The organism is Azospirillum sp. TSO22-1 (assembly GCF_003116015.1).
Taxonomy (GTDB): domain Bacteria; phylum Pseudomonadota; class Alphaproteobacteria; order Azospirillales; family Azospirillaceae; genus Azospirillum.
This window is the reverse complement of sequence record NZ_LGQZ01000072.1, coordinates 1-56,044: the sequence shown is the minus strand read 5'-3', so window position 1 is coordinate 56,044 and position 56,044 is coordinate 1. Positions and strand designations below refer to the sequence as shown.

Sequence of the window (56,044 nt, the reverse complement as noted above, 5' to 3'; positions counted from 1 at the left end):
GCCGGCTGGCGCGGGCCGAGCTGGAGGCGCGCGTGCGCGCGGCGGAGGCCGACCTGCGCCGCCAGCGCACCATCACCCAGGCGGTCACCGGGCTGGCGCACGAGATGAACACGCCGCTCGGCGTCTGCGTATCGATGGCGAGCGCGCTGCAGGGCTGGCTGGCCAAGGCGCCGGCCCCCACAGCGGCCGAACTGCGCGAGCCCGTGGAGCTGATCGCCGACAACCTCGCCCGCGTGGTGACGCTGACCCAGACCTTCCACGCGCTCGCCGCCGACCACCACGCCGAGGCCGTGACGTTCATCGACCTGCGCACGGCGGTCGAGGAGGGCTGCTGGCTGTTCACGGCGCAACGGCCGGAACCGGCGTTGAGCGTCACCATCACCGGCGAACCGTCGCCCTGGCGCGGCCACCGCGCCACGCTGCACCGGGTGCTGGCCGAGCTGCTGGCCAACGCCGCCGCGCACGCCTATCCGGCCGGCGGTGGGCCGGTCGAGGTGGCGCTGGCGCCGGATCAGCTGGACGGCCGCCCGGCCTATCGCCTCGCCGTGCGCGACCGCGGCGCCGGCGTCGCGCCGGGCGACCTGCCGCGGCTCACCGACCCGTTCTTCACCACGGCGCGCAGGCGCGGCCACAAGGGCCTCGGGCTGACCATCGCCTACAACGCGGCGACCGGGCCGCTCGGCGGCTCCTTCACCGTGGAGTCCGGGCCGGGCGGCGGCACCACCGTCACGCTCGTCATCCCGCAACGGCCGTCCGCCAGCGCTCCAGCGCCGGAATAATCGCGTCCGCCGGTTGGTAGCCGCGGGTGACCGGGGCGTACGGCGCGCCGTCCCCCTCCCCCGCCAGCAGCGTCGGGAAGCCGGCGATTCCCGCCTGATGGCTGATGCCGTAGTCGCGCCACGTCTCCTGCTTGGCGTCTTCCGTCTCGAAAGCAGCGAGGAAGCCGTCGCGATCGACGCCCTGGGCCGCGGCGAGGTCGGCCAGCACCGCCGCATCGGTAACGTCGCGGTTCCCGGCGTAGAACGCGGCCTGGACCGCGCGCAGCATGTCGAGCGCCGGTCCGTCTCCGTCCCGGCGGACGATCACCACGGCACGGGCGGCGGGATCGGTGTCGTAGACGAAGCCCTCACGGTCGAAGAACGCCCAGTCGAACGGCTGGCCGGTGGCCTCGTGCACATGCTCCCAATGGGTCCGGATGGTCCGCTTGGCGGCGGCGTCCATCGGCTTGGTAGTCTGCGGGCGCAGGCCGCCCATCATCGGGCGGATCGGCAGCGAATCGCCGAAGCGGGCGCGGATCGCCGCGACGACGGGCGAGAACCCCCAGCACCACGAGCACATGGGATCGGCAACGTAGACGAGATGCGGACCGGTCATCGCAGGGCCCCAGGTAAGGATGGGGATGATATGGCACGAGGGGTGACGGCTGCCATCCTTACCGCTTGGGGGAAATACACATCCTTACCGCCTGGGGGTGCTGAAACCGTTGTGGAAAGGGCATCCTTACGGCTTGGGGGAGGATGAACCCTTACCGCCTGGGGGCGATTCGGGCTGGGCGATTCGCCGCAGCCGGCTTTCCTTACCGCTTGGGGGCGGCGTACCGGTTTCCTGTCCCCCAAGCGGTAAGGATAAGGTGCTTGGTGGCGCTCAAGGCTGTGTGGAGGGGCTATCTCTCCCCCAAGCGGTAAGGATGGCACGCATCCGAGTCGCCGAACGCTCTGTATCCCGCTGCTTTTGCGACGGAGAACGCTCAAAGGACACCCTCGAAAACCCCGGTTTTGAGTCTGTTCCAGGTTTAAAAGGATTCATCCTCCGCAAAACCGCGGGAGTCCAACGAGTCGCGGCGAATCTTCCTTACATGCCGGGGGCGGATCGCTTACCGGGTGGGGGTAGAATCCCCACGCCCCAGGGCGTAAGGCCCCGCCCCCGGGAGGTAAGGATGCCCCGCCCCACGGCACAAAACCCTTTCCTTACTTGTTTTCGGTGTAAGGATTGATTTAGCCTCGCGCGATCGAGGCGGAGGATGGCTGATGCCGGGTGGGCGGCGCAAGAAGGCTCCAGAGGTCACGGACGGCGAGGCCTCCGGCAACATCGTCGTGCTCGCCCCTGACGAGGTGCGCGAGGTCTCGATCATCGACGCCTCGCCCGACGGCATCGCCACGCCATCGCTGCCGGCGACGTCGGGGGAGGCGGCCCTCGGCCTCACCGCGCGGGTCGCCAGCGCCACCTTCGAGCGCGAAGGCTACAAGCACCTCATCAAGGCTGCCGAAGCGGTCTACAGCTATCCGGCGAACGGCGCGCGGTTGTCACTGCCGGCGCAGAAGATGCTGAACTTCATGATCCATCTGGCCGGCAGCCAGAACTTCGCCAACAAGCTCTACCGGCTGCCGAAGCGCGTGGTGCGCGGCAATCACAAGGGCAACGAGCGCATCTTCGACGCACTGAAGGAGATCTTCGATTCCAGCCTTGTGGTGATCGGCCCGTTCCGCGGCCGGCGGTCGCGGGCCGAGCTGCGCATCCTCTCCAGCTACGTCCGGCCGGAGGAGGAGGAGGACAGCGATGCCGCCGACATCCACTTCCAGTTCACCGACGCCTTCCTGGAGATCCAGCGCACCTCGCAGCTGTGGGCCAAGCTGTCCGGCCCGGCGATGGTGAAGGTGACCAGCACCTACGCGCTGAAGCTCTACGAGATCGGCATGCAGCGCTACCAGATGGACTATCCGTCGCTGGAACTGGACATCGACACGCTGCGCAAGCTGCTGAACGTGCCGGAGGGGGCGTACAAGGACTTCGGCATCCTGCGCACCCGCACCATCGACCGCGCCATCGCCGAGGTGAACCAACTCGCCCCCTTCCGTGTCGCCATGCCGGAGGAGCGCATGAAGCGCCGCGGCCGCAAGGTGGAGGCGGTGACGCTGGAGTTCGCCCCCAAGGACGAGGACGACGCGGCCGAGACCTTCCTGGAGCGCGAACGCCACAGCGCCGGCCGCCGCGCGCGCCGCTCCGGCAAGGTGGAGCAGCTCGCGCCCGCCGCGGATGCCCCCGACGCCGGCCCCGGTCCGCTGCCGGACGCCGACGACGTGAACGCGCTGTGGGCGGCGGCACTTCACGCGCTGAAGGGCAAGGTGCCGGCCCCGCTGCTGGCGGCGCTGGAGCCGGTGCGCGTCGAGGACGCGCCACAGGGCGTGCGGCGTCTGGTGCTGCGCGCCGGCAGCGCCGCGGTGGCCGACACCGCCAGCCGCAGCCACTGGCCGACCTTCAAGTCGGCGCTGGCCTCGCTGACCAACGGGCTGATCGGCGACGTGACGTTCGAAAGCGCATAGGGCGAGGCGGTGTAAGGATACCGGCCCACTTGCTTTTTCGGCCGTCGCCCCCGCGCCGGCGCACCACGGGGGGCCGGCAGTCGCATGCTTTTCCCGGACGCTCCGGCACGAATGTGGGAAGTCCTTGTCGGGAGGACTGCGGGCAGAGGTGCGCGTCGTCGGCATAACCGGCATTCCGGCACCAAAATACCATTGCACTGATTGTTGGTATGGCCAACAATAAGCCTCGTCCGGATCCACCGGGGAGGACAGCGCGTGAAATCGGTTCTCGACCTTACCCTCAACGGTCGCCCCAGGCAGGACCTGGTGGCCGACGCCATGCTGCTCGTGGACTATCTGCGCGAGGTTGCCGGGCTGACCGGCACCAAACAGGGGTGCGACGGCGGCGAATGCGGCGCCTGCACCGTGCTGGTCGACGACCAGCCGCGGCTCGCCTGCTCGACGCTGGCTCATCAGGTGGCCGGCCGTCGTGTCGAGACCATCGAGGGACTGGCGCGCCAGGGGCGCATGAGCCGTCTGCAGCAGGCGTTCCACGAGAAGCTCGGGGCGCAGTGCGGCTTCTGCACGCCCGGAATGATCATGGCCGCGGAGGCCCTGCTGCGCCGCGATCCCGATCCCACGGCCGAGCGCATCCGCGAGGCGCTGGCCGGCAACCTGTGCCGCTGCACCGGCTACGTGAAGATCGTCGAGTCGGTGCAGGCCGCCATCGTGCCGGAGGCCGCGGCATGACCACCCTCGTCAAGCCCCCGCGCATCGGCACGCCGACCCCGCTGGTCGATGGCTTCGAGAAGGTCACCGGTCGCGCCAAGTACACCGCCGACTTGCCGGCGCCGGGCGCACTGGCCGGGCGTATCCTGCGCAGTCCCATCCCGCATGGGATCATCCGCGGCATCGACACCGCCGAGGCGGAACGGCTGCCCGGCGTCGTCGCCGTCGTCACCGGCGCCGACTGCGCCGTTCCCTTCGGCGTGCTGCCGATCGCCCAGAACGAGTACCCGCTCGCCCGCGACAAGGTGCGCTACCGGGGGGAGCCGGTGGTGGCGGTGGCTGCCGTGGACGAGGAGACCGCCGCCCGGGCGTTGAAACTGATCCGCCTCGACCTCGAGCCGCTGCCGGCCTGCTTCGAGAGCGCGAAGGCGCGCGCGCCGGGCGCCGTCCTCCTGCATGACAACAAGCCCGGCAACGTTGAGCGCGAGGTGCACAACGAGTTCGGCGATGTGGCATCGGGCTTTGCCGCCGCCGCCCTGGTGCGCGAGCGCCGCTTCACCTTCGCCGAGGTCAACCACGCGCACCTGGAACCGAACGCCACGCTCGCCGAGTACGACCCCGGACGCGGCTGGCTGACGCTGCACTCCACCACGCAGGTGCCCTACTACGTGCACCTGATCGTCGCCCAATGCCTGGAGATGGACACCGCCCGCATCCGCGTCGTGAAGCCGTTCCTGGGCGGCGGCTTCGGCGCCCGCACCGAGGCGCTGGGGTTCGAGGTGATCGCCGCCCTGCTCGCCCGCAAGGCGGGCGGCACGGTGCGCCTCCTGCTCTCGCGGGAGGAGACGTTCCTCACCCACCGCGGCCGGCCGCAGGCGGAGATCACGCTCAAGCTGGGCATGACCCGCGCCGGGCGCCTCACCGCCTGCGCCGCCGAGTGCACGCAGCGCGGCGGCGCCTACGCCGGCTACGGCATCATCACCATCCTCTACGCCGGCGCGCTGCTGCACGGGCTCTACGACATCCCGGCGGTGAAGTACGACGGCTGGCGGGTCTACACCAACCTGCCGCCCTGCGGGGCGATGCGCGGCCACGGCACCGTGGACATGCGCGCCGCCTTCGAGGCGCTGCTCGACGAGATGGCCGGCGAACTGGGGCTCGACCCCTTCGCCGTGCGGCGCGCGAACCTGCTGGACGCGCCGACGACGACGGCGATGGCGCAGAAGGTGCTGAGCTACGGCCTGCCCGCGTGCCTGGACCACGTCGAGGCGGCATCGGGGTGGAAGGAGCGCCGCGGCCGCCTGCCGCCGGGGCGCGGGCTGGGCATGGCCTGCTCGCACTTCGTCTCCGGCACCTCGACGCCCAAACACTGGACCGGCGAGCCGCACGCGGTGATCAACCTCAAGCTCGACTTCGACGGCGGCGTCACCATCCTGACCGGCGCTTCCGACATCGGCCAGGGGTCCTCGACCATCGTCACCCAGGTGGTGGGCGAGGTGCTGGGCTGCGACTGGTCCCGGCTGCGCGTGGTCAGCACCGACAGCGCGCTGACGCCCAAGGACAACGGCAGCTACTCCTCGCGCGTCACCTTCATGGTCGGCAACGCCGCCATCCAGGCGGCGGAGGAACTGAAGGCGATCCTCGCCGCCGCCGCCGCCCGCCGGCTCGGTGTCCGGCCGGAGGAGGTCGAGTGCCTGGGCGAGTCCTTCCGCGCCGCCGGCGGTCATGATCCGGGGCTGTCCTTCTCGGAGGTGGTGAAGGAGGCGCTGATCGACACCGGCACGATCACCGTCAAGGGCACCTTCACCTGCCCCAAGGAGTTCCAGGGCGACAAGGCCATCCGCGGCAGCGCCATCGGGGCTTCCATGGGCTTCTCCTACGCCGCGCAGGTGGTGGAATGCTCGGTCGATCCGGTGACGGCCAAGGTGAGCGTGCACAAGGTGTGGGTGGCCAGCGACGTCGGCCGCGCCCTCAACCCGCTGGCGGTCGAGGGACAGACCCAGGGGGCGGTGTGGATGGGCCTGGGGCAGGCGCTGTCGGAGGAAACGCGCTGGGACGAGGGGCGGGGGCTCGCCGTCAACCTGCTCGACTACCGCGTGCCGACCATGGCCGAAAGCCCCGACATCGAGGTGCACATTGTCGAGAGCATCGACCCCAACGGCCCCTTCGGCGCCAAGGAGGCCAGCGAGGGGCCGCTGGCCGGGTGCATCGGCGCGCTGATGAACGCCGTGCACGACGCCGTCGGCGTGCGCGCCCACGCCGTGCCGCTGACGCCGGACCGCGTCGCCGATCTGCTGGACGCCAAGGAGACCGAGTCATGACGCTGATGCCTTCGTTCCGCCTGCACCGCTCGGCCTCCGTCGCCGACGCGCTGGCCGTGTTGGCTGCGGCGCCGGGCGGCCGGCCGCTGGGCGGCGGCACCGATCTGCTGCCCAACCTGCGCCGCGGCATGGGCGAGCCACCGGCGCTGGTCGACCTGACGGCGGTGGCCGGGCTCGACCGGCTGGAGGCCGGCGACGACGGCCTGCGGCTCGGCGCCACCGTCAGCCTGGCGCGGATCGCCGAGGATCCGCGGGTCCGGGACGGCTGGCCGGCGCTGGCGCAGGCCGCGGCGTCGGTCGCCGGGCCGACGCACCGCGTGGCGGCGACGCTGGCCGGCAATCTGTGCCAGGAGACCCGCTGCGTGTTCGTCAACCAGAGCGACTGGTGGCGCGCCGCCAACGGCTACTGCCTGAAGCTCAACGGAGAGGTCTGCCACGTCGTCAAGAAGAGCGAGCGCTGCTACGCCGTGTACGCTGGCGACGTGGCGCCGGCCCTGATGGTGCTCGGCGCCGAGGTGGAGGTGCAGGGAGCCGGGGGCGCGCGCCTCCTGCCGCTGGCCGACCTCTACCGCGAGGAGGGACGCACGCATCTGACGCTGCGTCCGGGAGAGATCGTCACCGCCATCCGCGTGCCGCCGCCGGCCGGGTTCGTCGCCGGCTACGCCAAGGTGCGGATCCGGGACGCCGTCGATTTCCCGCTGGCCGGCGTCGCCGTCGCCCTGCGCCGCGAGGGCGGCCGGTTGACCGGGCTGCGGGCGGCGGTGACCGGCGTCGCTTCGGCGCCGGTGGCCGTGGCCGGCCTCGACGGCCTGAAGGGGCAACCCTGGTCGGAGACAGCGGCGACCGTCCTCGCCGAGGCGGTCCGCAAGGCGTGCAACGCCGTCAAGACCACCCTCGTGACGCCGAAGTACCGCCGCCGCGTCGCCGCCGCCTCGGCGGTGCGGCTGGCGGGGGCGCTGTGGGACTCCTGCGCCACCGGTCAACCCTCCTGAACCCGGGGGCGGTGCATCACCCGATGCCCGACAGGCGGATGAGGAGAAGGCTGGCGGCGGCGAGCGCCATCAGGGACAGCAGCGCCGCGACAGTGACGCGTCCTCCCGAGCGCCCCATCATGCGCAGGTCGACCTCCAGGCCCAGCGCTGCCATCGACAGAAGCGTGAGGTGGCTTGCCGCCGATCCGAGGAACGCTGTGAGCGCCTCCGGCATCGCGTCGAGCGACCGCAGCGCCCCCAGCCCGAGAAAGCCCAGGATGAACCAGGGCACCATCTCGCCCACCCGCGGGCGGGCTCCCCCTTTGCCGCGGCCGGCGGCGGACAGGGCGAACACCACGGGCCCGAGCATCAGGACCCGGACGAGCTTGACCAACGTCCCGACCTGGGCGCTGAGGGCGCCGACCGGGATCGTGGCGGCCAGCACCTGCGGCACCGCATAGACGGTGAGCCCGGCCAGCACCCCGTACTGGGCCTGTGAGAGGCCGAGCGGCTCGACCAGCAGCGGCAGGCCGAGCACCACGGGAACGCCAAGCGCGGCGGTGAAGGCGATCGACAGGGCGACCTCCTCGCCCTCGGCGCGGACGGCCGGCGCCGCCGCGACGATGGCCGAGTTGCCGCAGATCGAGTTGCCGCAGGCGACCAGCAGCGCCAGGCGATGCGGCAGCCCGACCGTCCGGCCGATCGCGTAGCTCGCCACGAGCGACGCCGCCACCACGCCGGCGATCCCGGGGATCAGGACCGGCCCGGCGTCCAGAACCGCTCGAAACCCGAAGGACGCGCCGAGCAGCACGATGGCGGCCTCGAGAAGCGGCTTGGCCGCGAACCGCAGCCCCGGCCGCAGGGCGGGCGGCGGCGTCCAGGCGGTCCGGGCGACCGCCCCCAGAAGGATCGCCAGGACCACCCCCTCCAGCCAGGCCCGCCCGAACCACGCCGTCTCCACGGCCTCGAGCGCCGACGCGCCCGCCGCGACGGCCGTGCAGGCCGCCAGTCCGGGCAGCAGGGTGGCCACCTTGCGCAGGGCCGGTGTCGTTTCCGGAATGTCCGCCATCGTCCATCGCTCCGCATCCGGGGATCGGGCGGATCCTGGACGCTCAGTACCGTTCACTCAAACGCATTGTTTTGTTCAATCCGTTCGGTAAAATCGAACAAAATGCCTGAGCGTGGAGGGGCCATTGACGCTGGAGCAGCTGCGGATCTTCGTCGCCGTCGCCGAGCGCGAGCATATCCGCCGCGCCGCCGAGGCGCTGCACCTGACCCAATCGGCGGTCAGCGCCGCGATCCGCGCCATCGAGGACCGGCACGGCGTCGCGCTGTTTCACCGCGTCGGCCGGCGTATCGAACTGACGGAGGCGGGCCGGCTCTTCCGCGGGGAGGCGGCGGCGGTACTGGCTCGCGCCCGGGCTGCGGAGCGGCTGCTCGATGATCTGGGCGCGCTCGTCCGCGGCACCCTGCCGGTCGCGGCGAGCCAGACGGTGTCCAACTACTGGTTGCCGCAACGGCTGGTGCGGTTCCGTGCCGACCATCCGGGGATCGCGACGGTGCTCCACGTCGGCAACACGGCCGAGGTCGTCGGCCGGGTGCTCGAAGGGAGCGCGGATCTCGGCATCGTCGAAGGCGAGGTCGATGCGCCGGCCCTGACGGGCCGGACGGTCGCGCACGACCGGATGGTGATCGTCGTGGCGCCGGACCACCCGTGGGCCCGGGTGCCTCCCGCGGATGCCGCGGCGCTGGCGGAGGGCGACTGGGTGCTGCGCGAGCCCGGCTCCGGCACGCGATCGGTGTTCGAGGCCGCTCTGCTCCGGCACGGGATCGAGATCCCGGCCGCGCGCGTGGTGCTGGAACTGCCGTCGAACGAGGCCGTCCGTTCCGCCGTGGCGGCCGGCGGTGGCGCCACCGCCATCTCGGAGCATGTGGTCGAGGCGCTGGTGGCGTCGGGTCGTCTGGCCGTCGTCGCCTTTGCGCTTCCGCCGCGCCGTTTCGTCGCGCTCTGGCACAAGGAACGCCGGCTTGGGGCGGCGGCACGCGCTTTCCTGCCGATGATGGGATAGCCGCGGTGCCCCCGCGCGCGCCTCGCGCCGGATCCTTTGGACTGCTCGACTGGGCTCATCGGCTCTGATCCTCGGGTCTTGTCATGCGGCGGGTACGGATGGGATCGATCTATTCCGGATGGTTCAGGCCCGCCAAAGCGCGCCGGATGGCGGCCCGCGACTGGCCGAGGACCATGCCTTTCCAGGCCGCCGAAGGATCATGGAACGTGGCCAGCATCCGCGCACGGATCCGCTGCCCCTTGCGGGACTCGGGTGCGCCGTAGCGGTGCAGCCAAGCATCGGCCCGCAAGGCGTCGAACGTCTCCTCGATCGGGCGGACTCCGAACTCCAGCGTGATCGCCGTCACTTCAGCCTGCGGCAGCAGGCGCGGCATGCCGACCATGCCGTCCCCCGTAAGGTCGGCGGAAAGCGCGCCGCCGCCGGCCGTGGAGGTAACGGCCGCGCCAAACCACCGCGCGGCGCGAGCGAAGACCGGCGTGCCGCGGGCCTCGCTCACCATTTCTTCGGCAACTCCCCATGGCCCCAGGCCGGTGTGGTGGTCGACGATGGCCACCCGGCGGGCGGCGGCCAACTTCCCGGTCAGGATGGCGGAGAGCGTGCGCCGCGCCCAGGTCGGTTCGCAGCCGCCGTAGAACAGCCCCTGCCGGTCGCCGTACTGCCCGCGCGAGACGACGTCTTGGAAACCGCGCACCCCATGGGAGGCGATGTACCCGCCGAACACCGCGGCGCTCGCCGCACGGGACCGGGCGTTCCATTCCCGTGGCAGCAGCGCCTCGGACAGCTCCGAGTAGCCCGGGTTGTCCGGAAGCGTTCCGCCGAAATCCACCCAGTTGCGGTTCAGATCGACGTTCTCCTCGGTCACGCGGCGGGACCAGGCGAATCCATGGGGATTGGCGGCGTGGATGAGCAGGACGGCGGTGCCGTCGGGCAGGCAACGGGCCTCGCCGCTGCGCAGCCAGTCGACCTGGACGCCGGACCCGCAATAGCCCTCGACGCCGTGAACCCCCGAGACCAGCACCAGGACCCGCTCGGCATCGCCTGCCCCGACCCAGGCAACGTCGGTTGCCAGGATTTCGCCGGCGGGCCCGCGGTTCGGGTTCTCGAAGCAGGCAATCTCCGCTTTGGCCGTCGTGGCCGCGTCGCGGAACTTGGCGCGCGCTTTTGCGTAGCTGGAGCCGAAACAGCCCACCCTTTCCATCGTCCACTCTTTCGATCGTTTCCGGGCGCAGACAGTCTGGAGCGGATATGTGACGGTTTCGACCGCCAACGTAAGATGCCGGACATCAGCGCACGGCGGTATGGGCATGCAGGATTGGACAGGCTGTCGTGCGGATCCATACAATATCCCCTATCATGCAAGTCGGGGTGCCCGCCCGTGGCGGTACCTCGTTTCGCCCGGAGTGAATGGATTGAGCAGCGTAAAGGGCGCAAGCGGCCGGATGTCCCCGGAGCGGAGCAGCTGGGTTCCGCAGATCGGGAACCGGGACAAGCCTGTCTATCTGGCCATCGCCGACGCCATCGCCGACGACGTCCGGGCCGGCCGGCTTGTCCCCGGACAGCGCCTGCCGCCACAACGCCAGCTTGCCGAGCGCATGGGCATCGACTTCACGACGGTGTCCCGCGCCTACGTCGAGGCGCGCCACCGCGGGTTGGTCGACGCACGTGTGGGCCAGGGGACCTTTGTCCGGGCGCCCTCCGCGACGGATCGCGGCGGTGAAGGGCGGAGCCTCGCAGCGGCGACGCGCGTCATCGACATGACGATGAACCAGCCCCCTTTGCCCGCCTCGCCGGTGTTGCTCGGTCGTCTTCGCGAAGGGATGGCGGCGGTCGTCAAGCGCCTGGAACCGCGGGACATGCTGCACTATCCAGGCGTCGGCGACGCGCAGGAGGACCGTGCGGCGGGAACGGCGTGGCTTGCCGCGCGGCTGCCGAACGTTCCCGTCGAGCGACTCCTGGTCACACCGGGTACGCAGGGAGCCCTGCTGGCGCTCCTGACCGCGCTGACCCGTCCCGGAGACACCGTCTGCGCCGAAGCGTTGACCTATCCCGGCTTCAAGGCGATCGCCGGGCAGCTCGGGCTGCGGGTCGTCGGCGTGCCCATGGACGGCGAGGGGCTCGACCCGGTTGCCCTGCGGCACGCCCTGGCCCGGCATCGCCCCAAGGCGCTCTACTGCATCCCGACCTTCCACAACCCGACAACCGCAACGCTGCCGTTGGAGCGTCGCCACGCCGTCGTCGCGGCAGCGCAAGAGCATGGCGTGCCGATCATTGAGGACGATGTCTACGGCCCTTTGCCGGCCAACCCGCCGCCGCCCCTGGCGGCGCTCGCCCCGGAGGGGGTCTACCACATCGCGGGCCTCGCGAAGTGCCTGTCGCCGATGCTGCGGATCGCCTACGTGGTCTCGCCCGACGCGCGGCAGACCCTGCGGGTGGCGGCGGCGCAGCGCGGCACGACGCTGATGGCGTCACCGCTCAGCGCCGCGATCGCGCGCCGCTGGATCGAAGACGGCACCGCCGGAGCCGTCCTGGACGCCATCCGTGCCGAGGCCATGGCCCGGCGCGCGCTTGCCGAGTCCATCCTGCCGGTGGACCGCATCGACACCAAGCCGGAGGCGTTCCATCTCTGGCTGCGCCTGCCGGAGAGTTGGTCGCGTGGGGAATTCACGGCGCACCTGCGCATGCGGGGCATCGCCGCGGTGGGCAGCGACGCCTTCGCGACCACACCGGACACGCCGGACGCGCTCCGCATCTGTCTGGGCGCCGCGGCGGATCGGGAGGCGACCCGGCAGGTCCTGGGCATCGTCGCCGATGCCCTCGATCAGCTGCCGTCGTCCGCCGGCGTCATCATCTGACGCCGGTCCGGGGCGGGTGTGCATGGGCTGCGGCACCTCGCCGCAATGCTATCAATTCCGCTTGATGCGCCAGAATTGAATGCATACAAATACGTGGAACGTGACGAAGGACCCGCGTGATCGCCGGATGACGGCCGGACCGGCTGCGCCTTCGCAAAAAACACAGCCACGAAGGCATCCTATGCAGAAACTCGCCCGGTCCCTGCGCGGGGATCACCGGAACGCCGCGCCCACCCCGGCGGCGCCGGCTCCCGCCCCGCTCTACGCGTCCCACAGGAAGATCTATCCGAAGGCCGTCCGGGGGCGGTTTCGGCGGGTCAAATGGGTCCTCGCCGCCGTGCTCCTGGCGACCTACTCGGCCCTGCCCTGGCTGAGCTGGGACCGCGGCCCGGGCCTGCCGGACCAGGCGGTGCTGCTCGACCTCGACGCCCAGCGCTTTCACCTGTTCGGCATCGAGCTGTGGCCACAGCACATCTACTACGTCACCGGCGCCATGATCCTGGCGGCGGTCGGGCTGTTCCTGGCGACCGCGCTGGCCGGCCGGGTCTGGTGCGGCTACGCCTGCCCGCAGACCGTGTGGACGGACCTGTTCGTCCTGGTCGAGGAGTGGATCGAGGGGGACCGCGGCGCCCGCATCCGGCTCGACAACGGGCCGCGCACCGCCGCCTGGTTTGCCAGGAAGGCGGCCAAGCACGCGGTCTGGATGCTGATCGCGGCGGTCACCGGCGGCACGGCCATCCTCTACTTCATCGACGCGCACGGCTTTCTGGCCGATCTGGCACGGCTTGAGGCATCGCCGCTGGCGCTTGGCTGGATGCTGTTCATGGCGGCCTGCACCTACGCCATGGCCGGTTTCATGCGCGAGCAGATGTGCCGCTATGTCTGCCCCTGGCCGCGCTTCCAGGCCGCCATGCTCGACGACGAAAGCCTCGTCGTCACCTATCAGGACTGGCGGGGCGAGGGGCGGGCGCCGCTGCGCAAGGACCGGAGCTGGGAGGCGCGCCACCTCTCGGGCTTGGGTGATTGCATCGATTGCGGGGCGTGCGTGCATGTTTGCCCGACCGGGATCGACATTCGCGACGGGCTGCAGATGGACTGCATCAGTTGCGGCCTGTGCGTCGACGCGTGCGACGACGTGATGCGGCGCATCGGCCGGCCGGGCGGGCTGATCCGCTACGACACCGAGGCGGCCCAGGCCGCCAAGGCGGAATCCCGCACGCCAGCGCCGTACCGTTTGGTGCGCCCGCGCACCATCGTCTACACGCTGCTCCTGGTCATTGTCGCCGGCATGATGGCGACGGGGCTCGTGCTGAAGCCGACCGTCGATGTCGCCGTCCTGCGCGACCGCGCGCCGCTGTTCGTGACGCTCGCCGACGCTAGCGTCCAGAACAGCTATGTCGTCAAGATCTCCAACATGAGCCACCGGCCGCAGACCTATCGGCTGGCCGTGTCCGGCATCGACGGCGTCACGGTGACGGGACCGGGGACGGACGCGCTGCCGGGTGGAGCGCTGGCCCTTTCGGCCGAAGCGGACAGCGTGCAGACCTACCGCATCCACGTCCGGTCCCCGGCCACGGCGGTCAGCGCCCCGTCCACACCGTTGAGCTTCACCCTGACCGGCACGACCGACGGCACGTCGCTGCACGTCGGCACGGTGTTCCTGGCCCCCTGAAGCGCCCCGAAACGAGGAGCTCGTGCCATGAAGAATTCTTCCGAGGCGATGCGCCCCGTGCGGGGACTGCTCGACAGGCTGGCCAGGAAGCGGCTCTGGGCATTGGATCGCCTGTGAAAACCGGATGGCAGCCATGCCGATTGACTGTGCCGATCGACACAATCAATACATACATTGTTTGACGGTTATGATGCAGGCAATCTGGAGGATGGCATGACGACGGAGCCGCAGCCCCTCGCGAAGACGTCTTTCGAGCTGGGAACGAAGGGGCGTTGTCCACGCTGCCACAAGGGGCGCATCTTCGATGGCTTTTTGAAGCTGGCCTCGCGCTGTGAGGTGTGCGGGCTCGACTACTCGTTCGCTGATCCGGCCGATGGCCCGGCGTTCTTTGCGATGTCCATCGCGAGTTTTCCGATCGTCGGCTTCGCCGCTTGGCTGGAGCTCGCGCTGCACGTGCCACTGCTGATCAACATAGTCCTGACGTCCGTGCTCATCATTGGGGTCTGCTGCGCCTTGCTGCGCCCTCTGAAGGGCTGGCTCGTGTGCTCGCAGTACATCAACAAGGCTGAAGAAGGGCGCCTTGCCGCAACGGACGGCGAGTAGTCCATTGCCTGAGATACAGCGCGTCCTCCACAGACGGCAGGAAGGACGATGCACGCGATGGGGCGGCGGGCGTTTACGGCGCGTGCATCCAGAGGCGCAAAAGTTCCGGGACCGTGCGTATGTCAAGTTTGCCGAGGATGTTCGCGCGGTGGGTTTCCACCGTGCGGACGCCGATGCCCAAACGGTTCGCGATCGCCTTGTTGGAGCAGCCTTCGACCATCAGTCCGGCGACGTCGCGTTCACGGGGGCTCAGGCGCGCCAGCTTCGCCAGGGCGGAGGCCGCGGCGGAGCGGTCGCGGCGCTGGGTAAAGTCGCGCTGCAGGGCCTCGTGCACGCGGCGCAGGAAGACGTCGTCATCGAAGGGTTTTTCCAGGAAGTCGACCGCGCCGGCCCGCAGGGCGGTGACGGCGGAGCTCACTTCGCCGTGGGCGGTGATGATGATGAGCGGAAGGCTGCCGCCACGCCGCGACAGCTCTTCCTGAAGCTCGAGGCCGTCCATGAAGGGCATGCGCAGATCGGCCACGACGCAGCCCGGCTGCTCCGGGCTGTAGCGGTGCAGGAACTCCAGCGCACTGGCGAAGGTGCGGGCGGACAGGCCGGCCACCTCGATCAGGGCGGCCAAGGCGTCGCGCACGGCCTCGTCGTCGTCGATGATGAAGACGACGGGTTCCACGGCAGCGGGATCGGGGGCTTCGGTCATGGGGCGGACGGACTTTCCGGTGCCGCGGGGAGGAACACCTGGAAGACGGAGCCAGCCGCCGAGGTGCGGGCCAGCCGCAGCCAGCCGCCATGGCCTTCGACGATGGAGCGGCAAATCGGCAGGCCGAGCCCCATGCCCGCCGACTTCGTGGTTGCGAACGGCGAATACAGGCGCTCGACCATGTCGGCGGCGACACCGGGGCCGGTGTCCTCGACGTCGAAGATCAGGCCATCGTGCGCCTCGGCACGGACGCGGAGGATGACCTCGCGGACCGGGCTGCCGGCCGCCGCGATGGCTTCGATGCTGTTGTGCACGAGATTGAGGAGCACTTGCTCGATTTGGACGCGGTCACACAGCACCGGCGGCAGCGGTTCGGCCATGTCCACCCGCAAAACGACCCGGTTGTAAGAGGCATCCGCCCGCACCAGCGCCAGGGTCTCGCGCACCACGTCGGCAGCCGGTTCCGGCGCCAGCTGCGGCGTGCCCTTGCGCAGGAAGGTGCGCAGGCCGCGGATGACCTCGCCGGCCCGCTCCGCCTGGCGCACCGCCTTGTCGATGAGGTCCTGGGCGCGTGGTGGGGTGTCGCTGCTGTCCAGAACCCGCTGAGCGGCGCGTGCGTAGCTGATGGCCGCCAGCAGCGGCTGGTTCAATTCGTGGGCCAGGGCGGACGCCATCTCGCCGGTCACCGCCAGCCGGGCGGCGTGGGCCAGTTCGGCCTCGTGCTCGCGCAGCCGCGCCTCGACCTCGCGCCGCTCGCTGACCAGAGCGCCGAGGAACAGGGCGGTGATCGCCAGCGCCAGCATCAGGGTCTGGTGATAGACGACGGCGTGCAGGGGGAACCCGATGACCTGCAGGCCGGCAATCAGGCCGATCTGGATGGTCAGGGCAGCCAGAACCGCTCCCGACAGGCCGTGCGATACGGCGACCCAGACCAACGGCAGGAACAGGACGTAGAACAGGTTGAACTGGTCGTTGCCGATGGGCAGGAAGACGATCACCAGGGCCGCTGTGATGGCCGCCGTCTGAACCGCGGAGGGCACCGTCGGCAGACTCCAGGCGGGTGTGCGTTCCGGCCCGTAGAGGAGGAGCAGGAACGGCGTGACCACGGCGATGCCGATCACATCGCCCAGCCAGTACTGGAAGGCCAGCATCGGAAGGTCGGCCGCCGCGAGGGCGCCATCCAGGACGAACACGCCGACGAAGGCGGGCGCCACCACGGCGGCGCTCAGGAAGGTGACGCCGACCAGCCTGCCGACGTCGCGCACCCGGTTCAGGGCCAGATCGATCGACACCCGGCGGCGCAGGATCTGGGCGGCGCCGCCGTACCCCGCGACGATGACGAGGTTCGAGAGCAGCAGCGACGCGGTCGACGCCGGATGCCCGCGCACCACCAGGTCGGCCAGCACCAGCATGGCGAAGACCATCGGCGCACCGCGCACCCCGGTCCACAGCAGCAGGGCCACGTACAGGCCGGCCGGCGGATTCCACGGGGTGATGTTCAGGCTCGGCCGCGCGTGGATGAAGGTCAGCCAGTCGATGGGCAGGTAGGCCGCCAGGAAGGCGAGCGACAGCACGAGCATGTCGCGGCCGGTCGGCATGGCCGGGAGCGGCGCATCCAGGGCCCTGCTGGCGGACGGGAAAGGCATTTCCAGGACAGTCTTTCGGACGGGACGGGTGGGCAGGCCCGGACTATACCGCTGCGCGGGATGCTCGCCCACTGCACGGAAGGGAGCCCGGCGGCCCCCTTCCCTGAGCGGTTCCGCTCAACCGATGAAGAACGGCTGCGTGCCGTGCGCGGCGATGGCGCTCGACAGCCTCTCCAGCGCGTGGGCGTAGGCCGCCGTGCGCATGGAGATGCCCTTGCCCGTGCGCATGCTCCACACCCGGCGGCCCTCGGTCTCCATGATCGCGCGGAGGCGGTCGTGGATCTCCTCCAGGTTCCAGTAGTAGCCCTGGCGGTTCTGCACCCACTCGAAGTAGGAGACCGTCACGCCGCCGGCGTTCGCCAGGATGTCGGGCAGGACGATGACGCCCGCCTTCTCCAGGATGCGGTCGGCCTCGGGGGTGATCGGGCCGTTGGCGAGTTCGAGGACGATGCGGGCCTTGATGTGGCCGGCGTTGCCCTTGTGGATCTGGTCCTCCAGGGCCGCGGGGACCAGCACGTCGCAGGGCATGCCCAGCAGATCCGTCTCGGTCACGGCGTGCACGCCGCCCTCGGTGTAGGCGGTCACGGAGCCGCCGCGCTCCTTCGCCGCCTGCACCGCGTGCGGATCCAGCCCGTGCTCGCAGACGATGGCTCCCCGCGAATCCGACAGGCCGACGATGCGATAGCCGTCCGCGTGCAGCAGGCGGGCGATGTGGAATCCCGCGTTGCCGTAGCCCTGGACCACCACGCGCTTGGCCGTGCCGGCCAAGCCCAGATCCGTTTCCAGATGCTTGAGCAGGTAGAAGCCACCGCGCGCCGTCGCATCGTCGCGCCCCAGGGAGCCGCCGAGCGGCAGGGGCTTGCCGGTGATGACGGCCGGGCTCGGCTGGCGGACGATGGAACTGTACTCGTCGGCCATCCATCCCATGATCATGGCATTGGTGTAGACGTCCGGGGCCGGGATGTCGCGGTCGGGTCCGATCATGCCGGCGAAGGCCTGCACGTAGGACCGCGACAGGCGCTCCAGCTCGGACTTGGAGAGGCTGTGCGGGTCCACCTTCACCGCGCCCTTGCCGCCGCCATAGGGCAGGTTCATCACCGCGCACTTGAACGTCATCCAGAACGCCAGCGTGGTCACCTCCTCCACGTTGGAACTCGGATGGAAGCGGATGCCGCCCTTGGTCGGGCCGCGGGTGTCGTCATAGCGGCAGCGCCAGGCGGGGAACGAGCGGCGCGATCCATCGTCCATGCGCACGGACAGGCGGACGCTCAGGGTTTCCTTTGGGTATTTCAGCTTCTCAAGGACCTCGGAATCCACGTCCACGTGCTTCGCGGCCTCGTCCAGGCGGCTCAGTGCCCCCGAAAGCAGATCGTCCATCGTTTCGTCCCTTGTCGTCTCGGTCAGGAGCGCCGAAGGCGGGCTGCAAGCATGGGGAAGGTTCCGCTTGCCGCCTCTCAGGCATAGGACTGTTCTTGTAATCGGGAAAAACCCGGACCGTAATATCCGTAACATTACGGAGCCGGCGCAAGTTCTTGGATTTGCACGATATTTTTCGCCAGGAATGCTTGTGTCATGTTTTCCGTAATCATACGGATGGCGTCCGGCGGCGCATGTGGACGAGACTTCATTGTGGCCTGCACCGCAGCCGCCGCGCATTCGAGGATGTATCCATGACCGAGGGAGCTGACAGACCGCTGATCTGGATCGGGCGTTCGGACTACGGACGCTTGCTGCGGGCTGCGGAGTGGTTGGCCGCGCGGGCTCCCGAGGTATCGGCGCTCCTGTCCGGGGAGCTGGTCCGTGCAATCGTCCGCTCCGATGGCGATCTGCCCCCGATGCTCGTACGCATGAGCAGCCGTGTGCTGTTCCGCCGTGCCGACGGCATGCCGCTGGAGTGGGGCGAACTGGCGTATCCGGACCAGCCGCCCGGGGACGGGCGGGTCACCGTCGCCTCGCCTCTGGGCGTAGCCCTGCTCGGCCTGCGCGAAGGAGCCCGGATGCCCTACGTCGATGCGGATGGGACCCGGCGCTGGCTCTCGGTCGAGCGCGTCCTGCCGGCCTGAGCCGCTTCTCCCTGTTTGCCTCCACAGGATTGGATCATGAACACGACGCCGAGCCAGGGCCAATTGCCGGCCATCACCTTGACGGACACCGTTCAGGAGCGGCTGTCGGAACTTGCCGCCGCCGCCGGGGATCGGCTGCCCGAACTGGCCGAATTCCTGGAACGTGAGCTGGACCGCGCCTGCGTGGTGCCGGACGATGCCTTGCCGCCGTCGACCGTTACCATCGGCTCGCGCGTCACGTTCGTGGACTGCGACACCAGACAGCGGCACACCGTCACCCTGGTGTGGCCCGTGGAGGAAGATGCAATGCGTTACCGGCTGTCCATTATGACGCCGGTGGGTGCGGCGCTGGTCGGCCTTCACACCGGCCAGAGCATCGGCTGGAAGACCCGCATGGGAGCGTGGCGCCGACTGAAGGTGGAGAGTGTGCGTTAGCCTTGTGGGATTGTGCATCGGCGCCGCTTTGCCTTAACCTCGGCCGACGGCGCCGATCGCCATCGGCCCAAGTAAGGTTGTCGTGGTGAGTATGCTCCACCGCATTCAGCAAGCGATCACCGCCGACGGCTTTTCCTTCGTGCCCGCGTCCACTGTGGAGGGTTTGCTCGCCGCGGCGGGTTCGCGGGATTGGGAAGGGTTCAGCCGCAGTTGGGACGATCTCGGGTTGGACACCTACATGGCCGACGGCGGGCGTTACCGCCGGAGGCGCCATGCCTGTTTTTCGCTGTCGCGGCACGGGGCCGTGCGAAAGCCGCACCAGCCGCATTACCAGAGCCGGGACTACAACCGGCTGAACGGCGGCATCGAGCGGTGGTTCGACCCGGTCGACGAGGCCATGGCCGGTCATGCGGTCATGCAGGCGGTCCTGCGAACCGGCTTCGAACTCTTCGATCCCCTCACCCCTGTGGAGATTCGCCCGCCGGCATGGCACGCGGAAGTCCACCAGTTCCGGATCGAGGCCAGTCCCGCCCAGCCAGGCTGCCCCACACCGGAAGGCATGCATCGGGACGGCGTGGATTGGGTTCTCGTCATGCTCGTTCAGCGTGAGAACGTTGCGCGCGGCACGACGACGATTCTGGATGCGGCCGGACGTACGCTTGGAAGTTTCACCCTCACGTCGCCCATGGATGTGGCCGTCGTCGATGACGGGCGTGTCTTTCACGGCGTGACGCCGGTGGTTCCGGTGGACCCGACACGGCCGGCCCATCGCGACGTCCTCGTCGTGACCCTGCGGCGATAGTCAGCGCCGGAGCGCGTTCAGCAGGATGCCGATGGTGGTGCCGTTGTGCAGGACCGCCGTGGCGACCGGCGACAGCAGGTTGAGCGCGGCCGCGCCGAGGATCGCCGTGTTCAGGCCCACCGTCAGGCGGTAATTGGTGGCGATCAGCGCCATGGCGGCGTTGGCGGCCTCCTTGGCGTCGGCGACCCGCTCGATACGGTCCTCCAGCAGCGCGATGTCGGCGGTCAGGCGGGCGATGTCGGCGCCCTTCTGCATGGCGATGCCGACGTGCGCGCCGGCCAGCGCCGGAGCGTCGTTGATGCCGTCGCCGACGAAGGCGATGCGCGCGCCCTCGCCGGCCAGCCGCTCGACGATGCGCGCCTTGTCCTCGGGCAGCAGCTCGGCGTGGACGTCGTCGAGGTCGAGGAGGTCGGCCATCTCGGCGGCGCGCTCGCGGTGGTCGCCGGTCAGCAGCAGGATCCGCTTGGCCCCGGCGCGGCGCAGGCGGGCGATGGTGGCAGCGCTGGCGGCGCGCACGCTGTCCTTCAGCGCCAGGATGCCGACCAGCCGGCCGCCGAAGCCGATGAACAGCAGCGTCTTGCCCTCCTGGTACAGGCGGGCGACCGTCGCGTCGTGCGCTCGGCAGTCGATGGCCTCGTCCTCCTCGACGAAGTGGCGCGAGCCGACGACGATGCGCTGGCCGTCGATGACGCTGGCGACTCCGTGGGCGACGATGAACTGCACCTCCTGGTGGTCGAAATGGCGGTTGAGGGTGGTCTCCCGCGCCGCCGCCACCACCGCCATGGCGAGCGGGTGGAAGTAGTGCTCCTCCACCGAGGCGGCCAGGCAGATCAGATCCTCCGGGCTGTAGGCCTTGTCGAAGGTGATGGAGTCCGTCACGTCCAGCACGCCGGTGGTCAGCGTGCCGGTCTTGTCGAAGATGAAGGTATCGGCCTGGGCCAGCCGCTCCAGCGCGCTGGCGCCCTTGACCAGGATGCCGGCCTTGCCGGCGCCGTACATGGCCGACTTGAAGGCGACCGGCGTGGCCAGCTTCAGCGCGCAGGAATAGTCCGCCTGCAGCACCGAGGCGGCGCTGCGCCAGTCGCCGGTCAGCACCGCCGACGCTCCGGCCAGCTTCAGCACCGTCGGCACCAGCCGGTCGGCGAGGCGGGCGGCCTCCAGCTGCGCCTCGCTCTTGGCGGTCAGCGACTGCTCGACGTAGTCGGCGATGCGGGCGGCGGCGGTGTGGCTGCCGACCTGCTCGGCGTAGACGACCAGCCGGCCGTCCTCCATCAGCGTGCCGGACAGCACGGTGTCGCCGCGCTCCTTGGCCGCCGACACGCTCTCCCCGGTCATCGCCGCCTGGTTGACGGTGGCGCTGCCGCTCAGCACGGTGCCGTCCACCGGAATCACCGCGCCCGCCCCGACCACGACGGAGTCGCCCACCGCCACCGAGGCGGCGGGCACCAGCACCTCCACGCCATCGCGCAATACCCACACCTCGTCGCTCGCCGGGCGCAGCAGGTGCTTCAGCAGCTCGTCGGACCGGCGGGCGATGGACTCCTCCAGGTACTCGCCGAGGGCGAGCATGAAGGTGGTGGTGTTGGCGGCAATGAAGTCGCTGCGCGCCAGCGAGATGGACACCGCCATCGCCTCCAGCACGTGCGAGGTGACGCCCTCGCGCCGGTAGATCCCCGCCGCCTGCCGCAGCAGCGGCAGCGCCGCGGCCAGCGACACCGGCAGGCGCAGCGGCATCGGCAGCAGAAAGCCGCCCAGCAGCGTGGCGAGGCTGCGCACCAGCTGCGCGCCGTCCGGGGCATCGCCGGCCTTGCCCGTCTCGGCCGGCGCGGGCAGCGCGGCGATGGCGGCGGCCAGCGCCGCGTCGTCGGCACTGCGGTCGTGATGGACGACCAGCGAGCGCGCGGCGGCGTTCACCCGCACCGCCTCCACCCCATCCAGGCGCTCCACCGCACGGCGGAGCGTCGCCTCGTCCGCGGGCGTTCCGGGCCGGCAGGCGTAGCGCAGCCGCAGCCGGCCGGGTACCCGGTGGACGGGGGCGAGCTGGTGGAACCAGGGCGCCGCGGTCATAACCCGGCGGCCTGCTCCGCCTGCAGCTCGGCCTGGAGGTCGGCGACCTGTTCCTTCATCTCGGCCAGCCCGCCGGCAAGGGTGCCGTACAGCGACAGGCCCGACTTGATCAGCTTGCCGCGCAGTTCCTCATCGGAGAGCACGTAGGCGGCTGCAGCACCAATCAGCGCGCCGACCAGGAACTGCTCCGACGGGCGGCCGGGCAGCAGGCGCGACAGCCCGGCCATCAGGCTCTGGCCCTGCTGCGGCTGTGCGGTTGCGGCGCCGTTGGCGGCCATCATCGCCTCCAGCTGGCGCTGCCGCTTCTTCCATTTCTTCGCTTTGTTCTTCTTAGCCAAGGCGGCTCTCCTCGATGTCGGGGGCGTCGGCGCCCCGGGAATTCAGCAGGTGCTCGACGACGAGCACCCCCGCGCTGCCGGCGGCGACCGCCAGCAGCGCCGTGGCATAGTCGCGGGCGCGCAGCGCGTCGGCGGCGGCGGCGCCGGCGGCCAGCGCGGTGCCGCCCTGCAGCGCGTAGCGCACCACCTTGCGGCGCGACGGCGGCGCGGTGCCGGCGGCCCAGCGTTCCTGCACGGCGGTCAGCAGGGCGGTGGCGACCACGCCGCGGGTGAAGTTGCCGGCGATCTCGCCCGGCGCCAGGGCGGTTGCCGCGCGGCGCTTGCCGGTCTTCATGCCTCACCGTCGGCGGCCGGGCGGGCGGCCTTCGCCTTGCGCGGCCGGCGGCGCGGCGGGCGCGGTGAAGGCTCCTCGGCCGCCGGTGCTTCGGGCGCGGCGGTCTCGGGCTCCGGCGCCAGCTTGGCGCGGAGGCGGGCGGAGGTGCTCTCGACCGCCGACAGGCCGGACAGCGTGGCTTCACGCACCGCGCTCTGCGCGCGGTCGAGGCCGACCTTGCCCGACGCGGTGGCGGCCTTCAGGTTCTGCGGGAGGTCGGCGCGCTTGAGCAGCCGGACCCCGACCGCGCCGGCGATCAGGCCCGAGGCGAAGACGAGCAACGGGTACATGGGGCGTTCCTTTCCTTCTTCATGGCGCCGCCGCCGTGACGCTGCGCAGCAGCGCCTCGGCGCCGGCGCTGGTCCGGCCGGCGAGGAGGTCCGTCCAGGCCGACGGCGGGATCAGTGTGGGGTCGTACTCCACGGTGCAGGAGCGGGCGAGCGGGTTGAGCGCGACCGAGCGGACACCCGCCACCCCGCGCAGCGCGCGATCCAGCGCGGCGGCGTCGCCGGCCGCCGCGGCCAGCTCCGGCCCCGGCTCGGCGGCCAGCTTCAGCCGCACGCGGCCTGGGATGTGGTGGGCGATGCGCAGCGAGGCGGCCAGCCGCCTCACGAGGTCGGTGGTCGTCATTGGAACAGGCGCCGGCGATGGTTGACGATGTGGACGAGCATCAGCGCGACGAACAGCATCCCCGCCCCGGCGTGCGCGCGCCGGCCGACCGTCAGCGCCGCCAGCGTCGCCGCCATGCTGCCGAGCATGCCGATCTTCGCCGCGCGATTGATCCGCGATGCCATGGGCCGCATCGCCGACGCGGGGGTGGCGGCCGGCGCCGCGCCGGGATCCAGCCCCGCCACGGCGGCGACGCGGGCCTCGGCTTCGGCGGGATCCAGCGCCGCCGGGTCGTAGAGCACCAGCAGGCTGCCGACCGCGGGGTTGCTCTCGGCCACGCGCAGGCCGTCCACGGCGGCCAGACGGTCCGCCACGTCGCGGTGATGGTCCGACCGGCGCAAGGTGGGGTGGCGCAAACGGATTCGTCCGGGCACCGCCGAGACGATGGCGCTGGTGTGCGCGCTCATGCGCTCACCTCATGGGCTGAGGAGCGTGGGGAGCGCGGAATCCGGCAGTTTGCTGCCGCGCCGTGTGGGGGCAGCCATAATGAAGCGAGGGTTCACGGCCCGCAATGAGGCGAAGCGTCGCAAGCCCCCGGAATGGGCGGCGATGCGTCATCACGCCGCACCATCACTTAATATTGCGAATGATTTTCATCCGCATATCATGATACGGATTGCGGGCCGTGAAGAATTCCGCGCACGGCAGCATCGCTGCACAGGTCCGCCCATGTCCCCGATCACCCGCCGCACCATGCTCGTCGGCATGGCCACGACCTTGTCGGCGCCCGCCCTCGTCTCCGCACCGGCGATGGCGCCCTTGGAGGAGCTGGTGCTCTGGGGACCGCCGGCGGGGCCGTCGGTGACCCTGCTGCACGCCATCGCCTCGGGGGCGTTCCGCGAGCTGGCGGGCAACGTGACGTTCAAGGCGTGGCGCAGCCCGGACGAGCTGCGCGCCGGGCTCACCTCGGGCACCATGCGGACCTTCGTGCTGCCGACCCAGTCCGCCGCCAACCTGTTCAACAAGGGGCTGGGCGTCCGGCTGGTCAACGTGATGTCCAACGGGCTGCTCTACCTCGTCGCGGCGGACCCGTCGCTGACCTCGATCGCCGCGCTGAAGGGCCGGACGGTCGCCGTTCCCTTCCGCAACGACACCACCGACGTGCTGTTCCGGCGCCTGCTGGCGGCCGAAGGCCTGGCGCCCGACACCGGGGTCGCCGTCCAGTTCACCGGCAGCCCGATGGAGGCGGTGCAGCTCCTGCTCACCGGGCGCGCCGACGCCGCGCTGCTGCCGGAACCGGTGGCCACCGCCGCGATCCTGCGCGCCGGAATGGCCGGAACGTCACTGGCGCGGGTCATCGACGTCCAGCAGGCATGGAGCAAGGCCACCGGCCTGCCGCCGACGCTGCCGCAGGCCGGCCTGGGGGTGTCGGCCGCGTTCCTGGAGGCGCATGCCCCGGTGGTCGAGGCGCTGCACGACGCGTTGGTCGCCGCGACTGCTTCGGCGAACGCCGACCCGGCGCGCGCCGCCGGCGATGCGGCCGGGCCGCTCGGCCTGCCGGCGCCGGTGGTCGCGGCGGCGATCCCGCACTCCAACCTCGTGGCCGTCCGCGCCAGCGCGGCGCGCCCGGCGCTGGAGGCGGTGTTCCGCGCGGTGGCGGAGTCCGACCCGAAGATCATCGGCGGCAAGCTCCCCGCCGCCGAGTTCTACCTGTAGGCCGCGCATGACGGCGGCGGTCGCGGAGCGGTTGGGCCGGCTCGGCCGGTTCCTGTGGTCGGGCTGGGCGGGCCTTGCCGGGCTGGCACTGTTCGCCGCAGTCTGGCAGGCGGGCCACGAGCGCTTCGGCGCCTTCATCCTGCCGGCGCCGCTGGCGACGCTGGCCGCCGGCCGCACCATTGCCGGCGACCCGGCCTCCTGGGCGCTGGCGGCCACCACCACGCTGCGCGCGCTGGAGGGGTTCGCCCTGGCCGGGCTGGCGGGGACCCTCGGCGGCATCGCGGCGGGCTACTCGCCGGCAACCATGCGGCTGGCGCGGCCGATCCTGACGGTGCTGCTGGGCGTGCCGCCCATCGCCTGGATCGTGCTCGCCATGATCTGGTTCGGCTCGACCAACGGGACCATCATCACCTCTATCGTGGTCGCTTCGACACCAGTGGTGTTCGTCGGCGTCGCCGAGGGCGCGCTGACCCGCGACCGCGGCCTGGACGACATGGCGCGCGCCTTCGGCGCCGGTCCGCTGGCGCGGCTGACCACGCTGGGGCTGCGCCACATCGCCGCCTTCCTGTTCCCGGCGCTGACGGTGGCGCTGGGCTCCGCGTTCAAGGTCGCGGTGATGGCCGAGCTGCTGGCCAACACCGGCGGCATCGGCGGTGCCCTGGCGATGGCACGCGCCAACCTCGACGTCGCCGAGGCGCTGGCCTGGGTGCTGATCGCCGTCGGCGGGCTGATCCTGGTGGAGTACGCGCTGGTCCACCCGGTTCGCGCAGAATTCGAGCGCTGGCGCGAGGCGGCGCGCCCCTGGGGCGTGAAACGGTGACCCTCGCTCCGCACGACTGGGCACGGATCCGCCGGGCGAGCGTCTTCGCCTCGCTCGGCGACGAGGAGTTCCGCCTGATCGTCGGCCGCCCGCGCTGCGAAGTCCTCGGCGAAGGCCAGACGCTGTTCTTCCAGGGCGACCCGGCGGACGCCTTCTTCGTCGTGCTGGACGGTTGGGCGGCGCTGTCGCGCGACACCAGCGACGGCACCCGGACCGTCATCAAGATCATCGGCCCCGGCGAGTCCTTCGCCGAGGCGCTGATCACCGAGGGCGCGCGCTACCCGGTCAGCGCCGACGCCGCCTCGCCGCTGCGCCTCGCGCGGTTCGAGACGGCGGCGCTGCGCGCGCTGGTCGCCGGCAACCCCGGCCTCGGCCTGTCCATCGTCGCCGCGACCTTCCGCCAGATGCAGAAGCTGGTCGAGCAGATCGAGCACCTGAAGAGCTGGTCGATCGAGCGCCGGGTCGCCGCCGTCCTGCTGCAGATGAGCGGCGGCCGGGACGCCGGCAGCTTCACCCTGCCCGTCGAGCAGCACCTGATTGCCGCCCGCCTCGCCATCACCCCGCCGACCCTGTCGCGCACGCTGCGCAAACTGGCGGCGCTCGGCGTCGAGGCCAACCGCGGCCGCATCACCCTGCACGATCCCGCCCGCCTCGCCCGCTTCGTCGAGGGGGAGGAGGACGACGGCGGTGCGTCGTAAGCGGGCGTACGATTTCCCACCCCGACTTGTCCGCGGACAAGAGGGTGCCGACCCCTGGTCCCTATACTGCGAATGCAAATCATTCGTAGTTGCCGGACGCGGCGCCGGCCAGGGGATCTCATCGCCATGACCATTCGCAGACAGCACCGCGCCTTCCTCGCCGCCACGTCCGTGCTGGCGCTCGCCGCCGGCACCGCGTACGGCCAGTCCGCCGCCCCCGGGGCGGCGGTCGTCCTCGATCCGGTGACCGTCGAGGGGAGCAGCGACGGGACGCTGCGCAAGCGGCTGGAGGCGATCCCCGGCGGCACCGCCCTGGTCACCGAAGAGGAGCAGGCCGGCAAGCCGAACGTGACCATCGGCGACGTGCTGGCGACCGTGCCCGGCGTGGTCGTGCAGAACTTCTTCGGCGGCAACGACCAGCCGCGCATCCAGATCCGCGGCTCCGGCCTGCAGCAGAACCCGGTGGAGCGCGGCATCCTCGCTCTCCAGGACGGGTTGCCGCTCAACCGCGCCGACGGCTCCTACATCGTTGGGCTGGCGAACCCGCGGCAGGCGGAGAGCACCGAGATCTACCGCGGCTACACCAGCAACCGCCTGGGCGCCACGGTGCTGGGCGGCGCCGTCAACTTCGTCTCGCCCACCGGCTCCTCCGCGCCGGGCGTGCGCCTCGGCATCGAGGGCGGCAGCTTCGGCCAGTTCAACACCACCGCGCAGGCCGGCGGCCGCGCCGGGACGCTGGACGGTCTGGTGCAGATCCAGCGCGGCCGGCGCGACGGCTACCGCGACCACAATCAGTCGGAACGCACGAGCGTCGACGCCAACGCCGGCGCCCAGCTGTCGGACAACGTCAGCACGCGCTTCTTCGCCGGCTACACCGACCTGTCCTTCGACGTCGCCGGGCCGCTGACCAAGCAGGCGCTGGAGAGCGACCCGCGGCGGGTCCACACCGGCCCGCGCGTCGTCGGCGGCGTGTCGACGGAGGCGGGGCCGAACGTGGTGCGCGACCAGCCGCAGCGCGACGCGCGCCAGTTCCGCGTCGGCAACCGCACCACCGCCACCTTCGGGGCGCACCTCTTCGATGCCGCGGTCGGCTACACCCACACCGACGACACCTTCCGCTTTCCGATCTCCTCAGGCATTCGCAAGACCGAGGGCGGGGATTTCACCGCGGTCGGCCGCTACGCCTACAGCCCCGACCAGAGCCAGCCGCTGCCGCTGTTCGAGACCACCGTGCGCTACGTGGTCGGCTCGGCCGACCGGCAGGACTTCATCAACCGCGCCGGCACCCAGGGGCCGCTGCTCGGCCAGAGCAAGCTGGACGCCAGCACGCTGTCGGTGCACAGCGGGCTGAACGTGCCGCTCGGCGGCGGCGTCACGGTCTCCCCCGGCGTGACGGTCGCGCACGCGACGCGCGACAACGACGACACCTTCCCGGGCACCCGGCGCCCGACCATCGCCTACAACCCGATGAATCCGACGCTGGCGCTGCCGGCCGGCTCGATCCCGGCGGGCGACACCAGCTACTCGCGCTCCTACACCGGCATCAGCCCCAGCCTGGGCCTGACTTGGAAGCCGGCGCCCGACCACACCTTCTATGGTGCGGTCAGCCGCGGCTTCGAGCCGCCGACCCACGACGACCTGATCGCCACGGTGAACGGCACGCCGAACAGCAGCCCCGGCCGCCCCAACCCGGCCAGCCCGGCGACGGTGTCCACCGCCTACCGCACGCCCGACCTCAAGGCGCAGACCGCGACCACCGTCGAGGCCGGCTGGCGCGGCCGGCTCGGCCCGGCGACGCTGGACGCCGGCACCTACTATTCCTGGGTGAAGAACGAGCTGCTCAGCCTGCGCGACGTGACCGGGGCGCCGCTGGGCGCGGTGAACGCCGACCGGACGCGGCACTTCGGCGTGGATCTGGGGGTGTCCGCCGCCCTGACCGACGCGCTGAGCGGGCGCGTCGCCTACACCTTCCAGGACTTCCGCTTCCAGGGCGACCCGCTGCGCGGCAACAACCGGCTGGCCGGGGCGCCGCCGCACGTCGTCAACGCGGCTCTCCGCTACGACGTCACCCCCGCCTTCTTCGTGCAGGCGGAGGTCGACTGGCGGCCGGCCAAGACGCCGGTGGACAACATGAACACGGTCTACGCCGACCCGTTCGCCACGGTGAATCTGCGCGTCAATTACGACCTCAACGAGCACGTCAGCGTCTACGGCGAGGTGCGCAACCTGTTCGACAAGACCTACGCCTCCTCCACGCTGATCGTCGACCAGGCGAGCCCGACCCAGGCGGTCTACCTGCCGGGCGACGGCCGCGCCGTCTACGCCGGCCTGAAGGCGAAGTTCTGAGCATGGCGGCCGTCCTGGCGCTGAAGGGCCTCGGCCACGCCTACCTCGGCCGCACCGTGCTCGACGCCGTGGACCTGACGCTGGCGGCGGGCGAGGTGGTGGCGCTGGTCGGCCCCTCGGGCTGCGGCAAGAGCACGCTGGCGCACATCGCCGCTGGCGTGGTCGAGCCGCTGCGCGGCCGGGTCGAGCGGGGCTACCGCCGTCATGGCATGGTGTTCCAGGAGCCGCGCCTGCTGCCCTGGGCGACGGCGCGCGACAACATCGCCTATCCGCTGCGCCTCCAGGGGCTGCCGCGCGGCGAGCGGCGGGTGCGGGCCGAGGCCGCCGCCGCGCGCGCGGCGCTGGAGCCCGCTGACCTCGGCAAATACCCGGTGGAGCTGTCGGGCGGCATGCGCCAGCGCGTCGCCATCGCCCGCGCGCTGGCGATCGAGCCGGACTTCGTCTATTTCGACGAGCCGTTCACCGCGCTCGACGTGGCGCTGAAGCGCCGCATGCAGGACTTGGTCATCGGCGCCGCCCGTGCCCTGCGCTTCGCCGCCCTGTTCATCACGCACGACCTGATGGAGGCGGCCCGCGTCGCGCACCGCATCGCCGTCGTGGACGCCCACGGCCGCGGCATCGCCGGGGAGCGCGCCGTGGAGGGAACGCCCGGCGAGCGCGGCGACGGCGACCTCTATCGGCTGGTCGCGACGTTCCTGACCGACGACCCGCTGTTCCGCCATATCCACGACATCGACGAACGGCGGGCTTCATGAGCGCGCGTCCGGCGCTGACGGCGGTGCTCGGCGACGAGGGGCTGCGCCTGTTCTTCCCGCTGGCAGCGCTGCACGCGGCGCTGTGGCCGTTCCTGTGGGTGGTGGTCCACGGCTTCCAGCTGCCGGGCGCGAGCGCGCTGCCCTCAGGCCTGTGGCACGCGCACGAGCTGATCTTCGGGTCCTACGGCGCGGCGCTCATCGGCTTCATCACCACCGCGATCCCCGAATGGTCCGACACGCAGCGCCTGCGCGGCCGCCCGCTGTTCATACTGGTCGGCCTGTGGGCCGCCGGGCGGACCGCCGGGTTCGTTGGCGCCGACGCGCTGGCGGTGGCCGGCGGGATCGCCGATCTCCTCTGGCTGTTCGCCCTGCCGCTCTACGTCGCCGCGGTATCGTGGCGCAAGCGGACCACGCGGCTGGCCGCCATGGTCGGCTGGCTGAGTGCCCTGGCGCTGACTGGCGCCACCGCGCGCCTCGGTTTCCTCACCGGCGACGCCGACCTCGCCCGCACCGGGCTGCACCTCGCCGCGCTGGTCTTCCTCGGCCTGCTGGCCCTCGTGCTGGCGCGCATTGGGGTGCCGGTGACCAACCTCGTGCTCGATCCCAGCGAGGAGACGTCGCCCTACCGGCCGCATCCCGGCCGGCGCAACCTGGCGCCGGGGCTCGTTGCACTGGTGACCGCCGGATCCCTGGCGGGCTGGTCGCCGGCGGTAACCGCCTACCTGACCATCGCCGCCGGCGCCGCCTTCCTCGACCGTGTCGCCGAAGGGTTCGTCGGCCGCGAGGCGGCGCGGGCGGAAATCCTGGCGCTGTCCGGGTCGAGCCTGCTGGCCGGGGTGGGGCTGCTGCTGGTCGGCGCGGCGCGCCTGGGCGCGCCGTTTCCGGAGACCGCCGCCCTGCACCTGTCGCTGATGGGCGGCCTGGGGCTCGGCGTACTGGCGGTGTTCGCCATCGCCGGCCTGTTCCACACCGGCCGCCCGCTGCCCCTCCCGCGCGCCGCGCGGGTGGCGTTCGCGCTGCTGGTCCTGGCGGCGCTGGCGCGCGCCCTGCCGGACCTCGGTGCCCTTCCCTCCCCGCCCGGCCCGCCGCACGCCCTGGCTGCGACGCTGTGGGCCGCGGCCTTCCTGGTCTGGTTGAAGGCGTATTGGCCGTTCCTATCCACGCCGCGCGCTCCGGACAGCGGTGGCTGCTGAGCTGGATCCGAGACACCGCAGGGAAGCCTCTGTCGCAGCGTTTGCGGCGGTTGCGGCTAAAACGCCAGCCGGGTGTCCAGCATCAGGATGTGGGCGCGGTCGTCCGGGGCGACGCCGGCGGCGGTCAGCGGGCCGGACGACAGGGCGGAGCGGACGTAGTCGTACTCCAGCCCGGTGGTCAGGCCGGGAGCGACCGTCCAGGTGATGCCACCCTGCCAGATGTCGGCTTTGGACGGGGTGGACATCGTCGCGGAGTCGTTGCCCTGCGCGCGCACGTAGTTGGCGGCGAGGAGGAACGGCCCCATCGTGTACTGGGCGCCGAGGATGAGCGTGGTCTGCGTGCGCTTTTCCGTGGCGTCGGTGGCGTAGCCGCTCTTGCCGCTGTTGGCGAAGCTGGCGCCGATCTTGGCGTCGCCATAGCTCAGGTTGGCGCCGACGTGGAACGACCGCAGATCCTCGAAGGACTGCGCCAGGACGCCGTCGGTCTGCCGGTTGGCGCGGCCGGTCTGGTAGAAGGCGCTGGCGCTCAGCCCGACCTCCCCGAACGTGTCCTGGTACACCGCGCCGGCCTCGACGACGTCGTGGAAGGTGGGCGCGGCGCCGAGCGGGTCGGCCTTGCGGCGGTTGACCGAGTTGTTGGAATCGTTGGTGCGCGGCGTGTAGGACACCGCTCCCTGGACGCCGCCGAAGGACGGGGTGATGTAGATCAGCTTGGTGCCGACGTCGTAGGCCAGCAGCGTGCGCAGGCTGGTCGCGGTCAGCGGCAGCGCGCCGAGCGTGGACGAGCCGTTCAGGAACAGCAGGCCGTTGCTGTCCGGACTGCCGGCGACACCCTCCACGTTGGGGCCGATGATGCCGTACTCGTCGGACAGGCCGTTGATGGTGCCCGCCTGCACCGTGCCGAAGGCGCCGTTCGCGAAGAGGAAGGCCCGGTCGTTGAACAGGGTCCGGCTGGAGATGGACGGGTCGCCGGTGTCGGTGACCATGCGCAGGCGCGCACCGTACTCCAGCCCGTTGTCCGCCTTGGCCGTCGGCGTCATCGTCACGCGCAGGCGGTTGGCGAACTCGGTCGAGCGCAGCCCGGCGTCGTTGCGCTGGTTGACGTAGGCGCCCTGGAAATAGGCGTCGCCGCCGAAAATCAGATCGAAGCTGGATTCGGCGGCGGCCGGCGTGGCGCAGGCGGCGACGGCCGCGGCGACGCGGAGGGTGGAGGCAAGGCGCATGAAGAGGCTCATCCGGAAACAGGGGTGGAGACGGGGGAGGGTGGAAACCAGCGGCGGGCGAAATCGGTGAGGTTGTCGTCGGACAAGCGGGCCTGGCAGAGGACTTCCACGCTGTCGGCCCAGCGCGGGTTGACGGCGCGGAACAGCGAGACGCCGGGGCTGTCCAGCTTGGCGTCGCTGATGGCGCGGGCCGCCTCGGTCAGGCCGTAGCCCTGCCAGTTCCAGTCCACCAGCCCGCTCGCCGCGTCGTAGTACTGTTCGAAGCAGGTCCAGCCGACCCAGTCCCGCACCGCCCGGTCGAAGGGATCGAGGGCCTGCTCGGGATTGGGCGCGTGGCGGCGGAACAGCGAGGGCATGTAGCGGTAGGAGCGGTAGCCGACCGCGCTGTAGTGCCAGTACCACGGGCGTCCGCCGTCCTCGCCGCGGGCGTGGTCGAGCATGAACGCCACCATGGCCCGGACCAGCGCGTTCGACCCCCAGTGGCGGCGGTCGAGGATGCAGTGCAGGGTGTGGAAGAGGCCGACCGCCCGGCTGTCCACCACCGGCTCCCGCTGGTAGAGGGTGGCGAAGCCGACCAGCGCGCCGGTGTCGGGTTCCTCCTGCAGGACGCAGTGGTCGACGCCGTCCAGCTCCTCGTTGAAGTAATCCTCGCCGTAGCCCTCGAACCAGACGCCGAGCAGGTCGAACATCACCGCCCGCCGCGCCGGCGAGAGGTCGGCGCCGCCGACGATGCTGGTCCGCAGCGGGACCCGGCTCATCCGGCCGTCTCCGCGAGGTACCGCGCGGCGCCTGCGTCGCGGACGTCCCCGCAGATGTCCTCGTAGTTGCAGGTCAGCTCCTCCCCGGCGGCGATGTCCCGCAAGGCGCGGAACACCCGCCAGTCGTCGGACTCCGCCCGGCCCATCAGCGGCTCGTCGGCGTGGTTGACGAAGCGGCCGTCGTCGCCCAGCAGCAGGACGCTGCCGGCCTCGTCGATGACGCAGCCGTGCGACTCCGCCATCCGGGCGACGCCCGGATAGTCGGTCAGCACCGCATCGCCGGGGGCGATGATGCGGTCGATGCGCGGGTCGAACCGCCACATCGGCGTGCCCGCGGCGACGGGCTCCTCGGCGAAGAGTCCCAGCCCGTGGATCGGGCTGGGGGCGAGGCGGGTGGGGATCAGCATCGGCATGGCAGGGCGTTTCCCGGGCTCAGGCGGCGACGGTGGAGGGGGTCAGCGCCTCGTCGAACTCGAAGGCCGCGGCGTCGTCCACGAACTGCTCGGCGATGGTCGCGCGCTGGCTGTCCAGGCAGACCTTCAGGTAGTCCTTGAAGGCCGGCGGCGGGGCGAAGCCCTCGGCCAGCAGGCGCGCGTTGTCGAAGGCGATGTCCTGGTTGACGAAGCGGTGGTACTTGCGGGCGCCCACCGCCATGGTGCGGTTCAGCACGTCGCGCTTCGGGAACTTGGCCTTGAACGCGGCGTCGAACGGCCGCCAGCCCTCCGGCCCCTTCGGGTCGAAGCAGATGTAGGGGCGCGTGCCGCCGTCATGGCCCTCGGCGGCGAAGGCGGCGGCGAAGTCGTCCCAGGTGGTGCGCGAGCCGAGGCCGGCCGAGACGTGGTAGAGCGCGTGCTTCAGGTCCGGCTTGCGCAGCAGCTCGTGCAGGCGGGCCGAGACCCAGTCCACCGGCACGATGTCGATGAAGCCGTCCTTGTCGGCCGGCAGCACGCCGGTGTGGTCGAGCAGCCGGAAGAACCAGAAGATGCTGGCGCTGGGCCGCACACCCAGCGTGGTGTGGCCGACCACGATGGACGGGCGGGCGACGACCAGCGGCAGCTCGGGGAAGGCGGCCTTCAGCGCGTGCTCGGCCGCCGCCTTGCTGCGGGTGTACTCGGCGATGTGCGGCGCCTCGGGGCCCGGCGGCGTGGCCTCGTGCACCATTTCCAGGTGCGGGGCCTCGCCGCAGCAGAAGGCGGTGCCGATGTGCAGGAAGCGCTGCAGCTTCGGCATGCGTCGCGCGCGGGCGGCGAGCGCCAGCGTGCCGTCCACGTTGATCTGCCAGACCGAATCCCGGCTGTCGAACGACGTGTCGGCGGCGATGTGGGCGATGTGCGTCACCGCGTCCAGCCGCGGGTCGGTGCTGGTGGCCAGCGACTGCAGGTCGCCCGGCAGGATGCCGCACAGCCCGGCGGCGGCCTCCGCCGAGGTGCGGTCCATGGCGCGCGAGAGGTTCTTAGCGAGGCGGGCGCGGCAGGCGGCCTCGTCGGTGCCCCGGATCAGAAGCAGGCAGTCCGCTGCGGTCCCGTTCCGGACGGCGTCCAGATAGAAGGAACCGCCGAGGAAGCCGGTTCCGCCGGTGAGAAGGAGCATGGTGAGCCTCTGGGTTGCTGGAATGGGGGAAACCGGCCGTCAGGCGACGGGCACGGGATTGGGAAGCCGCAGCACGCTGCCCCGCTCGACCTGGAGCTGGACGTCGGCCGCGTCGAAATAGGCGTCGTCGTGCGTCACCGCGATCACGGTGATCCCGCGCGCCTTCATCCAGGGCAGGATTTCCCGGTAGAACTTGCGGCGGAAATAGGGGGACTGGTCGGCCGCCCACTCGTCGAGCACGAGCACCGGCTTGCGCTCCAAGAGGGCGGCCATCAGGGCGAGGCGCTTCCTCTGGCCCTGCGACAGGTCCACCGTGGTGAAGGCCCGGCCGTCGAGGGCGACCTTGTCGCCGATCTCCAGCAGGTCGAGCAGTTCCTCGGCGAAGCCGTCCTCCAGGTCGCCGACGCCGTGCAGCTGGCGGGTGACGTGGCTGTCGGAGAACACGACGGAGAACAGGTCGCGGTAGGACGCCATGGCCTCCGGCGGCACCGACGCGCCGTCCACCGCCAGGGCGCCGCGCTGCGCCGGGTAGAGGCCGAGCAGCATGTGAATCAGCGTGCTCTTGCCCGAACCGTTGTGGCCGGTGACGAAGACCACGGTGCCGCGCTCCACCGCCAGGGTGACCGGCCCGACCGTGAAGGACCCGGCGGCGCCCCGCCCGGCGTGGCGGAAGGTCAGGTCCTCCAGCGCGAGGGTGTGGAAGCCGGAGAAGTCGGTGGCCACCGCCGCGCCGCGGCGCGGGTCGGCCAGCCGCTCCTCGATGGCGAGGTAGGCGCGCGCCGCGGTCTCCGCCCCGAGGTAGGAGGGGTAGGAGGTGACGATGGTGATGACCGGATAGGCGATGAATGCGGCGGCGTGCGCCGCCAGCACCACCGTCGCCACGTCGGTCGCCGCCAGCGCCGGCAGCAGGAAGACGATCCCGGCCAGCGCGAAGTAGTAGGTCAGCTCGTTGGCCATGAAGTAGCGGCTGTACTGCACGGCAAAGGCGTGGCGGTCCTGCCGCAGCCCCTCGGTGCCGGCGGCGATGTCGGCCAGCGCGTCGTCGCGGCGGCGCCGGTTCAGCTTGCACTCGCGCAGCGTCTTCAGGATGTGGTCCGAGCGCTCGGTCAGGTCGGTCTCGATGCCGTGGATCTCCTCGGCCAGCGCCTCCAGGCGCATGGCGCAGCGGGCGACCACGACACCGCCGAGCATCAGCACGCCCAGCACGATCATCACCGCCAACCCGGACAGCGAGGCGAGGTAGAGCAGGCACAGCAGGATCGCCGCCACCGACTGGAAGCTGATGACCAGCGTCGGCACCGCCTGCGACAGCAGCTGCAGCTCCGCGCCCGCCGCCGCGGCGATGCGCGCCGGGCCGACCGCCATCACCTCCGGCAGCTCGGCCGCCAGGGCGCGCCGCAGCAGCCCCATCCGCAGCGCGCCGAGCGCCGCCTGGATCCGCTTGGACGCCACGCTCATCAGCCAGTTCTGCACGAACCGCCAGAGGAAGGCGGACAGCAGGAAGACCAGCAGCAGCCGTTCCAGCGTCGGCCCGTCCTGCAGGCTGAGCAGCGCGCCGTTGATCGACGTCAGCAGGGTGAGGTTGACCGCCGCGGTCAGGAACGCCAGCAGCAGGAGCGGCTTGAGGCGGCGGAGCGCGTCGCGTCTGAGGAGGCGCCAGAGATCCATGCCCGCCTCACTTCGGCTTGACGGCGTCGAGCAGGCGGGACGGTGACAGCTTCGACAGGATGGGCGCCGCCGCGGCCTTTCCCGCCTCGCCCTTCGCCGCGCCGGCGGCGCTCTCGGCCGGAGCAGGCGCCGGTGCTTCCGCCGATGCGGGCGGCGGAGACGGCGCCTGGACAACCGGCGCCGCCCCGACGAGTGAGGGCAGCTGCGAGGCCGGCGCGCTGGGCACCCCGGCGGAGACGGTGTTCGCGGGCGGGGCACCCGGCACAGCACCGGCGCCGGTCTTGTCCGCCGCCGTGTCGAGGATCAGCGGCAGGCCGCCGCTGGCGGCGTTGCCGATCACCACGACCTTGCTGTTGGGCGAATGGGCCAGCTCCAGCGTCGCCTCGATGCCGCGCCAGCGCAGGTAGTTCTCGGTCAGGTTGGCCTGCACGGTCTCCTGGAAGGCGCGGATGCCCTGGCCTTCGATCTGCTTGCGCTGGCTCTCGAACAGCTCGCGCTGCAGGCGGAACTGGTACTCCTGCGCCGCCTGGTCCTGCTGGATCTTGCGCTCGATGGAGGTCATGATCGCCTCGGGCAGCGAGACATTGCGGATCAGGATGTCCTGGATCAGCAGGTAGCCGGTCTTGGTCTGGGCGTCCGGCTTAGGGCCGGCCTCGGCGCCGATCAGCTGGGCGTACATGACGCGGTCGGCGAGCTGCTCGTACGCCTCGGTCTGCACGCGCAGGCGGCGGTGGGCGTACAGCTCGTCGGCCTTGGAGCGCGACACGATCTCGCGCGACACCGAGCCGACCTCGGGCACCAGCAGCACCTCCAGGTAGTTGGTGCCGACGTGCTTGTGCAGGGCCGCCAGCCGCTCCGCGTTCGGGCGGTAGCGCACCGTGATCTCGATGTTGACGTTCAGGCCGTCGTTGGCGATGGCGGCGTAGGAGCGCGTGTCCTCCTGCAGGCGCAGGTCGTAGACCTCGATCCGGTCCCAGGGGAAGACGACGTGGACGCCCTCGGGCAGGGCCGGCCCCAACTGGGTGCCCTCGTGGAAGCGCTTCCACAGCACGCCGCCGTGGCCGGCCGGGATGAAGATGACGATGGCCGGGGCGAAGTACAGGAAGATCAGCATGCCGACCAGCGCGGCGACCAGCAGCGTCCGGCGGTGCTCCTCGTACCAGAACGCGAACAGCCCGCGCAGGCGGGACCGCCGCGTCGCCGGCTCCGGCGCGTCGTCGATCGTGGAAAAGGCTTGGTCGGCCATGTCACTCGGTCTCCTGCAAACACAGCGTCGCGTCGGCACGGACGGCGCCACTCATCTGCCCGTTGCTCATGCGGATGGTGAGGTCGCAGACCGGCGCGATGTCGCCGTCGTGCGAGACGAAGATCACCGTGCGGCCCAGGGACTGGAGCTTGCCGATGATCTCGTCGGTGAAGCGGGTGCGGAACTCGCTGTCCTGGTCGGAGGTCCACTCGTCGAGGATGAGGACCGGCCGCCCCTCGGCCACCGCCACGGCCAGCGCCAGCCGCCGCCGCTGTCCCTTGGACAGGTCGCGGTTCAGTGCGCCGTCTTCGGTCGCCGGCACCAGATGGTCGATCTTCAGGTAGGCCAGCATCTCGCGGAACAGCGCCTCGTCGAAGCCCGGCCCGCGCGGCAGCCGCGTGAAGATGTGGTGGTCCTGGAACACCGCGCAGAACAGGTCGCGGTAGGCTTCCAGCCGGTCGCCCTCGACCGGCTGCCCGTCGAGCAGCACCTGCCCGTCGTCCGGCAGGAACAGCAGCGGGATGACCCGCAGCAGCGTCGACTTCCCCGACCCGTTGGCGCCGACGATGCCGACCACGCTGCCCGCCGCGATGGTCAGGTCGATGGGGCCGATCATGAAGGGCATGGGGCGCATCCCGGCGGGATAGCCGAAGGCGACGCCGCGCAGCTCGATGCTGCTGAACCGACGCGGCGCGCGGGCGAGGCGCGACGGCTCGTACTCCGCCTCGGGCATGGCGGCCAGCAGGGCGGTCAGCCGCGCCGCCGCGTCCTCCGCCGCCACGTAGTCGGGCACGGCGTTGAGGAACTTCGACAGCGGGCGGGCCAGGAACAGGATGACCGAGGTCACCGTCGGCAGCTCCGCCACCGACATGGCGCCGACGCGCGGGAAGATGAACACGAACACCGCCGAGAAGCCGATGATGATCGCGGCGATCCACGAGAACAGCTCGCCCAGGCTGCGGCCGTGGCGGCGCTTCAGCTCCTCCCAGGCGGCGATGTCGCTCTCGATGGCGGCGTTCAGCGCGTCGCGGCGCGTCTTGCCCAGCTTGATCTCGGCGTTGCCGGCCAGGATCTCGCCGAAGCCGTGCAGCACCCGGACCTCGGCATCCTTGGCGTCGCCCAGGATGCCGCGGGTGCGCTGCGCCTCGCGCACGTACCACGCCCCGACCAGCACGGCGGCGGCCAGCAGCAGCGTGGCGCCCAGCGTGGACAGCGTCCACAGGTAGAGGTAGGCGACCGCCGCCACCAGCATCATGTTGGCGGCGATGGACAGGTTGGGCAGCAGCGTCGCGATCCGCTCCAGGTGGTAGTGCGCGTGGTCGAACGACTGCGCCGCCTCCATGGACAGGATGCGCGCGTGCCCGCCCAGCGTCGCGTGGCGCAGCAGGCGCCGCCGCAGGTCGGCGAGCGCGCTGAACGCGGTGGTCAGCAGCAGCGACACGAAGCGCTTGGACGCGACGTAGCCGACCAGCAGCGAGGCGCAGAAGACCAGGAAGGGGGTGTCCAGCACCTCGCCGCGCAGCCAACCCGACAGCTCGGCGCTGAGGCTGATCAGGCTGACGAGGTTGGCGGTGGCCGACACGCAGCCGGTCACCACCAGCCGGGTCAGCGTCTGCCGGTCGGCCAGCCCGGTCAGCGTCAGCAGCACCGAGAACGGCCGGCCGGGCGGGAGGGCGGCCCGCGTCATTGCGTCAGCCATGAATCGACGATGCGGGCGATGGTGCCGTCGTCGCGCAGCTTGATGAAGGCGGCCTGCAGCTGTTCGGCCTTGGCCTTGCGCGCCTTGGGCAGCGCGATGTAGCGGGGCACGAGGCCGACCGGCTTCGGCAGCACCCGCACGTCCTTCAGCCGGCCGTCCTGCTTCGCCACGTGGTTCAGCACGTGCAGGTCGCCGACGACGACGTCCACCCGGCCCAACATCAGGCGCCGGAAATTGACCACGTTGCTGCTGGACGGCACCTTTTCCAGAAAGGTCGCGGCGTCGAAGTCCGGTGCGTAGGAGAAGCCGTCCACCACGCCGATGCGGTAGGGCGCCAGATCCTCCAGCCGCTCGTAGGTGATGTCGGAGTCCTTGCGCACCACGAACACCGTGGTGCCGGTGCGGAAGGGGCCGATCATGTTGTACTGCTCGAACCGCGTCGGCGACGCGATGAACTGGAAGGCGACGTCGGCGGTGTTCTCGTCCATCGACTGGACCACCTCGCGCCAGGACAGCGGCCGGTGGACTGGGGTGACTCCCAGCTCCTTCAGCAGGGCCTCGACGATCTCCGTGTCGACGCCCGTGCGCTTGCCCTTGAGCGAGTAGTTGTAGGGCGGGAAATGGTCTTCCGACGCGATGGTCCAGTAGTCGGCCTGCGCCGACGCCGGCAGCGCGGGTACCGCCACAAGGCCGGCCAAGAGGCCGAGGGCCGTGCGGCGTCGGATGCGCGTCCGCGTCATGCTTCGGCCTTCGCCGGCTTCTTGCGGCGGCCGGTGACCAGGATCAGGACCAGGAGGGCGCCGGGCGGGGTCAGCATCACCGCCAGGAACGCGTAGAGCAGAAAACCGCCGCGCCGGCCGGTCGCGAGAAACCCGACCAGCAGGCAGAGGCCGATGTAGATCAGCTCGAACACGATGATGCTTTCCTTTCGCCCGGCGCGCCTGGAGGTCAGACCGCCTTCTTGACGGCCGGCTCTTCCATCTGCGGGGCGTCCACGGACGCCTCGGGGTTTTCGGCCTTGGCCTGCTCGAACTCGCGGCGGAAGTGCTCGCGCATCGCGTCGGTATCGAAGTCCAGCAGGGTGCCGCCGGTCTCGAAGTGCTGGATGAACACGCGGCCGAGCGCCTGGGTCGCCGCCAGCGACAGGGCCGGCATCACCGCCATGCCCAGCGCGGTGCCGAGGAACGGCACGGCCTTCACCGCGGAGCCGAGGACGCTGCCGCTGAGCGCGCCGGGCATCACGCCGCCGATGAGGGCGACGACGATGGCGCGGGTGCGCTCCTGCGCGAACTCGACGCCGTACAGCTTGGCCAGCTTGTGGATCATGTTGAGCTGGGCGGCGCTGACCGCGGCGACGTCGGCGCCCGGAACCGGGATGAGGCCGAGCGCGCCGGAGGCGTAGCTGTGATACTTGACCAGTGCGAGAGCGCGCTTGTTACGGTCTTCCATGAACCATGCCTTTCAGGGAGCGGTGTGAGTTGCACGTTTAACGGGTGGATTGGGGCGCTCGCGCGCAGGATTGGTGGGGTTTTCAGGCGCCAGGGACCGGATTTTCGCGCCAGAGAAGGCCACCACTTATTTTTCGACACATAATACGTAGGTTGAGGTGCGTCATGATGCACACTTCGCGTAATGACACAGTACTCTCTATTTTTATATGGCTTTCTATTGCAGACGTTGTCACGTGATCTCACTATTTGAGGGGCGTTTTTAAAAATCAGTTAATGCCATTAAGGGTTTACGCGGATTTCGTCTGTCGAATTCAGACAATTTGCGACAGAAGAATTTTGTTACAGATTCTCTACCAATGCGGGTAAGCGACCGGCAGGTCCGGCAGCCGCAACGGGGCCGGCGCCTTGCCGTTAGCCGTCACCGAGGCGGCCAGGAACAGAACCGTGTCGCGCGCCGGAAGGCCGGCGATGGTTTCGGTCGGCAGGACCATGCGGACGAGCGCACCGGCCTCCGACGGCGGCGCGCCGGGCTGGGCCCGCCCCTTGAGGAGACGCAGCAGCGCCCATGGCCCGTGCTCGACCACGGTGAGGGTGTCACCTGCCATGGCCGGCGCCCCGCCGCTCGCGGCGCTCTTCGGGCGAAAAGGTGAACCGGCGGCCCAACGGAAGCTCAGCAGGATCGGTTGCCCGACGCCCCAGGCGAGGCGGTTGCCGCCTCCCCCCGCGCCAATGGCGGAGGCGCCGGAGCGCACCGACCAGTCGATGATGTGTTCCGCGCCGACCTCGGCCGCCCGGTTGACGCCGTACGTCAACTCCACGGTCATGCCGGCCGGCCGGAGTGCCGCTTCCAGCAGCGGGCGGGCGGCGTCCATCCGGTCGGCGAAGGCCTTCAGCTCGGGCGGCAGGCCGCGGCCGGACGCCGCCTTCGCTGCGTCGAGAAGGCGGTAGAACTGCCGGACGTCCTCCGGATCGGCGTCGGGCGCACCCTGAGCGCGATCGGGCCGCACGAAGGGGAACCGCCCGGCCAGCGTCTCCGAGAAGGTCGTGCCGAGCTTCATCAGCGTTGCGTCGGGAGCGTCGGGAAGGCGTTCCGGCGCGGGCCGTGGGGCCGCCATGGTGACGACCGGCGGCACTTCCAGCTTTTCGATGACCGCCGTCGCGGCCGGAACGGGGGCCGGATCGGGCTTTGGCGCCGCCTCGACTGGCGGTGACGGTGGAGCGGGGGTCTTCGCCACGGGCGCCGGCCGGACGGGCTCCGGCTCCGGCGGCGAGGCGGGCGCCGGTGCGGGGGCTTCCGGCCGGCTGGCCACCGCCTCGGCCAAGCGGTCGGGCAGCGCGGCGATGGCGGACGACACCGTCAGCGCCGGGCCGCCGTCCGGCTGTACGAACAGGCGCCCGATGTGCGGCGCCTCCAGGGCGAGCAGGTCGGTGCGGGCCGCGGCCCCGGCGGTGGAGAGCATCTCGGCGATCCGCTCCGCCGCGTCCCGGCCCGGCAGCTCGTTGAGAGCGGCGCGCTGGATCAGGGCCTTGACCGCATCCGGCAGGCCGGAGGCCGGCTCCAGCACGGCCCTGGAGATCGGCCACACGGCGGCCTCGGTCACGCGCTCGGCGAGGCGGCGGACCTCGGCCGCGTCCTCGGCGAAGGGCACCTCCGGCAGGGCGCGCAGCCGGTTGGCCAGGGCCTCGGCGCGCACGTGCAGGGGCGAGCGGGTATAGAGCTCCTCGGCCAGCGGCTCGGCGAGCCGGACGGATTCGGCGCGCACGGCGGCGGCGATGGCGCGGGCGTCGAGGTCGGGCAGGTCGGCGCCCGCGGCGATGCGGGTGGTGAAGGCGTCGCTGGCCGGCACGGCGGGCCGGCGGACGTGGCCGAAGACGCTGTCCGACAGCTCGACCAGCTCGCTGAAGTGGCCGCGCCGCCGGAACCGCTCGTAGCGGTCGAGCGCGTCGCGCCGTCCGGCGACGCGCTCGAGCTGGTCGGAGAGGCGGCGCAGGCCGGGCAGATCCTCCACCCGTCGCGGGTCCGGCACCGGCGGCATGTCGGCGAAGCCGTTCCTGGGCAGCAGCGCGTCGCGGATCGGTCGCAGCACCGCCCGTCGCACCGTCGCCGCGGCGAGCCGCCGCTTGTCCTCGTCCAGCCGGCTGAGCAGCGACGTCGGCAGCAGCGGCGTGGCGACGGTGGTGTGTTCCATCAGGGCGGTGGCGGCCAGGATCCGGCCGACCACCTGCGGGTCGCCGGCCCCGTCGCGCCCGGCCAAGCCCTTGCGCAGGTCCGCCACGCCGGCGGTGACCGCCGGGACCGGCTCGGCCACGCGGACGGCGCCCTGCCACGCCATCGCCGACAGAGCGACGACCGAGGCCGCCAGCGCGCCCTGCGCCTGATGCCGGCGGCGGCGCGCCGTCCGGAAGGCGCGGTCGGACGGCCGGCCGTAGCCGGCCTCGGCCAGGGCGCGGCCGGGCAGGAGGTCGCGCGCGAAGACCGGGCGCCGCCCCCCGGTCACGGTGCTGTGGGCCCCGGTCAGCGTGATGCCGCGCAGCGGGAACGGCTCGGCCCCCTCCGCCGGGCGCAGCGCCGCCTCCAGGAACAGGGCCAGCGGGTCGCGCACCGCGTCGAGCGCCAGCGGCAGCAGCAGCAGGCCTGGCCGGGCGGTGCCGGCGGCCAGCGCGTCGGCCTCCAGCCGCGCGAGGTCGGCCCGCAGGGCGCCCACCGCTTCATCCACCCAGCGCGGGTCGAAGACGTCCGCCCAGTCGTGCGGGCTGGTCCAGCCGAGGGCGCCGTCCAGCAGGCCGGCCGGGACGGTGGCGCAAAGGTCGGCGAAGCCGTCCAGCGCCTCCGCCCGGGTCACCACGACGTGCACGGGACAGACCACGCCGAGGCCGTTCTGCACGGCGCACAGGCGGTCCCGCAGGGCGGCGGCGCGGCGGAGCAGGGCGTCGCGCGGGGCGTCGCGTTGCGCCGCGGCGCGCAGCTCGTCGGCGCCGACCATCAGCAGGACGCCGTCCAGCGGGCGGCGCATCGGCCGGGCGCGCATCGCCGCCATCAGCGCCGGCCACGCCTCGTCCAGGCGGGCGCCGTCGGCGGAATCGGTGCCGGCGTGCAGGATCGCCGCGCCCTCGCAGAACCACCACGCGCCGGACTCGCCGTTGCCGTCCTCCGGCCAGCGGACATGGGTGGGGTCGGTGGCGAGCAGCGCCTGCCCGCCGACGCCGAAGGCCACGAACCAGGGGATGTCGCCGCGCCGCAGCGGGCCGCGCATCTGGCGCTTCAGGATGTCCAGCCCCTCGCCATAGACGCAGGCCAGCGGCGCGAGGCTGGACGCCGCGGCGGGTGCGGCGGCCGGTGCCTCCCGGCGGATGCGCAACGGTGTCGGCGTCTTGCGGACTGCCGTAGCCTTCGGCCGTGGCTTCACCTTCGCCTTGGCGGGGGAGCGCAGGGCGGCGGCGAGCCGCGGCCATGCCGCGCGGGCGATGCGGTACGCCACGTACAGCGGCACGCCGACCAGCGCGTAGGGCAGAAGAGTGGCGACGGCCGTCCCGATCGCGGACAGCAGCATCTCCAGCGCGACCATCAGTAGGACCATGCGAGCCCCATGTCCTCGATGGCGGCGCGGGCGCCGCGCAGGTCGGCGGCCAGATTCTCGGTGGCGCCGGTCCACAGCAGATGACTGGCAAGCAGGAAGGCGGCGGCGACGGCGCCCAGCGCCCACCACCAGCGCTTGGCCGACGGCCGGGCCTCCCCCGGAATGGCGCCGCCGGGCGGCTCGTAGGCGCGCGGGCTGGGGCGGCTGCTCTCGTTCCGCTCGCCGGCTGCGATGCGGTGCAGCGAGGGGCGGCGCGCCGCCGCGTCGGCGTCCTCGGCGAAGCCGAGCGCCAGCACGGCGAGGTAGACGGAGGCCAGATCGCGGTCGGCCTTGTCGCCCAGGCGGATCAGGTCGTCGGCCTGGACGAAGAGGATCTGCAGGGTGCCGTTGGCGCCGAACAGGCGCTGGGCGACGACCGCCTCCGCCGGGCGGGTCTGGGCGAGCGCGCGGTCGGCCAGCATCGCCATGGCGAAGACCGCCTTGACGGTCGCACCGTGGGCGCCGGGGCCGTGCCCCGCGGCGGCGTCCGTCATCGCGCGCAGCGCGTCGGTCAGGCGGTCGGCGGCGGGGGTGGACGCCGCGCAGCAGGCCGTCAGCTCGGCGACGAACGGCCGGAACAGCGCCATCGCGCCGGGCGGCGTGCCGGCGCGGGTGGCCGGACGGAGGGTGTCGAGCACGGCCGTCACGGCGCACCGCCTTCGGCGGCGAACCCGTCGGGGCCGAGCCGCAGGCGGACCGGCGCCGCGCCCGCCAGCCGCGCCCGGTGCGCGCCCGGCGTGGCGTAGCGCGCGTACACGAAGGTGGCGACCGGCGTCGCGGCGTAGGGTGGCAGGCTGTGCAGGGCGATGGTCTGGCCGGGCACGACCTCCCACGAGGCGATGGCGATCCGCCCGCCCGCCTCGCGGCGGAGCGCGATCCGCGTGCGGAACCACGCCGCCGCGTCCAGCCCGTCGAGACGCTCGGCGAGTGCGGCGTCGCCGACCCGCACGACATCGACGGCGACCGGCCGGCGGCCGTTCGCCACGGCGTCCGCCTCGATGTGCAGGGCGTCCACGCCCGGCGCCGGTGCCGCGGCGGCGCATCCCTGGAGCAGGAGAAACGCGATGACCACTCCCCGCATCGTTCAGCCTCCCGGCGCGCCGTCGCCGACGCAGACGTAGCCGGCCGGCGTGTGGCGGTACCAGTTGCCCAGCGCCTCGGCGCAGGGCGCCAGCACCCGGTCGGCGGGCTGCGCCACGGCGGGTTCTGGGGCGCCCGGTTCCGCCACCGCCGCGCGGTTGGAGACGGTCAGGGTGTCCTCGTCCTGGTCGACGATCATGACGTAGCGGGCGCGCCGCGACGGGTAGCGGATGCCGATGTCGTACTCCCCGTCGGCGATGCGCTCCAGGATGGCGGGTGAGGAGCCGCCGCCCAGCGGGGCGCAGGCGGAGCTGGCCAGCAGGACCGGCAGGGCGCCCAGCAGGACGTATAGGTTTCGGATCACGGGCGGCCTCATGCTCAAGCCGGAAGCGGGGAACGGGGGGCGGCGGAGGCGGCGAGCTGCATGGCGCCGGCATCCGTCAGGTCGGGCGGGGTTGGGTCGATGCCGGCGTCGGCCAGCGTCTTGTAGACCGACCGCCACACCAGCTCCGGCACGGCGAAGCTGGCGTCGTGGTCCTTGACCCAGAAGATCAGGTTGTAGCGGCACAGCCACTGCCCGCCGACGCTGTGGAAGCCGTCGTAGCGGACGAAGGGCTGCGCGCCGGCGGCGCTGGGCATCACCCGGTCGGTGGCGCGCAGCGCGGCGGTCAGCAGGGCGGCCATGGCGCCCGGCTCGTGGCGGCCGTCGGCGAAATACTCCAGCCGCATCCAGACGCGCTCGACCGCGCTGAAGTTGACGACGGTCGCCTCCGACGCCTTGGCGTTCGGCATGGCGACGATGAAGCCGGCGGCGTTGCGCACCCGCACCGTGCGCCACGTCATATCGACCACGACGCCGCGCACCACATCGGTGATCTGGATGCTGTCGCCGATCTTGAACGGCCGCTCGATGTTCAGGACGATGCCGGAGAAGACGTTGGCGATGTTCGCCTGGATGGCGAGGCCGACGACCATGCCGACGAGGCCGGAGGCCGCCAGCAGGCTGGTGATCGGCTGGTTCAGCACGAAGGCGATGATGCCGCAGCCGGCGAAGCCGAACACGATCAGCGTGGAGAAGCGGCGGACGATGCCGGGGATCTTGCGCTGGGTGCGGATCTCCAGCGGCGTCCAGATGAAATGCTCCATGGTCCGGTTGACCAGGACCGCCGGCACGATCCACCACAGCACGGCGAAGCCGTTGACCACCGTCGCCACGCCGCTCGGCGGTAGGGCGGCCACCGCCCAGTCCAGCGTGATGTTGCCGGCCGACATCAGCAGGAGCGGCCAGGACAGGATGCGCATGAACAGCGTCTGGATGCGCCAGAACTGCCCGCGGTCGCGCCGGTCCATGAAGGCGGCGAAGACCGCCAGCACGGCGCTGAAGATGGCGATGTAGACGAAGAAGTCGCGGTTGATGACGTCGCGCGCCGCCAGCGCGTCGGGCACCACCACCACGCCGAAATCGACGCGCGAGAAGTCCGGCTGCGGCCGGCCGAAGCCGACGTAGTTGGGATCGCCCTCGCTGCTGACCGACGCCACGTCCTGCGAGATCGAGGCCCGCGCCAGCCGCCAGCCGGGCGCCGCGGCCAGCACCCGCGCGGCGCGCAGCTGGTCGAGCAGGGCGGAGCCCTCGGACTCCCCCTCCAGCGCGCGGCGTAGGCGGTCGGCGAGGCCCGGCTCGGCGATGGAGGCGCTCTCGGCCGCCGCCATGGCCTTCAGCTTGTCGACGAAGTCGCCGGTGTCCACCAGCGCCATGCCCAGCACGTCGGTGACGAACATCACGTTGTTGCGGTTGAGCGTGCGGTGGCGGAAGCTGACGCCGGCCAGGTGGCTGCCGTAGGCCAGCCGCTGGTCGGAGAAATCCAGCGCGAACCGCCCCTCGATGCGATAGGCGGCGTAGGTCATCACCTCGCCCCGCTCTTCGCGGTAGGGCTTGCCGAGGTCGACCGGCTTGACCGCGTTGGCGAAGACGACGTCGGCCGGGTTGAAGGCGCCGCGGTAGCGGAACCAGACGGTCAGATTCAGCGTCGCCTCGTTCTGGGCCGGGTTGAGGTCGCGCACCTCGTGCAGCTGGACGCCGGTGTAGATGACGTTCGTCTTGTACATGAAGCGGTCGTTGACGTAGAGCGCCCGGCCGCGCGTCACCTCCTCCAGGTAGTTGGAGACCCCGGCCTCGCGGATGGGCTGCAACTGGGTCAGCGCCGCCACCGGGTTGAGGCCGTTGTAGGTCGCCATCATCACCGGCAGCGTCGCCCGCCCGCGCCCGTCGAGGGTCCAGGTGCCGACGTTGCCCTGGAAGGCCGTCTCGGCCCGGTCGTGGTCGGCGATGGCGCGGCGGACCGCCTCGCCGTGGCCGTCCACCTTGCCGTCGGCGGGAACCGCCCTGGCGACGGCCTCGGCGATCAGGCCGACGCCGTCGTTGCCCATCGCCGCCGCCCAGTCGGGCACCGCGTTGAAGCGCTTGACGTACTGGCCGTAGAAACGCTGCGCCTGCTCGTTCGCCGTGTCGAACAGCACCGGCGAGGAGACCAGCAGTCCGTGCCCATAGGCTTCCGGCGGCTGCGCCTTCGGCTGGTTGCGGACCTGGGCGACGATCTCGGCGCGGAAGGCGCTGGTCGCCATCTCCGACGTGCCGGCCACCAGGTTGCGCACCCCGGCGTTGCGCAGCGCCACCACCACCCGCGCGCTGTCCGCCGCCGAGCCCAGCACCACGATGGCGCCGGTGGGCATCTTCTCCTTCACCGTCTGCCCCAGCGCCGCCATCTCGGCCGTCCCGGCCGCACCCGGCGCGTAGGTCCACTGGGCGACCAGCTTGGTGCCGAAGCGCTGGAGGATGGCGTCGAACTGCCCGGCCAGCGCCGCGCCCTGCTCGGTGTCCTCGCGGACCACGGCGATGGTCGGCTCGCCCACCACGTTGCGGACGTAGTTGGCGAGGAAGCGCGTCTCGTTGGCGCGCTCCAGGTTGATGCTGAACAGCCAGGGGTTCGCCGGCGCCTCGGCCGGGCGGACGGCGGGGCGCGCGGCGACCAGCGGGATCTTCTTCTGGGCGTAGATCACCGCCGCGCCCTCCGCGGCGTCCGGGTGATGGCCCAGCGCGGCGACGACGGACGGGTCGGCGGCGACGCGCCGCGCGATCTCCAGCGACTTCGCCTTGTCGCCCTCGTCGTCGAACGGCTTGACGACGACCGGGTGGCCGTTGATGCCGCCGGCGGCGTTGAGGGTGTCGGCGCGCAGCGCGGCGCCCTTGCGCATGGCCTGCCCGAGCGCCGCGTCCGGTCCGCTGAGCGGCCCGACCACGGCCAGGACCACCGGTTCGCGCGCCTGCGCCCCGAGGAAGCCGGCGCGCACCACCAGCGACACCAGCAGCGTGATGGCCATGGCCGCCGCCAGGATCAGCGCGAAGCGCGCCTTCTTGGTCAGCGTCGACCAGCGCAGCGGCGGCCGGGAGCGGGGCTTCAGGGACGTCAGCATGCGGGGGTCCGGTGCAGAGGGGGGGCGGTGCGGGGCGTGGTCATCCTCAGCGCTCCTGCATCGCGTTCTGCAGGGCGCCGAGGACGGGCGAGAAGACGTAGTCGAGGATCGTGCGCTGCCCGGTCACGATGCCGCAGGTCACGCGCACGCCGGGGAACAGCTCATAGGTCTTGCCGTGCCGCTCGAACGAGGTGACGGGAAGCTCGACCCGGACCTTGTAGTAGGGCTGCTTGTTGGCGTCGGACAGCGTGTCGGGGCTGATGGTGACCACCCGCCCGTCGATGTGGCCGAAGCGCGCGGCGTCGCCGCTGGCCAGCGTCACCGCCACCGGCTGGCCGGCGTGGACGTAGCCGATGTCCTGCACCGGCAGGCGCGCGTCGATGACCAGCCGGCTGTCGCGCGGCACCAGCTCCACCACGGTCTCGCCCGCCTTGACGACGCCGCCCCTGGTGGACACGGCCAGCGTCTTGACGATCCCGTCCATGGGGGCCTTCAGGCTGGCGCGGTCCAGGCTGTCCTGGAAGCGGGTCAGGCGCTGCGAGAGTTCGCGGTGGTTGCGGCGCGCCTCGTCCAGGGCGCTGCGGCTCTCCTCCTCGTACTTGCGGCCGATCCACACCAGCTTGGCACGCGCCTCGGCGAGCGCCGCCTCGGCCTGGGCCAGGGTGGCGCGGTCCTCGGCGATGGCGCCGCTGACCCGGGCGTCGTCGCGCAGAATCTCCAGATGCTTCATGCGGTTGGTGATCTCGCGCCGCAGCAGGGTCTCGCTGATGCCGAGCTGCTCGCGGATCAGCCCCTGGGCGACCTGGGAGCCGGCGATGCGCGCCCGGACGGCCGCCGCCTGCTGCTCGCGCTGGGCGATGTCCTGGCGCTGGATGTCGAGGTCGGAGGCGAGGCGGTCGCGCCGGGCGCGGAACAGCTCGCGCGTCTGCGCCACCACGTCCGGTTTGTTGCGGGCGAGGTCGGCGGGGAAGTCGATGGTCTCCCGCCGCGCCACCTCGGCGTCGAGCCGGGCCACGTCGGCGGCGAGGGAATCGAGGCGGATGACCAGCTCGTCCAGGTCGGCGCGGGTCTTGGTCTGGTCCAGCTCGACCAGCACCTGGCCGGCGGTCACGGCGTCGCCTTCGCGGACCAGGATCTCTTTGACGATCCCGCCCTCGAAATGCTGGACGCTCTGGTTGTAGGCGAGCGGCACCACGTCGCCGGGGGCGCTGCTGGTGACGTTCAGCTCGGCCACCGCGGCCCAGGCGACGGCGGCGGCCAGGGCGGCGAAGCTCAGCGCGAACAGGCCGTCGCCGAAACGGCCGTCCGCGTCGGCCTCCACGGCGGCGGGCGCCGGGCCGGAGGCGGGGCGCGGGACGGGCTTGCGCAGCAGATCGGGAAGGGCCTTCATGACGCGGCGGCTCCCACGCCAGCGCGCAGCACCGCCCCATCCTGCGCCGCGTCGAGGTCGAGCACCAGCGAGGCGCCCTGGAGGATGCGGGGGTCGTGCGAGGCGATGACCACCGTGTGGCCGGTGCGCGCCAGCTCGATCAGGGTGCGGTAGACGACGGCGGTGCCCTCGGCGTCCAGGCCGTCGGTCGGCTCGTCCAGCACCATCAGCCGCCCGCCCACCGCCAGGGCGCGGGCCAGGGCCAGCCGGCGGCGGTGGCCGATCGGCAGCTCGTGCCCGAAGTTGCGCAGCGGCGTGTCCAGCCCCTGGGCGCAGTCGGCGACGGTGCGGTCGGCGCCCGTGCGGTGCAGGATGGTGTGCAGTTCGCCCTCCGACAGCCGCGGGTTGGCGAGCAGCAGGTTCTCGCGGATGGTCAGGTTGAGGAAGGTCGGCTCCTGCGGCAGGTAGCCGATCTGCTGCCGCCACCACGCCGGCGCGAACTTGCGGATGTCGACGCCGTCGGCCAGCACCGCGCCCTCCTGCGGTTCGGCCAACCCGGCGATCAGCCGGGCCAGCGTCGTCTTGCCGGAGCCGTTGCGGCCCTTCAGTACCAGGATGTTGCCGGCCGGCACGGTCGCCGACAGCCGGCGCAGCAGCGGCGTCACGCCGCCGGGCGGCGTGTAGGTCAGCTCGCGGAACTCCAGGGTGCCGGCGTAGCGCGGTAGCATGGTGCCGCCCGGCGGCTCGACCGGCGTGCGGGCGAACTGCTCCAGCCGGGCCTGCGCCTGCCGGGCCATGGCGACGGACTCGCCGATCTGCGCCAGCCGCGAGAACGGGGCGAGCGCGCGGCCGACCAGCAGGTTGACGCCGATCAGCGAGCCGACGTCCAGCCCCCCGCGCACCACCAGCACCGCGCCCACCGCGGTCACTGCGACACCCTGCAGCGCCTGGAGGCTCTGCGCCGCCGACTGGGCGCGGCCCTGGCGCATCGACATGCGCTCGCGCAGTGCACGCAGCGCGTGCGTGGCGCGCTGCCACTCCGTCAACAGCGGCTTGGCGCCGCCGAACAGGGCGATGGAATCGCGCCCGACGATGGCGGCGGTGACCAGTCCCTGGGCGTCGGCCCCGGCCTGCGCCAGATCGCGCCCGACTCCGCGCATGTCGGCCTGCGCCAGCAGCCCGGCGCCGATGGACAGCAGCGTGAAGGCGACGCAGATGACGGCCAGCGGCCAGCTGATCAGCGCCACGATGAGGATGAACCCCGCCGCGAAGGGCAGGTCGAACAGGGTGGCGAGCGTGGCGGAGCCGAAGGCGGCGTCGATCTGGTCCGGCGCCCGCAGGGCCTCGCGCCGCGCGGAATCGGCCTGGGCGGAGGACGCGCCGGCCTTGGCGGTGAGCAGGACGCCGAACGCGCCGGTCGCCGTCCGCTCGTGATCGACGCGGCCGATGCGGCCGGCGATGCGCAGCCGGACGTGGCGGAACAGGTGCTCGAAGGCGATGGACAGGACGACGCCGACGGTGAGCGCCACCAGCGTCGAATCCACGCCATGCGCCACGTACCGGTTCAGCACCAGCATCGTGTAGAAGGAGGACGCCAGCCCCAGAAGATTGGCCGCCAGCGACGCCGCCGCGACGCGCGCGGTCAGCCGTCCGTTGGACCGCAGACGGACCAGCAGGCCGTTCATCGCGCCGCCGATCATGGCTGCCGCCCCGTGCCGCGCCGCGGCGCCGGCCTGGACAGGTCGTCGAGCGAGCGCCGTCCCATCGGGTCGAGCCGGGGCGCCGGCTTCAGCTGGATATCGGTGCTGCTCAGGCGGCCGGTGGTGGCCAGCAGGCGGTAACCGGCCAGCACCAGCTCCGTCTCTGCCGCCAGCGCGTCGCTGCGCGCGTTGATCAGCGTGGTCTCCCCCGTCAGGATGTCGATCAGCGAGCGGCTGCCCAGCTCGCGCTCCGCCCGCGCCACGTCGAGGAAGCCGGCGGCCAGGCTGGCTTGGTCGTTCAGCAGTGCCGCCTGCGTGCGGGCGCTTTCCAGGCGCGTCCAGCTGTTGCGGACGGCTTCCAGCGTGCTGCGCTCCTGGTCGGCCCAGGTCGCATCGGCGGCGCGCAGGTCGGCCTCGGCCAGCCGGATGGTGTTGATGGCGGTCAGTCCGGTGTTCAGTGAATAGGTGACCTGGATCTTGAACAGCAGCTCGTCCTGCCGGCCCGGCAAGCCGGCGACGTCGTGCTTGACGTTGCGCTCGACGAACCCCTCCACGCGTGGGTAGAGGGTGCGGCTGCGGGTCGCCGACACCGACTCCTGCGCGGCGGCGGTGGTCAGCGCCAGCTCCTGAAGGCGCGGGTTGTGCCGCCGCGCCTCGTCCACGACGGCGGCCTCGGTCGGCGGCAGCGGCGTGCGCGCCGCGGCGAGCACCTCCGCCCCGTCCAGCTGGAACGGGACGTGGCCGAAGAAGGCCTGGAAGCGGCTGAGCGCATTCTGCATCGCCTCCTGCGCCACGACCCGGCGGGCCTGCGCGCCGGCGAGCTGGCTCTTGGCTTGCAGCACGTCGGTGGTGAAGCCGAAGCCCTCCTGCAGGCGGACCTCCTCCAGGCCGGTCTGGCGGCGGATGTTGTCCTCCGACTGCTTGGCGTAAGCCAGCAGGCGGTGCGCGCGGACGAGGTTGGCGTAGGCCGTCAGCCCTTCCACCAGCAGTTCCTGGCGGGTGCGCTCCACCGCGATGTCGGCGCGCACCACGGAGACCTGCGAGCGGCGGATGTCGGCGTTGGTCGCGTCGAAGTCCCAGATGAGCTGCGTCGCCCGCAGCGACAGCTGCTTGGCGGCCATGTCCGTGCTCGGATTGCCGGGCGGCTTGTCGGTGTTCTCGCGCCCGCCGTTCACGGACAGGCTGAGCGTCGGGTACCAGCCGCCGTAGCTGACGCGCAGCGCGTTGCGGGCGCCGTCGGCACCGGCCACCGCCGCCCGTAACCGGTCATGAGTCTCCACCGCTTTGGCAATCAAACCTGCCACATCACTGCGTGGAGATGCTATTACAGGTTGTGCAAGGCAGGAAAAGCCAAGAACAAGCACAGCATACTGGAGCAGGGAACCACTCATTGAAACCTTGCGGGACTCTCTAAAGCTTGGCTGTTTCTATATCGAAACGAACCAACAGTATCGTATGGCGCAGGCCGGAAGGATGACATTTTAGGTATTCAGGCCGGTGGCGTTCCTATGATTCTCACCCCACTCGTCGATCAATGGGACAGATACGCGATCGGAGAGCCATCGGATTGGTGAGGATGCGCTGTGGAGGCGTGCGTATCGGCGATCCACGCCGAAACTTCCGCCCCTGCGGGATCCTGCGGGGGCGCGGCCGGGTGCGGCGTCCCCAAGGTGGTGCGCAGCATCGCCGCGAAGTCCGGACCGCCGATCCCGGTGTCGGGTATGGCGGGATGGCTCTGCACCACGCCGCCCACCCCCGCCTTCACGTCGAACGACACGCCGGCCACCTCGTGCCGGGCGCCGTCGGCCATGGTCATGCCGGTGGTGCCGAGCACCCGGTTGCCGGCCACGCTGGCCTCGGCGGGCGTGGCCGTTGCCGTGATGGAGGCGATGCCGGCCTGGGCCAGGGTTTTCAGCTCGTCCGGCCGGCTCACGCCGTCGCCGTCGGCGTCCTGCCAGGCCAGCAGCGTGCCGTAGTCGGCGTCCGCCGCGTCGATCCGCCCGTCGTGGTTGCCGTCCAGCGAGGCCAGCGCCTCCAGGCTGCTGTTGAAGCCGGTGCCGAACTTTTCCGACACCAGCTCGCGTGCGTCGCCGATGCGGCCGTCGTGGTTGGTGTCGCGCGCCAGCAGCGCGTTGCCGGACCCGATCCAGCCGGTCTGGTCGGCGACGCCGTCGCCCGTCACGTCGAACCGCACCCCGTCGGACAGCGGCCGCAGCGACAGGCCGTGGCCGGTCATGTCCAGCACGATGGGGTCGCTGGCGACGGTCGTCAGGCGGATGTTGTCGACGGTCAGGACCGGGTTGACGCTGTTGTCGGTGGTGTCCGAGACGCCGAACCCCAGTGAAACGGTGGTGTTGGCGGGAATGACCACATGGAAGGTGCCGCTTGCGCTCGCCGCCTTGGCCAGCAGGGTGACCGTGCCGTTCACGCTGACGAAGCCGAAGTCGAAATAGCCGGTGTCGTTGAACGCGAAGCTCCAGTCGAAGGACAGGGTGGTGTCCTGAGTCACCGTGATGGCGCTGCCGAGCTTCATGGCGTGGCCGGCTGAGGGGGTGGCGCCCACCGCCGCCGCGATGGCGCCGGTGGACAGGCCAAGGTAGGTTTCCAGTTCGCCCGCCGTCTTGCCGGCCATGGAGGTCAGCGTTCCCTGGTGCCCGTCGCCGCCGGTGGTGGCCGATGCCCCGCCGGTGGACAGCCAGCCGGTCAGGCCATGGTCGAAGGACCCGTTGCTCACCAGCACGGCGGGGTGCAGCGTCACCGTGTCAGTCTCGCCGGATAAGGCGCTGCCCGCGGCGGTGCTCACGGCGGCCTTCGTCCCGTAGGCGCCGTCGGTCTGGTCCCAAGCCCGGATGGTCAGCGCACCGGACACCGTCTCGGGAACCGCGGCGTTGGGTTGGAAGTACAGCCGGTCGGCCGGGCGCAGCAGCAGGGCGGCGTCCGTGTCGTTGACCGTGCCGACCAGCGCCCAGTTCGCCCCGCCGTCGGTCGAGAACCACCAGCGACCATAGGTCTCGTGGGTGCCGACCAGCGCGATACCAGTCACGGCGCCGCTGTCGCCGTCGGTGACGTTCGCCGCCCCGGCGCCGTTCAGGCCGACGAGCGCGGACACCGCGATCCCGGCGGTGCCGGCGGTGGGCGCGGCCGACGCTTCCGCCGCCGTGAAGATCGCCAGGGCGGTGTCCAGCAGCACCGGCGACGCGTTCGGCGGGACGACGGTCATGGCGACGGTGGCGGTCGCCGTCAGCGCACCGCCGGCCCCGCCGCCGCCCTGGTCGTCCACTGTCACGGTCACCGTGTCGGCGCCGGTGTAGGAGGCCGCCGTGTACTGCAGCCCGTCGGTCGCGGCGAGCAGGCCGTTGATGATCGCCACGGTCGCCCGGACGGTGACGGTGCCGGTTCCATTGCCGGTGATGACGGCGTCCGTCCCGCCGTCCGCCAGGGTGAGCGTGCCGTGGCCGGCCGTCAGGGTGACGAGGACCGGCGCCGATCCAGCGTCGATGTCCGACACCGACAGGCCGGTCACGGCGACCGCTACCCCCTTGACGGTCGTCAGGGAGGCGGTGGTGGCTGCGACGGCCGGCGCGTCGTTGACGGGGGTAACCTCCTGGGTCAGCGCGACCGTCGCGGCGCTGTAGGCGGTGGCGCCGCCGACGCCGGTGGCGGTCAGGTCGACGACGACCCCGGAGGCGACGGCACCGCCGGACCCATCGATCAGCCGCACCGTCAGCGCGGGCGCGGTTCCGTTCCAGTCGGCTGCGGGGACGAAGCGCAGTATGTCTGTTGCCGTCATGATTAGCGCGGCGCCGTCCGAAACGCTGCCGACTGCCCGCCAGCCCGTCCCGTCCCAATATTGCCAGACGCCCTGCGCGGCGGTCGCCGCGTTGCCGACGATGGCGACGCCAGCCAGGGCGTGCGACGAGGAGCCGCCGGACACCGCGTCGGCGGCGTCCGAGAACAGCGCGCCGAACAGCGACGACACCGTGGCGCCGGCCGGACTGGCCGCGTCCTCGGCAATGGCGTCGAGGGTCGCCGTGCTGCCGGTGGCGACGGGGGCGTCGTTCACGGCGGTGACGGTCTGGGTCAGCGCGATGGTGG

49 protein-coding genes (1 of these 49 cut by a window edge) are annotated in these 56,044 nt (G+C 71.5%); 18 read left to right on the top strand and 31 right to left on the bottom strand.

Annotated elements, in window-relative coordinates; genetic code table 11:
• On the top strand, window positions 1-779 hold the 3' portion of the coding sequence (locus TSO221_RS18595) for a cyclic nucleotide-binding domain-containing protein (protein ID WP_109120011.1). It extends 415 nt beyond the left edge of the window; 779 of the gene's 1,194 nt are visible here — the last part of the coding sequence; its start codon lies beyond the left edge, outside the window; the stop codon is at window positions 777-779.
• Here the strand turns inward: TSO221_RS18595 and TSO221_RS18590 are convergent.
• On the bottom strand, window positions 736-1,374 hold the full coding sequence (locus TSO221_RS18590; protein ID WP_109120010.1) for a DsbA family protein: 639 nt from the start codon (window positions 1,372-1,374) through the stop codon (window positions 736-738). The genes TSO221_RS18595 and TSO221_RS18590 overlap by 44 nt on opposite strands.
• A gap of 653 nt (window positions 1,375-2,027) precedes the next feature.
• On the opposite strand from TSO221_RS18590, the gene TSO221_RS18585 reads away from it, so the two are divergent.
• The 4 genes from TSO221_RS18585 (at window position 2,028) to hcrB (ending at window position 7,341) form a co-directional block, all read left to right on the top strand.
• Window positions 2,028-3,320: a replication initiation protein gene (locus tag TSO221_RS18585; RefSeq protein ID WP_109120009.1), complete on the top strand. Its 1,293-nt coding sequence runs from the start codon at window positions 2,028-2,030 to the stop codon at window positions 3,318-3,320.
• 255 nt (window positions 3,321-3,575) lie between these two features.
• The gene (gene hcrC, locus TSO221_RS18580; protein ID WP_109120008.1) at window positions 3,576-4,049 is read left to right on the top strand and encodes a 4-hydroxybenzoyl-CoA reductase subunit gamma; all 474 of its coding nucleotides are present in this window, start codon (window positions 3,576-3,578) and stop codon (window positions 4,047-4,049) included.
• Window positions 4,046-6,349: a 4-hydroxybenzoyl-CoA reductase subunit alpha gene (hcrA, locus tag TSO221_RS18575; protein WP_109120007.1), complete on the top strand. Its 2,304-nt coding sequence runs from the start codon at window positions 4,046-4,048 to the stop codon at window positions 6,347-6,349. Before hcrC ends, hcrA begins: the two co-directional genes overlap by 4 nt.
• The gene (gene hcrB, locus TSO221_RS18570) at window positions 6,346-7,341 is read left to right on the top strand and encodes a 4-hydroxybenzoyl-CoA reductase subunit beta (RefSeq protein WP_109120006.1); all 996 of its coding nucleotides are present in this window, start codon (window positions 6,346-6,348) and stop codon (window positions 7,339-7,341) included. Before hcrA ends, hcrB begins: the two co-directional genes overlap by 4 nt.
• Window positions 7,342-7,357: 16 nt before the next feature.
• On the opposite strand, the gene TSO221_RS18565 is transcribed toward hcrB, so the two are convergent.
• On the bottom strand, window positions 7,358-8,389 hold the full coding sequence (locus TSO221_RS18565) for a putative sulfate exporter family transporter (protein WP_109120005.1): 1,032 nt from the start codon (window positions 8,387-8,389) through the stop codon (window positions 7,358-7,360).
• A gap of 124 nt (window positions 8,390-8,513) precedes the next feature.
• Between TSO221_RS18565 and TSO221_RS18560 the strand changes: the two genes are divergently transcribed.
• Window positions 8,514-9,389 carry a LysR family transcriptional regulator gene (locus TSO221_RS18560; protein ID WP_109120004.1) on the top strand — a complete coding sequence of 292 codons (876 nt, stop codon included), beginning with the start codon at window positions 8,514-8,516 and terminating at the stop codon, window positions 9,387-9,389.
• Window positions 9,390-9,498: 109 nt separating this feature from the next.
• On the opposite strand, the gene TSO221_RS18555 is transcribed toward TSO221_RS18560, so the two are convergent.
• A complete protein-coding gene (locus TSO221_RS18555) occupies window positions 9,499-10,587 on the bottom strand; it encodes a M14 family metallopeptidase (RefSeq protein WP_109120003.1) in 1,089 nt (362 codons plus the stop codon).
• 211 nt (window positions 10,588-10,798) lie between these two features.
• On the opposite strand from TSO221_RS18555, the gene TSO221_RS18550 reads away from it, so the two are divergent.
• The 3 genes from TSO221_RS18550 to TSO221_RS18540 all read left to right on the top strand — a co-directional run bounded on the left by TSO221_RS18550 (window position 10,799) and on the right by TSO221_RS18540 (window position 14,516).
• Window positions 10,799-12,241: a PLP-dependent aminotransferase family protein gene (locus TSO221_RS18550; RefSeq protein ID WP_348770276.1), complete on the top strand. Its 1,443-nt coding sequence runs from the start codon at window positions 10,799-10,801 to the stop codon at window positions 12,239-12,241.
• Window positions 12,242-12,422: 181 nt separating this feature from the next.
• The gene (ccoG, locus tag TSO221_RS18545; RefSeq protein WP_109120001.1) at window positions 12,423-13,913 is read left to right on the top strand and encodes a cytochrome c oxidase accessory protein CcoG; all 1,491 of its coding nucleotides are present in this window, start codon (window positions 12,423-12,425) and stop codon (window positions 13,911-13,913) included.
• A gap of 213 nt (window positions 13,914-14,126) precedes the next feature.
• The gene (locus TSO221_RS18540) at window positions 14,127-14,516 is read left to right on the top strand and encodes a DUF983 domain-containing protein (protein ID WP_109120000.1); all 390 of its coding nucleotides are present in this window, start codon (window positions 14,127-14,129) and stop codon (window positions 14,514-14,516) included.
• Window positions 14,517-14,589: 73 nt separating this feature from the next.
• On the opposite strand, the gene TSO221_RS18535 is transcribed toward TSO221_RS18540, so the two are convergent.
• From TSO221_RS18535 to TSO221_RS18525, 3 genes are all read right to left on the bottom strand, one after another.
• Window positions 14,590-15,216: a response regulator gene (locus tag TSO221_RS18535; RefSeq protein ID WP_109119999.1), complete on the bottom strand. Its 627-nt coding sequence runs from the start codon at window positions 15,214-15,216 to the stop codon at window positions 14,590-14,592.
• Window positions 15,213-16,814 (bottom strand): ATP-binding protein, encoded by a 1,602-nt coding sequence (locus tag TSO221_RS18530; RefSeq protein ID WP_247878122.1) that lies wholly within the window; start codon window positions 16,812-16,814, stop codon window positions 15,213-15,215. The genes TSO221_RS18535 and TSO221_RS18530 overlap by 4 nt, the downstream gene beginning before the upstream one ends.
• A 165-nt stretch (window positions 16,815-16,979) precedes the next feature.
• Complete coding sequence (locus TSO221_RS18525) at window positions 16,980-18,239, bottom strand: Glu/Leu/Phe/Val dehydrogenase (protein ID WP_109119998.1); 1,260 nt, start codon at window positions 18,237-18,239, stop codon at window positions 16,980-16,982.
• Window positions 18,240-18,709: 470 nt separating this feature from the next.
• Between TSO221_RS18525 and TSO221_RS36455 the strand changes: the two genes are divergently transcribed.
• From TSO221_RS36455 to TSO221_RS18510, 3 genes are all read left to right on the top strand, one after another.
• The gene (locus TSO221_RS36455) at window positions 18,710-18,925 is read left to right on the top strand and encodes a hypothetical protein (protein WP_247878121.1); all 216 of its coding nucleotides are present in this window, start codon (window positions 18,710-18,712) and stop codon (window positions 18,923-18,925) included.
• Between the two features lie 36 nt (window positions 18,926-18,961).
• Window positions 18,962-19,360, top strand: coding sequence for a nucleoside diphosphate kinase regulator (gene rnk, locus TSO221_RS18515; RefSeq protein WP_109119996.1), 399 nt, complete (start codon window positions 18,962-18,964; stop codon window positions 19,358-19,360).
• A gap of 91 nt (window positions 19,361-19,451) precedes the next feature.
• Window positions 19,452-20,162 carry a 2OG-Fe dioxygenase family protein gene (locus tag TSO221_RS18510; protein ID WP_109119995.1) on the top strand — a complete coding sequence of 237 codons (711 nt, stop codon included), beginning with the start codon at window positions 19,452-19,454 and terminating at the stop codon, window positions 20,160-20,162.
• On the opposite strand, the gene TSO221_RS18505 is transcribed toward TSO221_RS18510, so the two are convergent.
• The 6 genes from TSO221_RS18505 to TSO221_RS18480 are packed head-to-tail and all read right to left on the bottom strand — an operon-like array spanning window position 20,163 to window position 24,016.
• Window positions 20,163-22,229 carry a heavy metal translocating P-type ATPase gene (locus TSO221_RS18505; protein ID WP_109119994.1) on the bottom strand — a complete coding sequence of 689 codons (2,067 nt, stop codon included), beginning with the start codon at window positions 22,227-22,229 and terminating at the stop codon, window positions 20,163-20,165. It lies immediately after the preceding gene.
• Complete coding sequence (locus TSO221_RS18500) at window positions 22,226-22,567, bottom strand: YtxH domain-containing protein (RefSeq protein ID WP_109119993.1); 342 nt, start codon at window positions 22,565-22,567, stop codon at window positions 22,226-22,228. The genes TSO221_RS18505 and TSO221_RS18500 overlap by 4 nt, the downstream gene beginning before the upstream one ends.
• Complete coding sequence (locus tag TSO221_RS18495; RefSeq protein ID WP_109119992.1) at window positions 22,560-22,901, bottom strand: hypothetical protein; 342 nt, start codon at window positions 22,899-22,901, stop codon at window positions 22,560-22,562. Before TSO221_RS18495 ends, TSO221_RS18500 begins: the two co-directional genes overlap by 8 nt.
• Window positions 22,898-23,230: a hypothetical protein gene (locus TSO221_RS18490; protein ID WP_109119991.1), complete on the bottom strand. Its 333-nt coding sequence runs from the start codon at window positions 23,228-23,230 to the stop codon at window positions 22,898-22,900. Before TSO221_RS18490 ends, TSO221_RS18495 begins: the two co-directional genes overlap by 4 nt.
• Before the next feature lie 19 nt (window positions 23,231-23,249).
• On the bottom strand, window positions 23,250-23,570 hold the full coding sequence (locus tag TSO221_RS18485; protein ID WP_109119990.1) for a hypothetical protein: 321 nt from the start codon (window positions 23,568-23,570) through the stop codon (window positions 23,250-23,252).
• Complete coding sequence (locus TSO221_RS18480; protein WP_109119989.1) at window positions 23,567-24,016, bottom strand: HMA2 domain-containing protein; 450 nt, start codon at window positions 24,014-24,016, stop codon at window positions 23,567-23,569. Before TSO221_RS18480 ends, TSO221_RS18485 begins: the two co-directional genes overlap by 4 nt.
• 262 nt (window positions 24,017-24,278) lie before the next feature.
• Here TSO221_RS18480 and TSO221_RS18475 point away from each other — a divergent pair, with 262 nt between their 5' ends.
• The 6 genes from TSO221_RS18475 to TSO221_RS18445 all read left to right on the top strand — a co-directional run bounded on the left by TSO221_RS18475 (window position 24,279) and on the right by TSO221_RS18445 (window position 31,077).
• On the top strand, window positions 24,279-25,265 hold the full coding sequence (locus TSO221_RS18475; protein WP_109119988.1) for an MqnA/MqnD/SBP family protein: 987 nt from the start codon (window positions 24,279-24,281) through the stop codon (window positions 25,263-25,265).
• 7 nt (window positions 25,266-25,272) lie between these two features.
• The gene (locus tag TSO221_RS18470; protein WP_109119987.1) at window positions 25,273-26,085 is read left to right on the top strand and encodes an ABC transporter permease subunit; all 813 of its coding nucleotides are present in this window, start codon (window positions 25,273-25,275) and stop codon (window positions 26,083-26,085) included.
• Window positions 26,082-26,783: a Crp/Fnr family transcriptional regulator gene (locus TSO221_RS35495; RefSeq protein ID WP_158284131.1), complete on the top strand. Its 702-nt coding sequence runs from the start codon at window positions 26,082-26,084 to the stop codon at window positions 26,781-26,783. Before TSO221_RS18470 ends, TSO221_RS35495 begins: the two co-directional genes overlap by 4 nt.
• Before the next feature lie 126 nt (window positions 26,784-26,909).
• Window positions 26,910-29,129 (top strand): TonB-dependent receptor, encoded by a 2,220-nt coding sequence (locus TSO221_RS18455; RefSeq protein ID WP_247878120.1) that lies wholly within the window; start codon window positions 26,910-26,912, stop codon window positions 29,127-29,129.
• 2 nt (window positions 29,130-29,131) lie between these two features.
• Window positions 29,132-29,884 carry an ATP-binding cassette domain-containing protein gene (locus TSO221_RS18450; protein WP_109119985.1) on the top strand — a complete coding sequence of 251 codons (753 nt, stop codon included), beginning with the start codon at window positions 29,132-29,134 and terminating at the stop codon, window positions 29,882-29,884.
• On the top strand, window positions 29,881-31,077 hold the full coding sequence (locus TSO221_RS18445; protein ID WP_109119984.1) for an NnrS family protein: 1,197 nt from the start codon (window positions 29,881-29,883) through the stop codon (window positions 31,075-31,077). Before TSO221_RS18450 ends, TSO221_RS18445 begins: the two co-directional genes overlap by 4 nt.
• Window positions 31,078-31,133: 56 nt before the next feature.
• On the opposite strand, the gene TSO221_RS18440 is transcribed toward TSO221_RS18445, so the two are convergent.
• The 19 genes from TSO221_RS18440 to TSO221_RS35490 form a co-directional block, all read right to left on the bottom strand.
• Complete coding sequence (locus TSO221_RS18440) at window positions 31,134-32,300, bottom strand: porin (RefSeq protein ID WP_199229534.1); 1,167 nt, start codon at window positions 32,298-32,300, stop codon at window positions 31,134-31,136.
• An 8-nt stretch (window positions 32,301-32,308) separates the two neighbouring features.
• Window positions 32,309-33,058, bottom strand: coding sequence for a hypothetical protein (locus TSO221_RS18435; protein WP_109119982.1), 750 nt, complete (start codon window positions 33,056-33,058; stop codon window positions 32,309-32,311).
• Window positions 33,055-33,471: an SET domain-containing protein gene (locus TSO221_RS18430; RefSeq protein WP_109119981.1), complete on the bottom strand. Its 417-nt coding sequence runs from the start codon at window positions 33,469-33,471 to the stop codon at window positions 33,055-33,057. Before TSO221_RS18430 ends, TSO221_RS18435 begins: the two co-directional genes overlap by 4 nt.
• Window positions 33,472-33,490: 19 nt before the next feature.
• Window positions 33,491-34,648, bottom strand: coding sequence for an SDR family oxidoreductase (locus TSO221_RS18425; protein ID WP_109119980.1), 1,158 nt, complete (start codon window positions 34,646-34,648; stop codon window positions 33,491-33,493).
• Window positions 34,649-34,687: 39 nt separating this feature from the next.
• Complete coding sequence (locus TSO221_RS18420) at window positions 34,688-36,316, bottom strand: ATP-binding cassette domain-containing protein (RefSeq protein ID WP_109119979.1); 1,629 nt, start codon at window positions 36,314-36,316, stop codon at window positions 34,688-34,690.
• Between the two features lie 7 nt (window positions 36,317-36,323).
• On the bottom strand, window positions 36,324-37,562 hold the full coding sequence (locus TSO221_RS18415) for a prohibitin family protein (protein ID WP_109119978.1): 1,239 nt from the start codon (window positions 37,560-37,562) through the stop codon (window positions 36,324-36,326).
• Between the two features lies 1 nt (window position 37,563).
• On the bottom strand, window positions 37,564-39,261 hold the full coding sequence (locus TSO221_RS18410) for an ATP-binding cassette domain-containing protein (RefSeq protein WP_109119977.1): 1,698 nt from the start codon (window positions 39,259-39,261) through the stop codon (window positions 37,564-37,566).
• A complete protein-coding gene (locus tag TSO221_RS18405; RefSeq protein ID WP_109119976.1) occupies window positions 39,246-40,001 on the bottom strand; it encodes a transporter substrate-binding domain-containing protein in 756 nt (251 codons plus the stop codon). The genes TSO221_RS18410 and TSO221_RS18405 overlap by 16 nt, the downstream gene beginning before the upstream one ends.
• Window positions 39,998-40,174 (bottom strand): hypothetical protein, encoded by a 177-nt coding sequence (locus tag TSO221_RS36000; RefSeq protein ID WP_199229533.1) that lies wholly within the window; start codon window positions 40,172-40,174, stop codon window positions 39,998-40,000. The genes TSO221_RS18405 and TSO221_RS36000 overlap by 4 nt, the downstream gene beginning before the upstream one ends.
• Window positions 40,175-40,209: 35 nt before the next feature.
• Window positions 40,210-40,710, bottom strand: a complete 501-nt coding sequence (locus TSO221_RS18400; protein ID WP_109119975.1) for a DUF697 domain-containing protein — start codon at window positions 40,708-40,710, stop codon at window positions 40,210-40,212.
• 352 nt (window positions 40,711-41,062) lie between these two features.
• Window positions 41,063-44,290 carry a type VI secretion protein IcmF/TssM N-terminal domain-containing protein gene (locus TSO221_RS18395; protein ID WP_247878119.1) on the bottom strand — a complete coding sequence of 1,076 codons (3,228 nt, stop codon included), beginning with the start codon at window positions 44,288-44,290 and terminating at the stop codon, window positions 41,063-41,065.
• Window positions 44,278-44,976 carry a DotU family type IV/VI secretion system protein gene (locus TSO221_RS18390; RefSeq protein ID WP_109119974.1) on the bottom strand — a complete coding sequence of 233 codons (699 nt, stop codon included), beginning with the start codon at window positions 44,974-44,976 and terminating at the stop codon, window positions 44,278-44,280. Before TSO221_RS18390 ends, TSO221_RS18395 begins: the two co-directional genes overlap by 13 nt.
• Complete coding sequence (locus TSO221_RS18385) at window positions 44,973-45,410, bottom strand: type VI secretion protein (RefSeq protein WP_146208847.1); 438 nt, start codon at window positions 45,408-45,410, stop codon at window positions 44,973-44,975. Before TSO221_RS18385 ends, TSO221_RS18390 begins: the two co-directional genes overlap by 4 nt.
• Before the next feature lie 3 nt (window positions 45,411-45,413).
• Entirely contained in the window at window positions 45,414-45,773 is a 360-nt protein-coding gene (locus TSO221_RS18380) for a hypothetical protein (RefSeq protein WP_109119972.1), read from the bottom strand.
• Between the two features lie 14 nt (window positions 45,774-45,787).
• Complete coding sequence (locus tag TSO221_RS18375) at window positions 45,788-48,880, bottom strand: ABC transporter substrate-binding protein (RefSeq protein ID WP_109119971.1); 3,093 nt, start codon at window positions 48,878-48,880, stop codon at window positions 45,788-45,790.
• 46 nt (window positions 48,881-48,926) lie between these two features.
• Window positions 48,927-50,270, bottom strand: a complete 1,344-nt coding sequence (locus TSO221_RS18370; RefSeq protein ID WP_109119970.1) for an HlyD family type I secretion periplasmic adaptor subunit — start codon at window positions 50,268-50,270, stop codon at window positions 48,927-48,929.
• Window positions 50,267-51,949 carry an ATP-binding cassette domain-containing protein gene (locus TSO221_RS18365; protein ID WP_109119969.1) on the bottom strand — a complete coding sequence of 561 codons (1,683 nt, stop codon included), beginning with the start codon at window positions 51,947-51,949 and terminating at the stop codon, window positions 50,267-50,269. The genes TSO221_RS18370 and TSO221_RS18365 overlap by 4 nt, the downstream gene beginning before the upstream one ends.
• Window positions 51,946-53,253: a TolC family protein gene (locus tag TSO221_RS18360; RefSeq protein ID WP_282187781.1), complete on the bottom strand. Its 1,308-nt coding sequence runs from the start codon at window positions 53,251-53,253 to the stop codon at window positions 51,946-51,948. The genes TSO221_RS18365 and TSO221_RS18360 overlap by 4 nt, the downstream gene beginning before the upstream one ends.
• Before the next feature lie 227 nt (window positions 53,254-53,480).
• Window positions 53,481-56,044, bottom strand: a 2,564-nt coding sequence (locus tag TSO221_RS35490) for a hypothetical protein (protein ID WP_109119967.1), incomplete at its 5' end; no start/stop codon positions are given.

What these genes read in the sequence shown, in the direction of transcription:
- TSO221_RS18590 (WP_109120010.1), bottom strand. Translation starts at nt 1,374, where the DNA reads ATGACCGGTCCGCATCTCGTCTACGTTGCCGATCCCATGTGCTCGTGG.
- TSO221_RS18585 (WP_109120009.1), top strand. Translation starts at nt 2,028, where the DNA reads ATGCCGGGTGGGCGGCGCAAGAAGGCTCCAGAGGTCACGGACGGCGAG.
- hcrA (WP_109120007.1), top strand. Translation starts at nt 4,046, where the DNA reads ATGACCACCCTCGTCAAGCCCCCGCGCATCGGCACGCCGACCCCGCTG.
- hcrB (WP_109120006.1), top strand. Translation starts at nt 6,346, where the DNA reads ATGACGCTGATGCCTTCGTTCCGCCTGCACCGCTCGGCCTCCGTCGCC.
- TSO221_RS18565 (WP_109120005.1), bottom strand. Translation starts at nt 8,389, where the DNA reads ATGGCGGACATTCCGGAAACGACACCGGCCCTGCGCAAGGTGGCCACC.
- TSO221_RS18555 (WP_109120003.1), bottom strand. Translation starts at nt 10,587, where the DNA reads ATGGAAAGGGTGGGCTGTTTCGGCTCCAGCTACGCAAAAGCGCGCGCC.
- ccoG (WP_109120001.1), top strand. Translation starts at nt 12,423, where the DNA reads ATGCAGAAACTCGCCCGGTCCCTGCGCGGGGATCACCGGAACGCCGCG.
- TSO221_RS18540 (WP_109120000.1), top strand. Translation starts at nt 14,127, where the DNA reads ATGACGACGGAGCCGCAGCCCCTCGCGAAGACGTCTTTCGAGCTGGGA.
- TSO221_RS18535 (WP_109119999.1), bottom strand. Translation starts at nt 15,216, where the DNA reads ATGACCGAAGCCCCCGATCCCGCTGCCGTGGAACCCGTCGTCTTCATC.
- TSO221_RS18530 (WP_247878122.1), bottom strand. Translation starts at nt 16,814, where the DNA reads ATGCCGACCGGCCGCGACATGCTCGTGCTGTCGCTCGCCTTCCTGGCG.
- TSO221_RS18525 (WP_109119998.1), bottom strand. Translation starts at nt 18,239, where the DNA reads ATGGACGATCTGCTTTCGGGGGCACTGAGCCGCCTGGACGAGGCCGCG.
- TSO221_RS36455 (WP_247878121.1), top strand. Translation starts at nt 18,710, where the DNA reads ATGAGCAGCCGTGTGCTGTTCCGCCGTGCCGACGGCATGCCGCTGGAG.
- rnk (WP_109119996.1), top strand. Translation starts at nt 18,962, where the DNA reads ATGAACACGACGCCGAGCCAGGGCCAATTGCCGGCCATCACCTTGACG.
- TSO221_RS18510 (WP_109119995.1), top strand. Translation starts at nt 19,452, where the DNA reads ATGCTCCACCGCATTCAGCAAGCGATCACCGCCGACGGCTTTTCCTTC.
- TSO221_RS18505 (WP_109119994.1), bottom strand. Translation starts at nt 22,229, where the DNA reads ATGACCGCGGCGCCCTGGTTCCACCAGCTCGCCCCCGTCCACCGGGTA.
- TSO221_RS18495 (WP_109119992.1), bottom strand. Translation starts at nt 22,901, where the DNA reads ATGAAGACCGGCAAGCGCCGCGCGGCAACCGCCCTGGCGCCGGGCGAG.
- TSO221_RS18490 (WP_109119991.1), bottom strand. Translation starts at nt 23,230, where the DNA reads ATGTACCCGTTGCTCGTCTTCGCCTCGGGCCTGATCGCCGGCGCGGTC.
- TSO221_RS18485 (WP_109119990.1), bottom strand. Translation starts at nt 23,570, where the DNA reads ATGACGACCACCGACCTCGTGAGGCGGCTGGCCGCCTCGCTGCGCATC.
- TSO221_RS18480 (WP_109119989.1), bottom strand. Translation starts at nt 24,016, where the DNA reads ATGAGCGCGCACACCAGCGCCATCGTCTCGGCGGTGCCCGGACGAATC.
- TSO221_RS18475 (WP_109119988.1), top strand. Translation starts at nt 24,279, where the DNA reads ATGTCCCCGATCACCCGCCGCACCATGCTCGTCGGCATGGCCACGACC.
- TSO221_RS18470 (WP_109119987.1), top strand. Translation starts at nt 25,273, where the DNA reads ATGACGGCGGCGGTCGCGGAGCGGTTGGGCCGGCTCGGCCGGTTCCTG.
- TSO221_RS18455 (WP_247878120.1), top strand. Translation starts at nt 26,910, where the DNA reads ATGACCATTCGCAGACAGCACCGCGCCTTCCTCGCCGCCACGTCCGTG.
- TSO221_RS18450 (WP_109119985.1), top strand. Translation starts at nt 29,132, where the DNA reads ATGGCGGCCGTCCTGGCGCTGAAGGGCCTCGGCCACGCCTACCTCGGC.
- TSO221_RS18445 (WP_109119984.1), top strand. Translation starts at nt 29,881, where the DNA reads ATGAGCGCGCGTCCGGCGCTGACGGCGGTGCTCGGCGACGAGGGGCTG.
- TSO221_RS18440 (WP_199229534.1), bottom strand. Translation starts at nt 32,300, where the DNA reads ATGCGCCTTGCCTCCACCCTCCGCGTCGCCGCGGCCGTCGCCGCCTGC.
- TSO221_RS18435 (WP_109119982.1), bottom strand. Translation starts at nt 33,058, where the DNA reads ATGAGCCGGGTCCCGCTGCGGACCAGCATCGTCGGCGGCGCCGACCTC.
- TSO221_RS18430 (WP_109119981.1), bottom strand. Translation starts at nt 33,471, where the DNA reads ATGCCGATGCTGATCCCCACCCGCCTCGCCCCCAGCCCGATCCACGGG.
- TSO221_RS18425 (WP_109119980.1), bottom strand. Translation starts at nt 34,648, where the DNA reads ATGCTCCTTCTCACCGGCGGAACCGGCTTCCTCGGCGGTTCCTTCTAT.
- TSO221_RS18420 (WP_109119979.1), bottom strand. Translation starts at nt 36,316, where the DNA reads ATGGATCTCTGGCGCCTCCTCAGACGCGACGCGCTCCGCCGCCTCAAG.
- TSO221_RS18415 (WP_109119978.1), bottom strand. Translation starts at nt 37,562, where the DNA reads ATGGCCGACCAAGCCTTTTCCACGATCGACGACGCGCCGGAGCCGGCG.
- TSO221_RS18410 (WP_109119977.1), bottom strand. Translation starts at nt 39,261, where the DNA reads ATGGCTGACGCAATGACGCGGGCCGCCCTCCCGCCCGGCCGGCCGTTC.
- TSO221_RS18405 (WP_109119976.1), bottom strand. Translation starts at nt 40,001, where the DNA reads ATGACGCGGACGCGCATCCGACGCCGCACGGCCCTCGGCCTCTTGGCC.
- TSO221_RS18400 (WP_109119975.1), bottom strand. Translation starts at nt 40,710, where the DNA reads ATGGAAGACCGTAACAAGCGCGCTCTCGCACTGGTCAAGTATCACAGC.
- TSO221_RS18395 (WP_247878119.1), bottom strand. Translation starts at nt 44,290, where the DNA reads ATGGTCCTACTGATGGTCGCGCTGGAGATGCTGCTGTCCGCGATCGGG.
- TSO221_RS18385 (WP_146208847.1), bottom strand. Translation starts at nt 45,410, where the DNA reads ATGCGGGGAGTGGTCATCGCGTTTCTCCTGCTCCAGGGATGCGCCGCC.
- TSO221_RS18375 (WP_109119971.1), bottom strand. Translation starts at nt 48,880, where the DNA reads ATGCTGACGTCCCTGAAGCCCCGCTCCCGGCCGCCGCTGCGCTGGTCG.
- TSO221_RS18370 (WP_109119970.1), bottom strand. Translation starts at nt 50,270, where the DNA reads ATGAAGGCCCTTCCCGATCTGCTGCGCAAGCCCGTCCCGCGCCCCGCC.
- TSO221_RS18365 (WP_109119969.1), bottom strand. Translation starts at nt 51,949, where the DNA reads ATGATCGGCGGCGCGATGAACGGCCTGCTGGTCCGTCTGCGGTCCAAC.